Source organism: Paraburkholderia sp. SIMBA_054 (assembly GCF_046534875.1).
In the GTDB taxonomy this organism is placed as follows: Bacteria; Pseudomonadota; Gammaproteobacteria; order Burkholderiales; family Burkholderiaceae; genus Paraburkholderia; species Paraburkholderia hospita.
In genome coordinates, this window is record NZ_JAWRXV010000053.1 from 1 (window position 1) to 57671 (window position 57671).

The following is a 57671-nucleotide window of genomic DNA, read 5'->3' on the forward strand; positions in this document are numbered from 1 at the left end:
GAAGTCGTTGCTTCCAGATCCAATGTACAGTGGTGCGTTAGAGCCTCGTACTCCACATTACGGACTGCTCGACATTAGTCCAGAATCAAAGTTTGCGTGAGCGATGCAAGTTCGATCAGGCGATGCCAGTCTGCATTATTGCGCGCAAGGCGCGACACTTCCAATCCGAGCACGATGCCGGCATGACCATTCGCGACCTCGGCGACCAGGTGCTGAAAGCCATCTCGCTCCTGGGCGCTGGAGCCGGACATGCCAAGATCGTTATCGACGACGTGAATACGTTCAATCGGCCATCCGAGCGAAACGGCGCGATCGCGCAGCGCATATTGCCGCTTCGTACTCTCGGTGTTCTCGAACACCTGCCGAAGCGACGACTGTCGAACGTAGAGGAACGCATCACGCCGCAGATGTTCAGCGGTGACCTTCTGAGCGGAGTTAGTAGACATGGGCAAGCTCCTCGTGGGTGCGCAGTACGAGGTTGGCGAGCACGCGAACAAGCGCGCCGTTATCCCGCACTGAGTTGGAAGCAGGCACGGTTGGAGTGGGAGCCTCAATGCGCGAAGCGTCCGGGCGTTGGATCGCCAGCCCGTGCAACAGGCCATGAAAGCGTATGGCCGCGTGGCCTTCTGAGTTAAGACCTGTGCCGAGCAGGTCGGCCCGTAGCGCTTCGTAGCGAGCAAGCGCTGACGATGGCGGACGGGATTGGGGTGAATCGTCTATGGTTTTTTTTTGCGTGCTAAAGCACGTTCGATACTGCGTGGGTGGATCGAAAGCTCCAGCCAGGTTTCGATCTCGTGCGCAAGCGCGCGAGCGCGAATGCTGCCGTCTTGCTGTAGACGCTCCTCGATGAACGCCATGACCACCGAGTTGAGTTTGTGCGCGCCTTTGGGCCCACGCTGTTTCGGAAGCAACCCTGGCAGCCCCTCGCTCGCAAAGGCGCTCTCCGCTTGATAGAAGGTCGGCCTGGACATTCCGAACAGGGCGGCCGCCTCGGCCTTGGAAGCGCCATCGACCCGAACATGACGCAACATCTCGTACTTGACCTGAACAAGATCGTCGGGATCGAAGAAATCGCCCGATCGAAACCATGGCGCCAGTATTCGGTCGGGATGAGGATTGAGAGCACCAAGTTCGCGTAGTCGATCGCGCTTTGACGGTGGCTTGGTCATTACATGATCTCTCGTTGAGGCAACGATAAATAAAATACGCCTCTGTATTCGATGCGTCAAGTATCTCTGTGACCTGGTCTATTCTAGAAATGGCGTTCAATAGCGCACGAAAACTAAAATTGCCTTGATAGAGTAGAGCTAGGATCATCTCTACAGCGGCATATTTATCTTTACGCCGACGGCGAAATTTATTTGACATCGTGCGCTCCCAACAAATCGTCGACAAGCGCACGCAATCGAAGCAGATCGTCAGTTCTAAACCAGGAATGACCACCGGAGGCCTGCGCGAACAGATCTGGCTCTGGGACATCGGTCCAGGATGCCAGCACCGAGCGCAGACGCTTGTGTGCGTCGAAATACATCACGCGATCTTCACCCCAGTTCTGCTTGCGACTCACCAGGACAAAGCGATTTCCACGTGCTGGGTGGAATGGGTGGGTAATCTCGAAGGACGCGCCTTTGACTAGGCGACGTTCCTCATGACAGGCAGTTGCTGACTTGCGAGAAACCGAAGGTAGAGGTTGCGGTCCAGGTCGTCGAGCGCTGGATCATGGCGCGCCTGCGTCATCACCGGTTTGAGTCGGTCCACTCGGTCAATGAGGCGATCCGCCCGCTGCTCAAGAACCTGAATGAGAGGCCGTTCCAGAAGCTGCCGGGATGTCGCGCCAGCGCATTCGCCCAGCTGGACGCGCCGGCACTGCAGCCGCTGCCGGCACAGCCCTATGAGCTCGCGCGCTTCAAGACAGTGACGGTTCACATCGACTATCACGTCGAGATCAACAAACACCGCTACAGCGTGCCGCACGCGCTGGTCGGTCTCAAGCTCGATGCACGCATCACGGCGGGCGCTGTCGAACTGCTGCATCGAGGTCGCCGTGTCGCCAGCCACGCACGCAACGACCGCGCAGGCGGCTACACCACCGTCGTCGAGCACATGCCGGCGGCGCACCGCGCTCATCTGGAATGGACGCCGCAGCGGCTGATTCATTGGGGACAGCAGATCGGCGCGGCAACCGGCGCGCTTGTTACCCGGCTGCTGCAGGAGCAACGCCATCCGGAACACGGCTATCGGGCGTGCCTCGGATTGCTCTCGCTCTCACGTCGCTATGGCCGCGAACGTCTCGAAGCCGCCTGTGCGCTAGCACTGGAGCTGGGCGTGCACCGTTACCGCCACGTGCGCGACATCCTGATCAACAACCGCGACCGCGCTGGAGTGGCAACGCCTGCCGACTGGATCAGCCCGAGCCACGCGCATGTACGCGGTCCCGGCTACTACCAATAAAGAAGACCCACCATGATGATGCAACAGACACTGACGCAACTGCGCACCCTGAAGCTGGACGGTTTCGCTGACGGCCTGGAAGAACAATTGACGCAGCCCGGTGCGGCCAGCCTGAGCTTCGAGGAACGCCTGTCACTGCTGGTCGACCGGGAAGCCAGCTGGCGTGATGATCGCCGTCGTACCCGACTGCTCAAGCAGGCGCGCCTCAAGTATCCGCAAGCCGCCATTGAAGATCTCGACACGCGCGCTGGCCGTGGCGTCGATCCGCGCTCACTCACGAGTCTCGCGCTCGGTGACTGGGTCGAAGCCGGCTACAGCCTGCTCATCAGCGGTCCAACCGGCGCTGGGAAATCGTGGCTCGCTTGCGCCCTGGCCCAATACGCTTGCCGGCGCGGGCATTCGGCCTTGTATCTGCGCGTGCCGCGACTTGGCGAGGAGCTTCGCGTTCTGCACGGCAATGGTGGCTTCACAAAATGGCTGCTGCAGGTCGCCCGCGTTGACGTGCTCCTGCTGGACGATTGGGGAATGGCTCCCCTCGACGCGATGGTCCGAAACGATCTGCTCGAGATGATCGATGACCGCTCAGCGGGAAAGGCGACCATCATCACAAGCCAGTTACCGATTGAGCACTGGCATGGATGGATCGGCGACGAGACCATCGCCGACGCAATGCTCGACCGTCTCATGCAGCGTCATCACCGGATCACGCTCACCGGTGAATCCCTCAGAAAGGCATCCCCAAAACCCAGCGTCCTGGAGCCCGAACTCGACCAGAACTAACAAGAAAATCTACAATCAACACCGCGCAACGCCCAACCCCGCCGAATCGGTCACGTTCCCGAAATCGGCGGTCACGTTCGCCGAAATACGCACAGACCAATTCAATCCTACGAATTGATGCACCATTCGTGGGCATTTCACAACGATTTTCAACACTGTCCTGACTTCAACTAGACGACGCGATTGCGCTCGGGCAGCATCACGTCCGTTGCACGCACCCCTAACCGGAAGTGCGTGCAAACAAAACGGCAAAAAGCTGAACAAATAGTAAGCATGCCGAACGAAAAATGTTAAACCCAGAACACACGCCACCAACATATCTACCAAAATCGGAGATCGTCCAATGAAGAAACAGGTCATCGCGCTGGCCGCTACAGCCGCCTTCACCGCTCCCGTTTTCGCGCAAAGCAGCGTCACGCTGTATGGCGTGATCGACGAAGGCGTCAACTATACGAATAGCGTCAACGGCCACAGCGTCGTCGAATTGCAAAGCGGCTATGCGCAAGGTAGCCGTTGGGGCCTGAAAGGCGCGGAAGATCTGGGCGGCGGCAACAAGGCGATCTTTCAACTCGAAAACGGCTTCGACCTGAATAGTGGCCGTCTGGGGCAGGGCGGCCGCATGTTCGGCCGTCAGGCGTACGTCGGTGTGTCGAATGACAGGTTCGGTACGGTCACGTTGGGCCGCCAATACGATTCCGTCGTCGACTATCTCGCGCAAACGACGTCTAACGGTAACTGGTCTGGCTATCTGTTCTCGCACCCGTTCGATAACGACAACACGGACAACTCGTTCCGCGTCAACAACACGGTCAAGTACGCGAGCCCGGACATCGCCGGCTTCCAGTTCGGCGGCACGTATAGCTTCAGCAACGACGTGAATTTCGCCAACGACCGTCAGTACAGCTTCGGCGCGCAATACGCGACGGGCGGCCTGTTGCTTGCCGCTGCTTACCTGCAGGCGAACAACACGGGCGCAACGTCAAGCGGCGCGATTGCGACCAACGACGCCAGCTTCTTCGCCCAACGCATGCGTGTATTCGGCGCGGGCATCAACTACACATTCGGCTCGGCGACGGTCGGCTTCGCCTACTCGAACTCGGACTACCACAACCCGACGGGCAACGGATATCTCGGCACGCCGGGCGCGATCGTCGCGGCAGGCTCGACGCTCAATCGCCTGAGGTTCCAGAACTTCGAACTGAATGCGAAGTACCAGGTGACGCCCGCGTTCTATGTCGGCGGCGAATACGTGTACACGCTGGAGAACTACGATTCATCGACGGGCAGCGCCAAGCCGAAGGTCCATACGGTCGGCCTGATGGCGGACTACAACATCTCGAAGCGCACGGACTTCTACGTGCAGGGCGTGTACCAGAAGGTCGCGGGCGACAAGACGAATTCGATCATGGACAACGCGTTTATTCTCGGCACGCAGGCTCCGTCGTCGACGTCGAACCAGCTCGCGTTCCGTGCAGCGATTCGCCACAAGTTCTGATCGTGCCATGTAGCAAGTGACATTCGTGTCGTGAGATTTCCACGCATTTCCCGTCGCGCTTCATTTGAAGCCCGACGGGTTTTTTTATTCGCGCGTTTCGTTCGCCGCTGCGCATTCATTCACAAACAGATGAAGCGCCGCGTACTGCAGCAACATGATGGTCTTGCCGTCCATGATCTCGCCGCACATGACCATCGCTAGTGCATCGTCGAAGGGCAGTTCGAGTACTTCGATATCTTCGCCTTCATCGGCGATTCCGCCGCCACGGCTGATGCGCGTATCGGCATCGTATTCGGCGACAAAGAAGTAGAGCTTCTCGGTCACCGAGCCCGGACTCATGAACGCTTCGAACACCTTGCGCACGCATTCCACGCGATAGCCGGTTTCCTCTTCGACTTCAGCGCGAATCCTTTCCTCCGGCGATGCCTCTTCGAGCAAACCGGCGGGCGTTTCGATCAACATCCCTTCGTGTCCATTGACGAACGCAGGCAAGCGGAACTGCCGCGTCAGCACGACGGTCCGTCGCCGCGGATCGTAAAGCAGCAACGTCGCGCCGTTGCCGCGATCGTAGGTCTCGCGGCTCTGTCGCTGCCAACTGCCGTCGGCGCGCCGATAGTCAAAGGTGTTCTTCTTCAGCACGTACCAGTCGTCGGACAGCACCTGCACATCGACGATACGCACGCGGTCAGCCGTCTTGCCCATGAATCCTCCTTGTCTCGAACGGAATCATGGTATCGTGCAGATTCGTGCAGAATCAAGAAAATTCGTGCAAACTTGAAAAACGGCACCATCAGACAAATCGATGCTGACTTCCCAACGTAAGAATCTGATTCTCGATGCGCTCCAGCGCGACGGCCAGGTGCTCGCCAAACCGCTGAGCGAGGCATTCGGCGTTTCGGAAGACACGGTGCGCCGCGATCTGCGGGAACTGGCCGCAGAGGGCAAACTGCAGCGCGTCCACGGCGGCGCATTGCCTTCGTCGCCGGCGGTGGCGAATTTCGCGGGGCGTCAGGCCATCGGCTCGGAAGCGAAGGCGGCGATTGGCCGGGCCGCCGCGCGGATGATTGCGCCAGGCCAGATCGCCTTTATCGACGGCGGTACGACTGCCATTCAGCTGGCGCGCCATCTCCCCGCCGACCTGCGCGCGACGATCGTGACGCACAGTCCGAGCGTCGCCGTCGAACTCGCGGCGCACGAGGCGCTGGAGATCGTGATCATCGGCGGGCGGCTGTTCCGTCATTCGATGGTGACGGTGGGCGCGGCCGCGATCGAAGCGCTCGGCCATATCCGCGCCGATCTGTACTTTATGGGCGTGACGGGCGTTCATCCCGAGGCGGGGTTGAGCACCGGTGATCTCGAAGAGGCTTACGTGAAACGCGCGCTGGTCGCGCGCGCGGCCGAGACGATCGTGCTCGCGTCGTCGGAAAAGTTGAATGCCGCGTCGGCGTACATGATTGCGGGCATCGACGCGGCGAGCACGATCATCGTCGAGAAGGGCGCACCCGGGTCGACCACGGCGCCATTCGAAGCGCTCGGCGTGACGATCGTGCGCGCGTGAATCGAGCAGGCTTCACTTCTGCTCGAGAAAGCGCTTCAGTTCAGCGAGATCGCGTTCGACCCACTGCGCATCCGCGGCGAATTGCGCGTCGCTCATGCCTGCTGTTCGGAACAGCGTGAACAGCACTTCGCTTCCCTCGCGGTTCGCGACGACGCGCATCGGTATATAGATCTCATCTCCCTGTCCGGTGCTCACATAGTGATCAAGCACGCCATACGCATTGCGCGGCGTGAAGCGCACGTCGACGGGCTTGCCATCGGCGCTTTCGAAAGTCCATTGTGTGCCTTCGCCGCGCAACGGCTTGCCGAGCCCCGACGCCCACTGCGCGAAGGACAGCGGATGCTCCATGAACGCGTACACCTCGCGCCAGTCGCGCGCGATCGCCACGCTGATCGTTTTCGATTCGCTAATGTCGGCCATTGACGTCTCCAGGTTGATTGCCGCCCCGGGCATTTCTCAAGTTTCGCGCGCGCCGTGCCGATATGAGATTGAGCGGCTTTATGACGCATGGTTTAAAAGGCAGTCGATAGGCTACCGATCTACCTGCCAACCACCGAAAATTACCGCGATTAAACATTTTGTATCAGAGTGTTCGCGCGCCGCGTTTTCCGGCGCCTGCACTTTACAATGCGGCTTTGATTTAGAAGGCTATTCCGACCCCTTTAGCGGAAGATCGCATCAGATATGACGCGGCTCCGAGCGAGATGACGGATTGGCCCCGGCAACGCGCCGGACGGTTGAGGCCGCAACGAGGCGGCATGCTGCGCGCCTCCCGCGGGTGTCTTTCGACATCCGCTGATTGGGCGAGCCGCACGCATCCGGTCTTTGAACGAATCATGCGGGAGAGCATATGTCGAAGAATGGATTCGACAGGACCTGGGCCAGTTTCGCGAGCTTCACGCTCGCCTTGATGTTGGGCGCCTGCGCGCATGTCGGCGAGCAGGACGCGAACAAGAACGACGCGGCATCGGCCGCGCAAACGGCAGCCGATCCGGCGCCCGCAGCGCCTGCGCCCCAGATGGTCGCGCAGCCGGTTCCGCCCGTCGTCTATAAGGTGCGTCGCGGCGATTCGCTGGCGCGCATCGCGCGCAGCCATAACGTCACGGTCAAGCAAGTCCTCGCGTGGAATCATCTGAAGACGTCCTCGCGCTTGCATATCGGGCAGGCGCTGAAGGTATCGTCGCCAGATGCGGTGAAGATGGTCGCCGCTCCAGCGGCTCCGGCGCAGGCCGCGACGCCGCCGAACGCAAATGGCGCCGCAGCGGCTGTGAGCGGCACGTCGGGCGCATCGAGTAGCACGGCAAGCGGTGCTGCCAGCAACACGACCGGCACTTCGAACGCGACGGCATCAGCGCCCGCAACAGGCGCCCCCGCGCCGAGCGCCGCCGACGCCCGCGAAGTGAATGCCGAACTGGCGCGCCACGCGAAGGGCGTGTCGCTGATCTGGCCGGCGCAAGGCAATGTCGTCGAAGGCTTTCAGGCTGGCGAGACGCGCGGCATCGAAATCGGCGGCAAGCCGGGCGACCCGATCCGCGCGGCCGCCGACGGCAAGGTCATGTACGCCGGCACGGGGCTGAACGAGTACGGCAGTCTGATCATCGTCCAGCACAACAAGGATTTCCTGACGGCCTACGCGCATAACCGCAAGCTGCTCGTGAAGACGGGCGATATCGTGCGCAGGGGTCAGCAGATCGCCGAGATGGGCAGCGAGAACAACTCGCGCGTGTCCGTGCTGTTCGAACTGCGCCGCGACGGCAAACCGATCGATCCGATGCCGTTCCTGCCGCATCAGCGCGGATAAGGCTCGCGTCGGCTTAACCGGCTGACGCTCAGTCTACCCACCGCAACACCGCGGCGACGATCGCTTCCGGCGCGTCTTCCTGCATCAGATGCCCGGCATTCTGCACCGGCTGAAAACGCGCGTCCGGAATCACGCTGGCAAGATACCGCCCGCGTTCGATGGGAATCCACTGATCGTCTTCGCCCCACAGAATCTGCGTGCGGCAGCGTATCTGCGGATAGCGCGCTTCGACCTCGTCGGTGTAGCGCTGGTCCATCTGCGCGATCTGTCGATAGAACGCCGGTTGTCCAACATCGCCGAGCCACGGCGTGACATAGGGCGCAAGCTCGTCGTCGGTGATGGTCCTTGCGACCGCGCCGCGAATGTACGCGTTGACCACGGCTTCATGGATATATGCGGGCAGCCCCGCAAAAGCCGCGGCATGCTCGCGCACATGACGCACGAACGGCGAGCCCCACGGCGCGACCGCGACAGGATCGATCAGCGTAAGGCTTCTGTAGTCGCGACCGTCGATCAGATGCGCGCGCAATGCCGTCGCACCGCCAAAGTCATGCGCAACGACATCGGGCGCATCGAGTCCCCAATGTTCGAGCAGCGCAGCAAGCAAGCCGTTCTGCACGCCGAGCGACACATCCTCGCCTTCGCGCTTCTCCGATTGTCCATAGCCGAGCAGGTCATACACATGAACCTTGCGGTCATGTGCGAGATGCGGCGCGATCCGGTGCCATACCCATGATGAAAATGGCGTGCCGTGTATCAGCACGATGGGCGGCCCATTGCCGAAGACCCGATAACGAACGGTTTGATCGCGATACGTGAACTGCTGATCGAGCGTCCAGTGTGTCATGCGTGTTCAACTCCGTTCGACATTCGTGCGAGTGTGGTTCGTTTTTGAGTCGATAACGCCAGGCGTGCGCTGCAGCGCAATGTGCGCTCCTGCAGATGCTCACCTTTGCGAATCCGCAATCTGCCGGAAGTCATTCAGGCGTACTGCATTCCGCGTTTCATCGCACTTGAAGCGGACTATCCAAAGGTGAGGCAATGCAGGAGCCCATGCCAGTTTCCGTTTCTCATACATCGACTCAAATGCGAAACAAACGAGTCGATTAATCAACTCGCCTCAAGCGATTTCAATATCGGCGCGATTTGTCCGTGCGCATGCAGTATGTCAGGACTGTTCTGCAATATTTGCCGATAACGCGGCAGGAAAATATTGCCTGGTAAATCTTCCGAAAAAAGACCGACAACAGATTCAACGGCGCCAAAACGATCGGCGCTGGTTGCTTCATCGTCATCGAGAATCTCGTCGACATTCGCGATCATCACCGACAACGGATTGAGCCAGCGAAAGCCCGATCCATTGATCAGCACCTGCAGGAACGCGGCAGGCGTGACAGGGCCAAACTCCTTCTCATACAAGGCGCGCTCGTGATCGAGTATCGCCTTGTGCAGCACGAGTAGCGGCTTGCGAATCTCGCCAAGAAACTGAATGGCGCGCTCGTCGTTGATCTTCATCGTTTGACTCCAGGAGCAGTAATGCATTGAAAGATACGTGAAGCTGGCTTGCATGTAAGAGATGGAAGAAAATGCGCATTTCGAATGAAACATTTCAATGAACTGCCCAGAGCCGAAGCGAAAGAGCAAGCGCAAAATAATCGTTTCGTCGTCTGCCTTCCACATCAGAAACCATGCCGGTTGCTTTTTTATAGGTAACTGAACGATGCTATGCTGGCGACGCCCATTATGACGATTCGCTGAACATAGCAATCTGTCTGCGTGACGATGTCCGATACTGGAAGCAGTGCCTTCCGGGCAAACCCTACGCACCTGTCATCAACCTCTCGGACATGCAAGACGAACACACGGCAACCTTGCTCGACTATTACACGCGACATCAGACTTCCGTGCAATGGCGCGGCTTTCTGACCGCACTCGCCGAAGAGTTCGAGACGCAGATTGATACGTCACAGTTGCGCATGCTGATGTCGCGCATTGGCGCGCGCTTTGCTGCAAAGCACCCGGCGGGCGAGTGCACGACGCTGGACGACCTCGCCGCGTTTCTCAACAGCATTTGGTCCGGGCTCGACTGGGGTTTCGTTCGCCTTGCCGAACGGGACGACTATCTGTCCATCGAGCATTGCTGCGCGCCGCTTGCCGCGTTCGGCGAACGGGCCGCACCGTGGGCTTCCGCTTTTCTCGAAGGCGCGTATCAGCACTGGCTGCACGAACTGGGCGCGGGCTCGCTGGCACTACAGGAATATCAAAGCGCCAACGCACACACATACGAATTCAGACTGTTGAAGGCGCCCTGACTAAACTTGACCCCAACGACGAAGTTAACCAGATAGTGAAACAGTGGGCGGACAGCTAACGCTGTCGCAGTACAGGGATGCGCAGGACAAGTAGAGGAAACATCATGAGCGTTTCAGACGACGTCGGTAATCTGTTCCGGCGCTTCGGTGGCGACGCCGGGCAGTATCAGGAGGTGACGCGTGACGACGACGCGAAGCATGCCGCGCTGCGCTGGCCATTGCTGAACGCGCTCGACATCGCGCACGTCGGCCCCGTGCCGGACGCGGGCCGTCCCGCGTCGCCGGCAGCGCGCGTCGAGCCGGCAGCTCAGGCGTCGCCCGCACCTGCGGCGCAACCGGCAGACACGGTCGCCACGCCCGCCGGATCCGAATCCACTGGACCGGCGCGCCCGCCGCTTTTCGCGCGCGGTCATCGCCACGCGTCGATGCCGCCGCCCGTCGCTCCCGCGCAAATGGGCGCGAATCGCTTCAGCGCGCCGCCCAACGTCGCGGCTGCTGCGGATCGCACCAATGCCGCAGCCAACGCGCCGAGCATGTCGGCCGCGCCCGCTGCTCAAACACCCGCGTCCGTCCCGCCTGCATCGACAGTTGCCGCAGCGCCTTCAACGCCCCCGGCATCGCCGGCGTCGCGCGATGCCGCGCCGCAGCGCGAAGTACAAGCCGCCCAGGCCGCCCCTTTTTTTGCACAAAGCCAAACGTTTGCTCGTGCCCCATTTGAGAATCCCGCCGTGGAAGCCGCGCGCGCCAGGCCATCGGCGACCATGCAGCAGCAGGGCGGGTCGATCCTCTCGGGGCTGTTCGGCGGCACGAATGTGTCCCAGCCGGAGGCACCCGCCAACACGCCGTCGAAAGATCTGTCATCGCTGTTCGCCCGCCTGTCGCATGGATCGGCGGCGCCTGGCCGTTCACTGCGCGACACCTTCAGATCGCGCTTCAAGGTGGATGGTGACGCATGAGAGTCGTCTCGGTTGTTTCGGCTAAAGGCGGGGTCGGCAAGACGACGCTCGCCGCGAATCTCGCCTCGGTGCTGGGCTCGAACGGACGCCGCGTGATCGCCGTCGACTTCGATCCGCAAAACGCGCTGCGTCTGCACTTCGGCATTCCCATCGACAGCTACGACGGCGTCGCCCGCGCGACGCTCGCGGGCGCATCGTGGCGCACGGTGATGTTCGACGGCATCGACAGCATTACGGCGCTGCCGCATGGCGCACTGAACGAAGACGACAGGCGCGTGTTCGAAGCGCAGCTCGACGCCGATCCGTATCTGATCCGCGAATCGCTCGAAGCGCTCGCGCTCGATGCCGACGACATCGTGCTGATCGACACGCCACCGGGCGCGACTGCCTACACGCGCGCCGCGCTGGTCGCGGCGGACTTCGTGCTGAACGTCGTGATCGCGGATGCCGCGTCGTATGCGGCGATTCCGCAGATGGAGCGGCTGATCCAGACTTACGCATTGCCGCGTCAGGACTTCATCGGCTACGGCTACGTGATCAACCAGGTCGACCAGAGCCGCAGCCTCACGAAAGACGTCGTCAAGGTGTTGCGCGATGCGCTCGACGACCATCTGTTCCCCGGCGTGATCCATCTCGACCAGGGCGTGAGCGAATCGCTTGCATACGACACGACCGTGATCCACTACGATCCGCACAGCCAGGCGGCCGCCGATCTGCGCGCATGCGGCGACTGGCTGGGCACGCGCCTGAACGGTCAGGCCCGGCTGCCGAGGAACGTCGCATGAGCACCGCACCCGAAGACATTCTCGACGCCGCCGACAACGCGGCGCCGCGCCGCTCGCGTTTCGATCGCCTCGCGTCGCATCTGATCGACGGACGCATTCTGGGCAGCAAGCCCGTCACGATCCTGCTCGTACTGTTCGCGCTGGCGGCGCTGTTCTTCGTGTTCACGGTGCCGCTCGCGTTCGGCGAGCAGCTCACCTTCGCGGTCTGCTGCTTCGTCTGCGCGCTGCTGTTTCGCCGCGCGCAAGGGCACTATGCGACGCTCGTGATGATCATGCTGTCGGTGATCGCGACGGGCCGCTATATGTACTGGCGTTTGACGGAGACGACATACTGGGAACGGCCGCTCGACGCCGTATGGGGTCTGCTGCTGGTGTCGGCGGAAGTGTATGCGGCGCTCGTGCTGATGCTCGGCTACTTCCAGACCGCGTGGCCGCTCAGGCGCAAGCCGATGCCGCTGCCTTTGGACCGCAGCGCCTGGCCGACCGTCGATATTTTCATTCCCACTTATAACGAGCCGCTGTCGGTGGTGAAGCCGACCATCTACGCGGCGATCGCGCTGGATTATCCGAAGGACAAGCTGTCCATTCACGTGCTCGACGATGGCCGCCGCCCCGAGTTCAAGGCCTTCTGCGAGGAAGTGGGCGTCGCGTGGACGATCCGCTCGCACAACCGACACGCGAAGGCGGGCAACATCAACGAGGCACTGAAGATCACCGACGGCGAATACTTCGCGATCTTCGACTGCGATCACATTCCGACGCGCTCGTTCCTGCAAGTGGGCTTAGGCTGGTTCCTGCGCGACAAGAAACTGTCGATGCTGCAGACGCCGCACCATTTCTTCTCCGCCGATCCGTTCGAGAAAAACCTCGGCACGTTCCGTAAGGTGCCGAACGAAGGCGAGTTGTTCTACGGTCTCGTGCAGGACGGCAACGACCTGTGGAACGCGACGTTCTTCTGCGGCTCATGCGCGCTCTTGCGCCGCACGATGGTCGAGGAGATCGGCGGCATCGCCGTCGAGACCGTGACGGAAGACGCGCATACAGCGCTCAAGCTGCACCGCCGCGGCTACACGACCGCGTATCTGTCGATACCGCAGGCAGCGGGTCTGGCGACGGAAAGCCTCGGCGGCCACATCGGCCAGCGCATCCGATGGGCGCGCGGCATGACGCAGATTTTCCGCATCGACAATCCGCTCACGGGGCGCGGCCTGTCGTTCGGCCAGCGGCTGTGCTATCTGAACGCGATGATGCACTTCTTCTACGGCATCCCGCGTCTCGTGTTCCTCACCGCGCCGCTATCGTTTTTGTTCTTCAACGCGCACATCATCCAGGCGGCGGCGGGCACGATCGCGATCTTCGCGCTGCCGCACATGTTCCACGCGAACATCACGAACTCGCGGATGCAGCAGAAGTTCCGCCATTCGTTCTGGTCCGAAGTCTATGAGTCGGTGCTCGCGTCGTACATCACAGCGCCGACGCTGCTAGCGCTGATCAACCCGAAGCTCGGCAAGTTCAACGTGACGGCGAAGGGCGGGCGCATCGACGAGCAATACTTCGACTGGGGCATTTCGCGCCCTTACCTGATTCTGCTGGCGCTGAACCTGCTCGGATTTATCGTCGGCTGCGTGCATATCGCGCTGAATTCCAGTTCGCACAGCGAAGTGCAGACCACCGTGCTGAACCTCGCGTGGACGGGCTACAACATGCTGATCCTCGGCGCGAGCGTCGCGGCGGCGCGCGAGCAGCGCCAGGTGCGCTCGACGCATCGCGTGGCGATGCGCATTCCGGCATCGCTGCGCTTCTCGACGGGCCGCACGCTCGTGTGCGAAACAGTCGATTACGCGGAAGGCGGCGTCGCGCTGCAACTGCCTGCCGCCATCCAGGTACCGCTGCATGAAAGCGTGGTCGTGTCGCTGTTTCGCGGCCACGAAGAGTTCGTGTTTCCCGCCGACGTCACGTACTCGGTGCCGGGCCGCGTCGGCCTGAAGTTCGCGCCGATGACGCGCGAGCAGGAACTCGACTTCGTGCAAAGCACATTCGCCCGCGCCGACGCATGGACCGGCTGGGCGGAAGGGCGCGAAGTCGACACGCCGCTCAGGAGCCTGTCGCATGTGATGCGCGTTGGACTGGGCGGCATCGGCGGGCTGTTCGAACATCTGTACGCCGACCTGCGCACATGGAGCGGTAGACGCAAGACCGCAGCAAACGACACGAAGAATGGAAAATAACGTATGGGGATCTTGCGATACGACGCCGCTCGTTCAGCGACGAAGCGGGCGGGTTTGCGTCGAACCGTGCGTTCGCTGACGCGCAACGGCTTGCGCTTGCCGCTGCGCGCGACGCTGGCCGCGTTGCTGTTTGCGATGACGCTGCCGACCGTGCAGGCCGCATCCGATGCCGCGCCTTCCACCTCACCGGGCGCGATTCCCGCCACGCGCGCCGAACTCGCGGCGAAGCCGGGAACGACGCCCGGCACGACGCCGCTCGTGCCGTCCGCGCCCGCTAACAACGGCTTGCCGCCGCTGCCGTCCGCGAAGCCCGTCGATCCGCGCGCGGGGCAGCAGCCCGCGTTCGCCGAGCCGGCGCCGCAACCCTTTGCCGTCGTGCGCGGCGGCCGCGACACGATGCCGACCACGGCCGACAACGGCACAGCCGTGTCGGGCGGACGCCGTCAGACCTTCACGTTCGCGCAGCTGGGCGCGCTCGATCCGCTGCAACTGCGCGGCGTCGACGGCCAGAACGGCGTGCCGTTCTCGGTGCGCGCCGATGAAGTCGTGACGGGCGCGAACCTGCATCTGATCTATAGCTACTCGCCGTCGCTGCTGTCGAACCTGTCGCACCTGAAAGTGCTCGTGAACGGCGAAGTCGCGGCGACGCTGCCGTTGCCGCGCGAGCAGGCGGGCACGCTGCTCGCGCGCGATATTCCGCTCGAGCCGCGCCTGATCACCGAGTTCAATCACCTGAACGTCCAGCTGATCGGCCATTACACGCAGGGCTGTGAAGACCCGGCGAGCAGCGCGCTATGGGCGACCGTTAGCAACGCGAGCACGCTCGATCTGACGTTCGCGTCGCTTACAGCCAAGCCTGATCTCGGCGCGCTGCCGCTGCCGTTCTTCGACCGGCGCGACATCCGCCGCCTCGAACTGCCGTTCGTGTTCGCCGCCAAGCCTTCGCCGCAAGCGCTCGAAGCGGCGGGCGCGGTCGCGTCGTGGTTCGGCTCGCTGGCCGGCTATCGGGGCGCGCTGTTTCCCGCGCAACTCGACAATGCGCCGCTGTCGGGCAATGCCGTCGTGTTCGCGACCAACGACGAACGGCCTGCGGGCGTCACGCTGCCCGCCATCAACGGGCCAATGCTCGCGGTCGTGGATCGCGAAGCGCCCGCGCACGGCAAGCTGCTGCTCGTGCTGGGCCGCGACGCGCGCGAGCTGAAGATTGCGGCGAACGCGCTGTCGCTCGGCGAGGCGGCACTGTCGGGTACCGTGCAGACCATCACGCACGTCGACGCCCCGCGCGCGCGTCAGCCGTATGACGCGCCAGGCTGGCTGCCGACCGATCGCCCGGTGCGCTTCGGCGAACTGGCCGTGCCGAAGGATCTGTCCGTGCGAGGCTATAACGGCGACGTCGTGCGCGTGGATCTGCGCGTCGCGCCCGATCTGTTCACGTGGCGCACCAAGGGCGTACCCATCGACCTGCGCTACCGATTCACCGTGCGCCCCGCGCCGGACCGTTCGACGCTCAACATCAGCGTCAACAACAACTTCGTGCAGGCGCTGCGGATTCCCGCGCAGTCGTCGTCGATGCTCGATCTCGGCCGCTATCTGAACCGGATGCTGCCCGACCACACGGCGCCCGCGTCGAAAGAGATCTACATTCCGCCGCATCTGCTCGCGTCGCAGGCGCAGTTGCGCTTCCACTTCTATTACGACATGCCGAAGACGGGCGAATGCCAGGGGCAGGTGCTCGACAACGTGCGCGGCGAGATCGATCCCGATTCGACCATCGATCTGTCATCGTTCCCGCACTACATGGCGCTGCCCGATCTGGCCGCGTTCGCAAACAGCGGCTGGCCGTTCACGAAGCTCGCCGACCTGTCGCAGACGGCCGTGATCCTGCCCGTGAACGCGAACCCGAGCGACTACAGCCTGTATCTGACGGTGATGGGACGCATGGGCGCGTCGACGGCGTATCCCGTCACAGCCGTGACCGTCGCGACGGCTGCCGACGTGGAGCGTCTCGCCGACAAGGACCTGCTCCTGATCGGCGCGCCCGGCCAGCAGCCGTTGCTGACGACATGGGAAAAGGACATGCCGTTCTCCGCCGCCGACGACTCGCGCCGCATGCAGTTCTCGAACGTGTCGTTCCGCATCGCCAACTGGTGGCACGGCGATCGCGGCGGCGTGCGTACGGCGGGGCGCGCGGACTTGTCGCTGGTGAATTCGTCGGGCGACGCGATCATCACCGGCTTCCAGTCGCCGCTCGAAAAAGGCCGTAGCGTAGTCGCGCTGATCTCGGCGCCCGGGCAGTCGGACACTGATCTGACCAACGCGATGCTCGACGCCGATCTCGTCCAGTCGATCCAGGGCGGTTTGACCGTGGTGCGCGGCAGAACGCTCGAAGTGGTGTCGAACGGCGACGTGTATTACGTCGGCCACCTGTCGCCCGTCGAGTACATGCGTTGGGCGTTGTCCGTGCATCCGCTGCTGTTGCTGCTCGCCGGGCTGATCGCGGCGCTGATCATCGCGGCTGTGTTCTACCGGCTGTTGCGCGCGGTCGCTGCGCGCCGGCTGAAGGATTGACATGCAGGCGTCGTTTCTCTCACGCCCATGGCACGCCGCGCTCGCGTGCGCGGTTGTCATGGTTGGCATGACGGGCCACGTGCAAGCCGCGACGTGCGACGACTGGTCCGCATATCGCGCGTTCGTGTCGCGCTTCGTGCAGCAGGACGGACGCGTTGTCGATTTCTCGACGCCCACGCAGCAGACCACGTCGGAAGGCCAGTCCTACGGCATGTTCTTCGCGCTCGTCGCGAACGACCGCGCGACCTTCGAGCGCGTGTTGCGCTGGACGCGCGCGAATCTGTCGGCGGGACGTTTCGACGGCGACGACGTGAAGCTGCCTTCGTGGCAGTGGGGCAAGAAGCCGGATGGCGCGTATGGCGTGCTCGACCCGAACTCGGCGGCGGACTCGGACCTGTGGATTGCCTACGATCTGTTCGAGGCGGGCCGTCTGTGGCATGAGCCGGCGTACACGAAGCTCGCGTATGCGCTCGTCACGCAAATCGAGAAGCAGGAAGTCGCCGATCTGCGCGGCCTCGGTCCGATGCTGCTGCCCGGTCCGCAAGGCTTCCGCAACGGCGGCACGACGCGCCTGAATCCGAGCTATCTGCCGTTGCCGCTACTGCGCGCGCTCGCCGCGCAGTCGCCGAACGGGCCGTGGGCGCGCGTCGCGGACAATGCGTTCAAGCTCGTCAAGACGACTGCGCCGCTGGGCTTCGCGCCGGACTGGGCCGCTTATCGTGACGGGCAGCGCGATGGCCAATTCATCGTCGATCCGCAAAAGGGCGACGTGGGCAGCTACGACGCGATTCGCGTCTATCTGTGGGCAGGCCTGACTGCGCCCGCCGATCCACTCGCGAAGCCGTGGCTCGCCGCATTGCACGGCATGCGCGACCGGATCGCGCAAACGGGCGTGCCGCCCGAGAAGGTCGCGACGACCACGGGCAACGCGAGCGGCGAAGGCCCGATCGGTTTCTGGGGCGCGCTGCTGCCGTATTTCCGCGCGCTCGGCGACACGCGCGCGGCGGGGCTCGCGCAAACGCATCTGGCCTCGCTCGCCACACCGACACCCGCGCCCGCGCCAGGCGCAGGCCAGGCCACTCAAAACCAGCCTGTCTATTACGACGAGGTGTTGATGCTCTTCGGTACAGGGTCCGCAGACGGCCGCTACCGCTTCGATGAAAACGGCCGTCTCGTGCCGCGTTGGGAGAACTCATGCCAATCCGCCAACGCGCGCTCGTGATCGGCGTCGCACTCACGCTCGGCGCGGGCGCGGCGGCGTCGGCATTCGCGCAGGCGCAGCCGAACGACCCGATGAGCGTCCTGATCGATCAGGGCAAGTACTGGCAGTCCCACAAGCGCGGCGATCTCGCCGAGCAGGCATGGCTGAAGGTGTTGCGCATCGATCCGAAGCAGCCCGACGCGCTGTACGGCATGGGCATCGTGATGGCCGACCGCAAGGACGGCGCGGGTGCGCAGCAGTATCTCGCGCGCTTGCGCCAGGCCGCGCCGAACTATCCGAACATCGACGAACTCGCGCGGCGTCTCGGTCAGTCGAGCCCGACCGATCAGGCCGTCAACGACGCGCGGCGTCTCGCGCAGGCCGGGCAGCAGGCGTCGGCGGCGCAGGCTTACCGGCAGGCGCTCGGCTCGAAGCCGACCAATCCGCAGCTCGCGCTGGAGTACTACCAGACGCTCGGTTCGTCGCCGCAAGGCTGGGAAGAGGCACGTCGCGGGCTGGAGCAGCTGGCGCGCGAGCATCCCGACGATCCGCGCTTCGCGCTCGCCTATGCGCAGCATCTAACGTATCGCGAAGCGAATCGGCGCGAGGGCATCGAGCAGCTTGCGCAGTTGTCGAAGGATTCCGTGGTCGGCGCGCAGGCGAAGGCGGCCTGGCGCCAGGCGCTGTTGTGGCTTGGCGTGCGCGCATCCGATGCACCGCTCTTTCAGGCGTATCTGTCTGCCGTCCCCGATGATGCCGCCGTCAAGGCACGCGCCGACTCGATTGCGGAACAAGACCGGCGCGCAAGCGAGCGCGCGCAACAGAACGCGGGCGCCGACTCGCGCGGCCGCACGATCGCTGAAGGCTTCGCAGCGCTGGATCGCGGCGATCTCGTGACGGCGAAGGTGCGATTCACGTCGGTGCTCGCCAGTGCGCCGAACGACGGCGACGCGCTCGGCGGCATGGGCGTCGCGCAGCTCAAGCAGGAGCAGTTTGCGCAGGCGCGCGATTATCTGCTGCGCGCATCGCAGGCGGGCGGCGCGGCGCGCTGGCGCGAGGCGCTCAATAGCGCGACCTACTGGATGTACACGAGCGAGGGTCTCGGCGAGCAGAGCAACGGTAATCTCGCGCAAGCGAAGGCGTCGTTCGAGAAAGCGATTGCCGTGAGTCCCGGCGACGTCACGGCGCAAACCGCGCTCGGCGATCTGCTGATGCAAAGCGGCGACCCGCGCGGCGCGGAAGCGGCGTTCCGGATGGCGTTGCGCCGCCAGGCGGACAATCCCGATGCGATACGTGGCCTCGTCGGCGCGCTCGCCGCGCAGGGACGCGGCGACGAAGCGCTCAGCTTCGCGAACCAGTTGACGGACGAGCAGCGCAAGAAAGTGGGCGGCGCGGACCGTCTGCGCGGCGAGGCGCAAGCGGCGCAGGCCCGTGCCGCCGAAGCGCGCGGCGATCTGGGCAATGCGCGTAGCCTGTTCGAAGACGCGCTGCTGAGCAATCCCGACGATCCGTGGTTGCGGCTCGACCTCGCGCGCATCTACGCGAAGCAGGGCGCGTATGCCAATGCGAAGAGCATCATGGATGGCCTGATCGCGCTGCATCCGGACATGCCCGACGCGTTCTATGCGAGCGCGCTGCTCGCGGCGGACATGCAGGACTGGCGCTACGGTCTGTCGCAACTCGAACACATCCCGCTCAACAAACGCACCGATGCGATGGCGGTGCTTCAGCATCGGCTGTGGGTTCATCAGCAGTGCGACGAAGCGGTAGCGCTCGCGAAGAGCGGGCGCGTCGCGCAGGCGCGCGGATTGCTGCAGAACGCGGAACCCGTGGCGGGCACGAATGCCGAGCTGATCGGCGCGATCGCGTCGGCCTATGTGAACACGGGCGACACGCCGCGCGCGCTGATGATGGTGCGCAGCGCCGTCGCGCGTGCGCCGAACGATCCGGGGCTGCTGCTCACCGACGCGGGCATTCTGCTGAACGCGGGCCAGGGCATCGAACTGGGCGAGGTGATGCGGCGGCTCGCATCGATGCAGCTGACGGGCCAGCAACGCAGCGACTTCGAGAAGATCAACGTGGCGATCGTCGTGCGCCGCACGGATGCGCTGCGTCAGGCGAACGACCTGGCGAGCGCGTTCGACGTGCTGTCGCCGTGGCTTGCCGCGCGGCCGAACGATCCCGATATTCTCGCGGCGCTCGCGCGTCTGTACACCGCGAACAACGACAACGCGAATGCGCTCGCGACGTATCGTCTCGCGCTCGCGCAGAATCCGACCGACATGGGCCTGCTGCTCAATGCGGCAGGCGCGGCGACGCAGATCCGCAAGTTCGACTTCGCCGAATCGACGTTGAAACAGGCGTTGCGCATCGCGCCGAACAATCCGGATGCGCTCGCCGCGATGGGCCGCATGTACCGTGCGCAGGGCAGGAACAGTCTGGCCGCACAGTATTTCCAGCGTGCGCTGATTGCGCAGAACGCGCCGCTTGCGCGCCCCGGCGCGACGGCGGCGGGCGCCAATGGTCAGTCCGTGCCGAGCGGCTGGGATGTGCCGTTGCGCCCGAGAGGGCCGATTCCGTTGCCTGGCACGAATCCTTTTGCGAACCCGGCGTCGGCGGATGCGTCGAACAGTGTGCCGTTCCCCACGCAGAATACCGGTCTCACGACCCAACCGCCTCCGATGCCAGCCATGCCTGTCTATATTCCGCCGACGCAGCCGGTCAGCGCGCCTTATGCGCCGTACGTCGCGCCGCAGCCGCAGCCGGCCTCGCAGATCAACTCGCTGGAAACGCTCGCGCCGCAAGCCGCAGTGACGGGCAACGGAACGCCGGACGAAGACGGCTACGGCCCCGATCAATACGGTTCGTCGCAATCGGGCGGCGGGCTCGCGCCGGGCCAGGCGTATCCGGCGCAAGGCTATGCACAGCAGGGCACGTATGCGCCGCCGGCGCAAACGTACCAGCAGCCTTATCCGCAGCAATATCAGCAACCGGTGTACGCGCAACCGGCTGACATCAGCACACCGTGGCCGATGTCGCCTCAGTCGCAGGCCGCCGCGCAGGCGCAGGCGACACAGGGAATGAACGCGCAGCCGGCGTCGAAGAAGCGGACGACGAAGAGCGCGCGTACGACGAACAACAATGCGGCGTATGCGCAGCAGCAGGGCGGCTATCCGCCGGGCGGCGCACCGCAACAGGGTTACGCGCAACCTTATCCGCAGCAGCAGGCTTATCCGCAGCAACCTTATCCACAACAGCCGTATCCACAGCAGCGCACGTACGCGCAACAGCCGTATCCGCAGCAGCAGGCGTATCAGCAGCCTTACCAGCCGCAACCGCCGCAGCAGGCGTATGCGCAGCAGGGCTACACGAACCAGGGCTACGGACTCGTGCCGTACGTTCCGCAACCGCCCGCGCCTTATCCAACACGCAACACGCAGATGCAGGACGAGCAGAACCGGCAATATCCGAAGCCGGCGCAGCCGCAGCCGCTGACCGTCGAGGAAGAACTCGCGCAGATCAACCGCGAGCAGACCAGCACGGTGAGTGGCGGCATCCAGTTCCGCAATCGCGACGGCGAAAACGGCCTGTCGAATCTGACCGATATCGAAGCGCCGCTGCAAGGCCGCATCCGCGCGGGCGACGGCCACGTGACCATCGAGGTCACGCCCGTCAGCCTCGATGCGGGCACGCCGAGCAACAGCGTGAACACGCTGTCGCGTTTCGGTTCGTCCCAGGCTTTCGGCACCAGCACGGTGCTGCCCGGTTCGCAGACGGCGAGTGGCGTCGGCGCGGATGTCGGCTATGAGTGGCGCGGACTGAAGGCGGATATCGGAGCGACCCCGTGGGGTTTCCGCGAGCAGAACATCGTGGGTGGACTGCAGTATCGCGGCAACATCACCGACAAGGTGTCGTATAAATTGACGGGCGCGCGCCGCGCGGTCACCGACAGTCTCGTGTCCTACGCGGGCGCGCACGATACGGCGATGGACCTCGAATGGGGTGGCGTGACGTCGAACGGGTTGCGTGGCGACGTCGGCTGGGACGATGGCACGAATGGCCTTTACGCGAATGCGTCGTGGGACTATCTGGCGGGCCGTAACGTCGCGTCGAACAATGCCGTGAAAGGCGGTGGCGGCGTCTATACGCGGCTCGTGAAAGACGCGAACCAGACGCTGACCGTCGGCGTCAATGCGACGCTGATGCACTATGACAAGAACCTCTCGTACTTCACGTTCGGCCAGGGCGGGTATTTCAGCCCGCAGCAATATGCGATTCTGAATCTGCCGATCGAGTACACCGGTCGCAACGGTCCATTCACCTACGATCTGAAAGCGTCGATCGGCGTGCAGCACTATCGTCAGGATGCGTCCGACTACTTCCCGACGAACAGCACCTATCAGAGCGCGGCAGCCAACGCCGCCCGGGTGGCGAACGCGGCAGCGGGCTCGACGGTTGTCGATCCGGACGCCGTCTATCCTGGCCAGAGCAAGACGGGCGTGTCGTACTCGATCGATGCGGTTGGCGAATATCAGCTCGCGCCGCAACTCGCCGTGGGCGCGGCGGCGTCGTTCGGCAACGCTTACCAGTACCGCGAGTTCGTCGCGGCCGTCTACGTGCGATACGCATTCACGAAACAGACGGGCCTGAGCATGTTCCCGCCGTCTCCCGTCCGGTCGTCGTACCTTCCTGTGAACGACTGAGCGCGTTCTCTGAAGAAGCAACGCGGTGACCGCGTTGCTTCCTTCCTCTCCTTGCAGCAAGCACGCCTGCGCGGCCCGCGCTTGTCCCGGACCGCCGCAGGCACTTCGCACGCACGTTTTTTAACGTCCTTCTACAATCAGTCGAGCCGATCCCCGAACGTGCATGCGCAACGAATCGACGCAATGCGCATGCGCTCGCCGGCCTCGCGTGATTAGCACGCCACGTCTAACAAAGCGCGGTTGTCGACCGGATTTTGTTGGGCGTCGGCGGATAAACAAAAACCCCCACTTACGGATACGCTCATGGCAACGCTGAACATCAACGGCCAGTCTCATACCATCGACGCGCCGCCCGACATGCCCGTGCTCTGGGCGCTGCGCGATATCGTCGGTCTCACGGGAACGAAGTTCGGCTGCGGCATCGCGCAATGCGGGGCCTGCACCGTGCATCTGGATGGCGTTGCCGTGCGCTCGTGCGTGCTGCCCATCGCGGCCGTCGGTGACAAGAAGATCACGACGATCGAAGCCGTCGGCGAGACACCCGCGGGCAAGAAAGTGCAGGCGGCGTGGCGGCACCTCGACGTCGTGCAGTGCGGCTACTGTCAGTCCGGACAGGTGATGCAGGCGGCTTCGCTGCTCGCGCAGAACCCGAATCCGAGCGACGCCGACATCGACGCGGCGATGGCGGGCAATATCTGCCGCTGCGGCACGTACAACCGCATCCGCGCTGCTGTGAAGCAGGCAGCGAAGGAGGCATGACATGTCGCAAGGATTGCTCGATGCACAAAACGGCAAGCCGCGCGATGATGCCGCGCGAGTCACACGCCGTGCGTTTTTGAAATTCAGTGCGAGTGTCGCTGCGATGGCGGGCGGCGGCCTGATGCTCGGCTTCAGCATGCCTGCGCAAAGCCAGGGCGATGTGCGCAAGTCCGTGATCGGCGGCGATGGTGTCGAGACACCGCAAAGCGGCGTGCTCGCGCCGAACGCTTTCGTGCAGATCGACACGGCAGGCAAGGTCACGCTGATCATCCCGAAGGTCGAGATGGGGCAAGGCGTGTACACGTCGATCCCGATGCTGATCGCGGAAGAACTCGAAGTGCCGCTCGACAGCGTGACGATCGACCATGCGCCGCCCGACGAAACGCGCTTCACGGACCCGCTGCTCGGCGGCCAGTTGACGGGCGGCTCGACGTCGATCCGCTATGCGTGGGAACCGATGCGGCGCGCGGGCGCGACCACGCGTGTGCTGCTGATCAACGCGGCCGCGCAGCAGTGGCAGGTGGACCCGGCGTCGTGCCATGCCGAGAACGGCCAGGTGATTCATGCAGACACGAAACGCAGCATCGCCTACGGCCAACTCGTCGATGCCGCCGCGAAGCTGCCCGTGCCGCAGAACGTGTCGCTGAAGGATCCGAAAGACTTCAAACTGATCGGCACGCCGGCGAAGCGTCTCGATTCGCCGGAGAAAGTGGACGGCAGCGCGATCTTCGGCCTCGACGTGCGTCTGCCCGAGATGGTCTACGCGGCCATCGTCAATTGCCCGGTATTCGGCGGGACGCTCGCGAGCGTCGACGATTCGGTTGCGAAGAAGATTCCCGGCGTGCGGCAGATCGTGAAGATCGACAACGGCGTTGCCGTGATCGGCGATCACACGTGGGCAGCGAAACGCGGCGCGTCGGCGTTGAAGATCACATGGAACGAAGGCGCGGGCGCAACCGTGTCGATGAAGACGATCGTCGACGACATGGAGAAGGCGTCGCAGAACAACGGTGCGGTCGCGCGCAAGGACGGCGATGTGAACAACGCGTTCTCGCAGGCGAAGACACGCGTCGATGCCGTTTATCAGCAGCCGTTCCTCGCGCACGCAACGATGGAGCCGGTCAACTGCACGGTGCACGTGAAGCCCGATAGCTGCGAGATCTGGGTCGGCACGCAGGTGCCGACGCGGGCGCGCGATGCGGGCGCGACGGTGACGGGGCTGTCGCCGGACAAGATCGTCGTGCACAACTTCCTGCTCGGCGGCGGCTTCGGACGCAGGCTCGAATTCGACATGGTCACGCAGGCTGTGAAAGTGGCAAAGCAGCTGAACGTGCCCGTGAAGGTGACGTGGACGCGCGAGGAAGACATCCAGCACGACATGTATCGCCCGTACTACTACGACAAGATTTCGGCGGGGCTCGACGCGAACGGCAAACCGGTTGCGTGGCAGCATCGCATTGTCGGCTCATCGATTCTGTCGCGTTTCGCGCCGCCTGCCGTGAAGAACGGCGTCGATCCCGATGCCGTCGAAGTGGCTGCCGATCTGCCGTACGACCTGCCGAATCAGCTCATCGATTACGTGCGCCAGGAGCCGCACGCGATACCGACTGCGTTCTGGCGCGGCGTGGGTCCGACGCGCGGCACGTTCGTCGTCGAGAGCTTTATCGACGAACTCGCGGCGCAGACGAAGACCGATCCCGTCAAGTATCGGCGCGACCTGCTCGGCAAATCGCCGCGCGCGTTGAACGTGCTGAACGTTGCGACGCAGGCGGCGGGCTGGGGCAGCACGTTGCCGAAGGGGCAGGGCCGCGGGGTGTCGGTGATGCACGCGTTCGGCAGTTTCTTTTCGATGGTGGCCGACGTCACTGTCGATCAGGGCGAGGTGAGGGTGAATCGCGTGGTGTGCGCCGTCGATTGCGGGATGGTGGTCAACCCGAACACGGTGGAAGCGCAGATCCAGGGCGGCATTATCTTCGCGATCACGGCGGCGCTGTACAGCGAGATCACGATCGATCGCGGCCGCGTGCAGCAGAACAACTTCACTGATTACCGGATTCTGCGCATCAACGAAACGCCGACCATCGACGTGCATATCGTGAAGAGCAGCGAAGCGCCGGGCGGCATCGGCGAGCCGGGAACGGCTGCGGCGCAGCCTGCGATCGCCAACGCGATCTATGCGGCGACGGGCAAGCGGTTGCGGCAGCTGCCTGTCGGCAACCAGTTGATGAACGCATAAGGGGCCGACGATGAAAACGACATTGAAGGCATTGGCGCTGGCTGCTGCCGTTACCGCTTCATTCGCGCTCCCCACGTTGTCTCACGCGGCCGACGATGCGCTCGTCACACGTGGAGAATATCTGGCGAAGGCGGGCGACTGTATTGCGTGTCACTCTACGCCGCACGGCAAGCCATTCACTGGCGGTCTGAAAATGATGACGCCGATGGGCGCGATCTACTCGACCAACATTACGCCTGATCCGGAGACGGGCATTGGCCAGTACAGCGAGGACGACTTCAAGCGCGCGATGCGCGAGGGCATCGCGAAGGATGGCCACAACCTGTATCCGGCGATGCCGTATCCGTCGTACGCGAAGGTCAACGACGACGACATGCACGCGCTTTACACGTACTTCATGCATGGCGTGGCGCCCATCAAGCAGGCAAACCGCGAGCCGGACATCAAGTGGCCATTGAACATGCGCTGGCCGCTGAAGTTCTGGAACATAGTCTTTCTGGAGAAAGGCGTGTACCAGGACAAGACGGGTAAGGACGTCGCGTGGAATCGCGGTGCGTATCTGATTCAGGGGCTTGGGCACTGCGGCTCGTGTCATACGCCGCGTGGCATTGCGTTCCAGGAGCAGGCACTCGATGAAAGTGGTGCTCTGTATCTGTCGGGCAGCCCGATCGACAACTGGTTCGCGTCGAATCTGACGGGTGAGCACAACGTTGGTCTGGGCCGCTGGTCCGAGGCGGATGTTGCGCAGTTTTTGAAGACGGGCGCGAATCAGCATGCGTCGGCGTTTGGTTCGATGACGGATGTCATCAACAACAGCACGCAGGCGCTGACGGATGTCGATGTTACTGCGATGTCGCGGTATCTGAAGTCGTTGCCGGCGGCGGGCGGCTCAGGCGGCCCGGCTTATGCGTATGACGCGAAGGCGACTAAGGTGTCGCTGACGCGGCCTGCTAATGACGCCGGTGCGCGGGTTTATACGGCGTTCTGCATGCATTGTCATGGGGTGGATGGGCGTGGGTTTGCGCCTATGCTGGCGCCGCTGGCGGGGAATCCTAATGTGCTGGAGAAGAATGCTTCTTCGTTGATCAATGTCACGCTTAATGGCACTGGCGATCTTGTGATTGGTGGGGTTCCTGCTGCTTATCCTATGCCCAAGTATGGGCCTGTGCTGAATGATCAGCAGATCGCTGATGTGCTTACTTTTATTCGGGCTGGATGGAATAATGGGGCGCCAGGTGTTGGCGTGGGGGATGTGGCTAAGGTTAGGAAAGCTACGCAGTAAGGTTTTTGTCTGCGGACGCTGGGTGGTCGGTTTGTCTTTGCGCTGGCATTCGCGTTGTGCCTTCGTGGCTTATGCGTTGCCGTTCGGCCGGTTTGCCTTTGCGTTGGCATCCGCGCTTTGCCTTCGTGCTTCAAGCGTCGCCCCTGTGCGGGGCGGCACCTACTTTTCTTTGCCGCCGCAAAGAAAAGTAGGCAAAAGAAAGCGGCTCACACCGCCAGTTCCTGTATTTGCCTGAGGGCCCCCAAACGGTCTTACGCTTCACACGGCGGCGTCTTTGTTTGCGTACGTTGCCAACGCTTCGAATGAACGCCTCACCCGCTTCGGATACCCGTACTCGGGCAGGCGTCAGCGAATGGTATGTGCCGCCCAGGTGGCAAACTGTGTGTAGGTTGTCGCGGCGTACACGCTAGCGCTCTTACAAGGTGGAACGCGTGCGCTATCGGGTCCGAAGTGAGGCGTGTGTGGCACTACGGCCTACACACAGTTTGCCACCTGGGCGGCAGTGGAATATCCGGCACGGCACGCTGCAACGCGGGTGCTTGAAGCGGGTGATGCGCCTCTTGGAGCGTTGGCAACGTACATGGGTCACGTGATTGCCGTGTGAAGCGTATGACCCTTTGGGGGCCCTCAGGCAGAAACTAGAACTGGCGGTGTGAGCCGCTTTCTTTTGCCTACTTTTCTTTGCGGCGGCAAAGAAAAGTAGGTGCCGCCCCGCACAGGGGCGACGCGTGAAGCACGAAGGCATAGCGCGGATGCCAGCGAAAAACCAAAACCACCGCCCAGCAGTCGCAGACAAAAACCACTAACGCTGCTGCGCGATCTTCTGCCTACGCTCCAACACGCGGGCATACCACGTAAGTGGAAAACACATCGCAAAGTACAGCAGTGCGACCATGCCATAAATGGGAAACGGCCTGAACGCTGCATTAGTAATCATGGTCCCCGTCTTGGTGAGTTCGGTGAACCCGATAATAGAAGTCAGAGCCGTGCTCTTAACAACCTGCACAAGAAACCCAACAGTCGGCGCAACAGCAATCTTCAAGGCTTGCGGCCAGACAATAAACCGCAACTGCTGAGAAAAAGTCATCCCGAGACTCGCGCCTGCGGCCCACTGCCCACGAGGCACCGCTTCGACACAGCCACGCCAGATATCCGCAAGATACGCACTCGTATAAAGCGTCAAAGTAACAGTAGCCGCGACCCAGGGCGACACATCAACCCCCATCAACGGCAAGCCAAAAAACGCGAGGAAAAGCTGCATCAGCAACGGCGTGCCCTGAAACAACTCCACATAAAGCACGACAACACGCCTGAGCCAGGGCAAAGGAGACACGCGCATGGCGAGCAACACCAACCCAACAACCCCGCCCCCAACAAACGCAATCAACGACAACAACACCGTCCACCGCGCCGCGAGCAGCAGATTGCGCGCAATATCCCAAAGCGTAAATTCGATCATGACGAGCGCTCCGTCGTCGATGCGGTGCGTGCGCCGCGAATGGCGAAGAGCGTGCGCAACAACCCGCGCGGAGCATCAGAAGACCGCGCTGCACGTCCCGCGAAAAGGCCCTTGCCGAGCCGGTTCAGCACTTGCCGCAACACAACCGACAGCACCAGATACGTCGCGGTAATAATCAAGTACGCCTCGAACGAACGGAAGTTGCGCGACTGGATATAGTTCGCCGCGTAAGTCAGATCGGGCACCGAGATCTGCGACACGACCGCCGAGCCAAGCATCACGATCAACACCTGGCTCAACAACGCCGGAAACACATTGGCCACCGCCTGCGGCAACACGACATGTCGGAACACCTGCCGCTGCTGAAGCCCAAGCGCCTGCGCCGCCTGAATCTGTCCACGCGGAATCGAGTCAATGCCGGCGCGCACGATTTCGATTGCGTATGCACCGAGGTTGACCGTCATCGCGAATATGGCGGCCTGGATTTCGTCGATATGAATGCCGAGGCTGGGCAGCCCGAAGAACACGAAGAACAACTGCACCAGAAACGGCGTGTTGCGGATCACCTCGACATACGCCGCGATCAGCCCGCGTGCCCATTTCGGCCCGGACGAGGCCACCACCGCGCCACCAATGCCGACCAGCCCACCCAGCACCGTCGATACGGCCGTCAGCCCGAGCGTCACGCCGACGCCACTCACGAGCATCCCCGCATACATGTCGAAACTGCTGAAATCGAACGTATAACTCATCGCATGCGGCTCATCGTGACATCGGCTGATCGAAAGAAAGACTTAGAGGTTTTCCGGCAGCGGCGCGCGCAGCCACTTCTGCGAAATCGCGTTCATCGTGCCGTCCTTGCGGGAACGTGCGATGGTCTCGTCGACTTTCTTCAAGAGGCGCGGCTCGTTCTTGTTCAGGCCGACGTGGTCGGGCGAACTGAACAGCGAGAACTTCTGCTCCGGGTCATTGGCGGGATGGCGCGCGAGTATCGTCGCGCCCACATCGTTACCGACGACCATCAACTGTACCTGACCAGAAAGAAATGCAGAAATAGCGCCGTTCGGATCGTCGAAACGTTTGATGTTCGCCGACGGCGGCGCGATCTTCGTCACGCTCAGGTCCTCCAGCGTGCCGCGCGCAACCGAAATGCTCTTGCCCGCGAGATCGTTCGCGTCCTTCACCTTCAGCGACTTCGGTCCGAACACGGCGAGGTAGTAGGGCGCGTAAGGCTGCGAGAAGTCGATTACCTTCTCGCGCTCGGGCGTCTGGCCGACGGAGAGCAGCATGTCCGCCTTGTGGTCGGCGAGATAGGCCATGCGGTTGTCGCCCGTCACGGCCACCAGCTCCACCTTGACGCCAAGCGACTTGCCGATCAGGTTCGCGACGTCGATGTCATAGCCTTGCGGCTTCATGTCCGGGCCAATCGAGCCGAACGGCGGATAGTCCATGAACACGCCGACGCGCACGACGCCCGCCTTCGTGATCGTGTCGAGCGCGTCCGCATGCGCGAGCGGCGCGAACGCCGACAGCGCGGCGCCCGCGAAGGCGAGCGAGGCGAACGCATGGCTGAAGCGGCGGCGAAGGAGAGCGGCGGTGGTCATCGGTGCGTCCTTTTTGAATGTTGAGACAATGGTGAAAGCCACTCTAGGTATGCAAAAAACCTGGAACAACCGAAATCTGCGCATGGAAGCCATGCATTACGCTCATGCCGTAAGGGTTCTCCCGGCAACGATCGCGCATGAGCCTAACGCATGGCGGCAGGATCCGGGGAATTTTGGATCGCGTATGCTTTGGGATTGTCACGCGTGTGTCCGCGCAACCAGGCGGCACGCGCGATGAATTTTCCTGATGCGATCCACCCTCATGCGACGACTTCCGCCCCTGAACGCTTTGCAGATCTTCGAGACCGTGGCGCGCCATCGCAGCTTCACGCGCGCGGCGGAGCATCTGTGCCTGACACAAGGTGCCGTGAGCCGGCAGATTCTCGCGCTCGAGGACTACTATCAGTTCCCGCTCTTCAAGCGCCACGCGAAAGGCCTGACGCTGACGGCGGAAGGCGAACTGCTGCTGCCCGCCGTCAAGGAGAGCTTTGCGCGCATCGAAGAGATTTCGCTGCGCCTCACGCGCCAGCGCACCGATCTCGCGCTCAAAGTGCCGACCTGCGTGATGCGCTGGATACTGCCCAAAATCATGCAGTTCCAGGCCGAGTATCCCGACTTGCATGTGCAGATCACGACGACCTGGCAGCACGACGTCGACTTCCAGGTCGAACCATTCGATGCCGCGATCGTCTACGGCACGTCAGCGGGCGCGGACGTGCAGGCGGTGCCGCTCTTCGAGGAGCGCCTCACGCCCGTCTGCGCGCCCCAGTTGCTGCACGACAAGCCGCTTGGCAAGGCCGCCGATCTCTCGCGCCACACGCTGCTGCACCCGACGCGCGATCATCGCGACTGGAAAATGTGGCTCGAATACGTGGATGTACGCGATGTCGACGCGAACCACGGTCCGAGCTTCGATACGCTCGATCTCGCCACGAACGCGGCGCTACAAGGCTTCGGCGTGGCGATCAGCGATCTCGCGCTGATCGACGAGGACGTGGCCGCGCAACGGCTCGTGCGGCCGTTCGACACCGTGCTCACGACGGGCGCGCGCTACTACTTCGTGTACCCGGACAGCGTCGCGCATCAGCAGAAGGTCAATCTGTTTCGCGACTGGATCGACCGGCACTGGGCGCAGTGAGCGGCGCTCAGGGCGCGAACGAGAGAAACAGATACGCGGCGAACAGCGACAGGTGCACGGCGCCTTGCAGGATCGTCGTGCGCCCGGTGCCGAGCGTCAGCGTGCTGATCAGAAGCGTCAGGATGAGCAGCACCGTGTCCTTACCGTCGATGCCGAGCACCAGCGGGCGGCCCGTCCAGATGAACACCAGCGCGACCGTGGGGATGGTCAAGCCGATGCTCGCGAGCGCCGAGCCGAGCGCGAGGTTGAGGCTGGTCTGCAGACGGTCGGCGCGTGCCGCGCGCACGGCGGCGAGGCCTTCGGGCAGCAGCACGAGCGCCGCGATCACGATACCGACCACGGCTTCTGGCGCGCCCGCTTCGAGCACCGCGCGCTCGACGACGGGCGATAGCACCTTGGCTAGCAGCACGACGGCGACGAGACTCACCACCAGTAACACGCCGCTCGTCAGCGCGACGCGCGAACTGGGCGGGGCGGCGTGCGCGTCTTCGTTGGCGGCATGGGCTTCGGTGAGAAAGTAGTCGCGGTGACGCACGGTCTGCACAAACACGAACACGCCGTACAGCACCAGCGACGACACCCCCGCGAACGCCAGCTGCGAATCGCTGAGCGCCGGGCCGAGTTTGATGCTCGTGTAGTTGGGCATCACCAGCGACAGCACGGACAGCGACGCGAGCACGGCCAGCGCCGCGCTCGCGCCGCGAATCTGGAAGTCCTGCTCGCGATGGCGCAATCCGCCCACCAGCAGGCAGATCCCGACGATCCCGTTGCACACGATCATGACGGCGGCGAAAACGGTGTCGCGCGCCAGCCCCGCCTTTTCCGGCCCGGCCGACAGCATCACCGATACGATCAGCGCTACTTCGATCACCGTCACGGCCACGGCCAGCACCAGCGTGCCGAACGGCTCGCCGACGCGATGCGCGACCACTTCCGCGTGATGCACGCCCGCGAACACCGAGCCCGCCAGCGCGAGCGCGGCGAGGGCCGTCAGCAGGCCGTTGCCGGGCAGCGCGTAGGCGGCGCCCAGCACGATCCACGCGATGAAGGGCGCTGCGACCGTCCAGCGGGGCAATATGGGCGATGTCGATGCCATGTGTTCAGTCCGTCTGTTGTTGGTGTGTAGTTCGCGACAGGACGCCGCTACATCGGCTGACGGGCGGCTCGCATAGCCGTGAGATTAAACCAGCCTGCCAGGCCGGCGGTGTGACGGAACCACAAAAATGCGCGCTGCAAAGAAAAACACCGCTCTTCGCGACGAAGAGCGGTGCGTTCTGCAATCGGGCGCCCGCATGCGGGCGCCATCAGGCGATGCGAGGTTTACTGGCCGACCGGGCGGATCGTCAGCGCGTTCTTCACCGAAGTCACGCCTGCCACGCCTTGCGCGACTTCCGTCGCCTTGTCGACTTGCGGCTGCTCCGGCACCGAGCCCTGCAGCGTCACAGCACCGCTACGTGCGCGAACCGTGATATTGGAAACGCTGAGGTCCTTTGCCTTCGCCAGTGCGCCGCGAACCTTGCGCGACAGCGCGCGGTCAGCCGACTTGGCTGCCTTGGCGGTCTGCTTGGCGCTCGGCTGAGCGGTCATGTCAGCATCGCTTGCCTGCGCGTATGCGTTGATCGACGCGAGCACCACGAGTGCGCCAGCTGCCATCTTGATTGCCTGAATCGCCTTCATTCACTTTCTCCTGTTGTCATGATTTGCGACGGTGTCGCGCCTGAAACGCGCCCGGCAAGCGGACGCTTCACGCGTGATACCACTGCACTACCACTTCTTTTGCTTCGGGATGAAAACGGTTGCGGGTTGTCCATTCGCCGCACGGCTGGCCGACCGGACGGGCCTGCCCGAGTCGCCGATGCGGCTAGCCGGACAGTAACGATACCTCAATTGGTTCCATGGTGAAGATGAGGGTCGTCCGGATGCGGCATTGCTACAACGGATCGATGCCGCTGGTGCCATTCGACTTGCGCCGTGCATCGAACCGCGCCGCGCGTCATCATGCTGCAAACTGCGTGGCTCACGCGGACGACGGCATCTAATCCCGGCGCTTCATCGCATGACGAAGACGACGCTTTCCCTCGTTCCTCTACACCGCAACGATCTACCCATCGATACGGTTGACCTCGCGCGCTTCCTGTTGGGTAAATACCTGGTCCGTGACCAGGCCCAAGGGCGGGTTGCGGGGCGGATCGTCGAGACGGAGGCGTATCCCGTCGGGGATTCGACCAATCATGCGTATCCGGGGCGGCGCGCGTACAACGGCTCGATGTTCCTCGAACACGGCCATGCTTATGTTCGGCTCACCTACGGCATCTACAACGTGATCAACGTGGTCAGCGAGCCCGATGGCACGGGCGCCGCCGTATTGATTCGCGCGCTGCAGCCGGTGGAGGGCATCGAATGGATGCTGGCGCGCCGGCCGGACGCGAAGCTGCGCGATCTCGCGCGCGGCCCGGGGCGGCTGGCGCTCGCGCTCGGCATCGATCTCAGCTTCGACGGTGCCGACCTTTGCACCGGGCACGGGCTATGGCTAGGCGCGACGGGCAAGGCGCGCACGCCGGTCGCGGTGACGACGCGTATTGGCATCGCGCGGGAGATGCATCGGCTGCTGCGCTTCTATGTGCCCGGCAGTCCGTTTGTCAGCGGGCCACGTAAGCTGCTGTCGGCTGAGGCTCTGCCGCCCGGTGAGGGGGCGCCGTCCACGTAACGTTGCATGCTGACCTGAGTCCTGGGCAGCGCGTCCAACCCGTCCATACGTGTGGCATCCATCGCGTTTGCCACATAGTGAGATACGCCGATCCACCCCGACATTATTACGTCTTACCACGCTCCAGTTGACATCCGGCTTGCACAGCGACCGGACTCTTTCATTCAGCGCAATTAAGTATCTCCGGAATAGGGGTTTTCCCTTGGTGTGCCGATGGCTACACTGATCTCACTGGCTTCACACACGGTTGTGTGAAGCGGCTGACAAAACAACTTTCGGAGGTAGTTATCATGAAATCGCTCATCAAGGCTGCTGTCATCGCTGCTGTTCTCGCTGTCCCCGCAGTCTCGTTCGCCCAGTCGAACCAGCCCGTGACCCGCGCGCAAGTCCGCGCCGAACTGGTCCAGCTGGAAAAGGCAGGCTACAACCCGGCAACGGCTGTCGATTCGACCTATCCGGCCGACATCCAGGCTGCCGAAGCCCGCGTTCAGGCGCAAAACGGTGCAGTAGCGCAAGCGCCTGTCGCCGATACCGGCTACGGCGCATCGACGAACGGTTCGTCGCAATCGGGCGCGGCCAAGACGCTGAACCCGGCGCAAGACGTCTACTTCGGTCATTGATTCCGGAGTACAAGCCGGGCCGCAGTGTTCACGGTCCGGCGCGCGCGCCTTCGATGCAGGTATGAAGCGCGCAACCAGAATATGAACGGCGGCGCGGCCTGGACCGGAGAAGGTCGCCGCACCGTCGTCAAGGAAAGCATGAACCTCCGCCGCCGAAAGGTGGCTTAGCCCAACCTCGCGGATTGGGCTTTTTTTGTTGGCTTGCGCGGCAGGCGTAGCAGGGCGCGCCGCGGTCGCAGCGGCGAAAATGACATCGCAGCGGCGCGACGCTCAGCTGCTATGGATGTAGTGTTCGAGCTGCTGGATGGTGAACTGCTGCTCGGCGATGATGGTTTTCACGAGGTCGCCGATCGACACCATGCCGATCAACTGTTCGTTGTCCAGGACCGGCAGGTGACGCATGCGGCGCTCCGTCATCAACGCCATGCATTCGTCCGTGGTCTGGTCCGGGCGCACGAAGCGCACGGCGCTGCTCATGATGTCGCGCACGGGCGTCGTCTTCGACGAGCGGTCCATCAGCACGATCTTGCGCGCATAGTCGCGTTCGGTGACGATCCCCGCGATCGACCCGTTTTCCTTGACGATCAATGCACCGATCTGTTTGTCGGCCATCAGCTTGATGGCGTTGTAGACGGAATCGGATGCCTCGATCGTGTAGACCTCCTGGGTCGGCTTCGATTTGAGGACTTGTGCAACGCTAGTCATGGAGCGGCTCCGTTTGCAGTGCAGCACGCCTGGCCACGGCGCGCTGGGGTGAAGGAGAGGCACGTCAAGCGCAGAACAGGCGCCAATCAAGTATAGACGTCGACACCGCGCGCGGCGACGCTCGCTTCGCCTGGTTTCGTGGGGACCATCACGCATGTCATGCGATTTGCGGAAATGAGCAGGCTGCGTTTCTCGTCGTGCCTACGCGCAGTGATGCACCGCGATGGTCCGGATTGCCGGCCGCGCACCAGCACGGAGCGACTGCCAGGTACAATTCGGCGTTTAGCGGTAAACTCCGCTTCTGTACTTTATCCCCGGTAGCTCACGGGTTCATGTCCGCAATTCCGCTAACGCCATGCCCATGTCTCACGATCCGTTGCTCGCTGACGGCGCAATCACCGGCGAATGCGTCACGCTCGACGCTTGCGCCACGCTTCCCACCCGCTACGGCACCTTCGAATCCTATGTGTTCCGCGTGAACGACTCGGGCGCCGAGCACTTCGCGCTCGTAATGGGCGATGTCGAGAATCAACCATCGGTGCTCACGCGCCTGCATTCGGAGTGTCTGACGGGCGACGTGCTCGGTTCATACCGTTGCGACTGCGGCGAACAACTGGATCTCGCGCTGCGCTACATCGCGGCGGAGGGTTGTGGCGTGCTGCTGTATCTGCGTGGTCACGAAGGGCGCGGCATCGGCCTGTCGAACAAGATCCGCGCGTATGCGCTGCAGCAGCAGGGCCGCGACACCGTCGAGGCGAATCTCGATCTCGGCCTGCCCGACGATTCGCGCGAGTATGATTCGGCGGCAGCCATTCTGCGCCTGCTGAAGGTGACGTCGGTGCGTCTGATGAGCAACAACCCGAAGAAGTTCGACTCGCTGTCGAAGCACGGCATCCCCGTTTGCGAACGTGTCGCACTCGCCATTCCGATGCGCGAAGAGAACGAGCGCTATATCCGCACCAAGCAGGTGAAATTCGGGCATTACTTCGAAGAGAACGAGTGACGTCTGTCGCCCGGACTCACTGAACACTGTGAGCAATGTGCAATGGCCTCGCGAGAACGCGAGGCCATTTGCTTTACGGCGTCAGAAGATCATGAAGTCGTCGTTGCTGTCGGGGATCGCGCTCAGCAGTCGCTCCAGTCGATGCCAGCCAAACTGCGCGGCGAGTGTTGTCGCAAGCCTGTATAGCGTTCTCGTCGGGTCTGGAGGGCGCGCGTGACGATGCTCGATCGTGCGTATCAAAGGGCAGTAATGCATGCGATGCCTCCCGTCACGCGTTGATCGTCGACACGAGCGCCGCAATAACGTCGCGTAATTCAGTCGTGCCGAAGCGCCGCCCGGTGCCCGCTTCGACATCGATTCGCCCCGTGTTCTGCGCGTCGTACAGATCGGTGATGAGCTTCGCGTGATTCGCGTTGAGGCCCGCGCGCAGCAGCGTCGCCGTCCATTCGTCGCGCGGCAGCGCGCGCGCAACGATATCGCGTCCACTTGCATCGCCGAGCGCGCGTGCTACATCGTTTGCGTCGTAACGGCGCGGACCTTCCACGCTCACGATTCGAACGCCCGCTTCATCGAACCCGTCGATCAGCAAGCGCGCGGCAACGATGCCGACGTCATGCGCGGACACCGTCGGAAACGACCTGTCGAGAGGGTGATGCAGACTCGGCAGCCGGCCCGTTGCGAGCGCGACAGGCACCACGCGCGCCCAGTTCTGCACGTGTTCCGCCGAACGCAGCAGCGTGAGGCGCGGCGCAGCCTCTCTGAACGCCGCTTCGAGATGATGAAACAGCATCGTGATACCTGTGTCTGCATCGAGTTCTGCGCCATAGTCCGACAGCGCGACGACATGCAGATGCGGATGCGCGCGCAGCGCACGCGCGGCCGTATCGATCATGCGACGCATCGCGTCTGCGGGGTCCGGGTCTCGATGCGGCAATGGACACAGCATCTGCACGGCGTGAGCGCCGTCGAGCGCGCGGTGAATCGATGCTTCGTCGTTGAGATCGCCGGTCACGACTTCGCAGCCGATGCGCGTCAGCGTTTCCTGCTGCGCCGGGCTTCGTACGACGGCACGCACGGCGTGCCCCTCATGTCTGAGCGCCGCCGCTGCCGAACGTCCTACCTTGCCCGTTGCGCCAAAAATCACATACATCGTCTATCTCCACTGGTTCCGTGTGAGTCAAGCGTACGTGGCGGCACGTTCGGAAACGCGCATGGAAGGATGACGGGCAGCAGATCCGGATGACGATCTGCGCGTGGCAAGCCGTGCCTCGGAGCAAAGGCCAGCACGCAAGCGCAAAACGCAGCACAATGCGGCAATCAGACGATGGAACGAGGTGCAAGCGATGAATGCTGTCCACCCTGCGTTGGTGCCGCACTCCGGCGGGCGCGCGAGCCTGCTGTCGAGCGCGTCGCTCGGCTGGTCGGGTTTTGGCGCGGAAATGCTCGGGATCGCGGCGGGCGCGCATCGCATTCCGGCGATCGAGCATCATCGCGTCGGCGTGCATGTTGGCGCGCCCGTGCGAGCGGTCTGCCGATGCAACGGTCAGCGCGCGGCGCGCATCCAGGCGCACGGCGATGCCGACGTGATTCCAGCGGGCCTCGACGGCGAATGGTCCGACGATGACAGCTGCACGATTCTACGCATCTGGTTCGCCGAAGATTTCGTGCGCAATACCTTCGATCAGCTCGGCCTGCGCGCCACCGATGCGCAGATCCGCCCGCAGTTCCAGTTGCGCGACGCGCGTTTTCAGCATCTGGCGTGGGCGATGCGCGCGGAACTCGAAGCCGAGGACGCATCCGATCCGCTCTATGCCGAAAGCCTGTGCACCGCGATGATCGTACGGCTCGCGGGCGCTTCGATTTCATACGACGACAAAAGACGCACGCTGTCGCCGCGCGCGGCGGCGCGCGTGATCGACTATATCGAGGCGCATCTCGACGAACGCCTGACGCTGAGCGAACTGGCCGCGCTCGTCGAGCTGAGCGTGCCGCATTTCAAGGTGCTGTTTCGCGAGACGATGGGCGTGCCTGTGCATCGGCATGTCGTGCAGCGGCGCGTCGAACGCGCAAAGGTGTTGTTGTTGCAGGGCCGGCTGAGCGCGAGCCAGGTCGCGCTCGAAGTCGGCTTCTCGCATCAGAGCCACATGGCGCACTGGATGAAGCGGCTGCTCGGTGTGACGCCACGCGATATCGCGCGCAACGATGCTCTGCGGCTGATCGTTAGGCGCTAACGTTCGTCAGCTTTTGACGCGGGCAGAAGCGGGATCGTAGGGCGCTGTCAGATGCAGCGTCGCGGGCAGCAGATCGCCGGCGACATCGATCTGATAGCGGCCGTTCGTGAGCCAGGCCTGGTCGAGCGCGGCGCCGTCGTCGCGCTTCACATAGCCCATCGCGACGGGACAGCCGAGCGTATGCCCGAACGCCGCCGAACTCACGAAGCCGACCGCCTTGCCATCGCGCAGGATTGCTTCGCCGCCCCATAGCATGCGATCGCTCGCGCCATCGGCGGTGAACACGACGAGGCGTCGCTGCAGCGGCTCATCGCGCAGCCTCACGAGTGCATCGCGGCCGATGAACGGCATGTCCTTGTCGAGCTTGCACGCGAACGCGAGGCCCGCTTCGAACGGATTGGTATCCGGCGACAGCTCGCGTCCCCACGCGCGATAACCTTTTTCGATCCGCAGCGACTCGAGCGCGTAATACCCCGCGTTTTTAAGGCCAAAATGCTTGCCCGCCGCATGCAGCGTTTCGTAGACGCCGACTGCGAACTCGACGGGCACATACAGTTCCCAGCCCAGTTCGCCGACATACGAGATGCGCGTCGCGCGCACCGTTGCGTAGCCGATATCCACTTCGCGGCTCTGTCCGAACGCAAAGCCCTCGTTGCTCCAGTCGGTCTTCGACACGCTCGCGAGCAGATCGCGAGCACGCGGCCCCATCACGGCGAGCACCGCGTACTGGCTCGTCACGTCGACGAGCATGCAATGGCTATCGTGTGGAATGCGCTTGTCGAGTGTGTCGAAATCGCGCGTGGTTTGCGCGGAGCCCGTGACGAGCAGGTATTGATCGTCGGCGAGGCGTGTGAGCGTGAAGTCCGACTCGTAGCCGCCGCGCTCGTTGAGCATGCCCGTATAGACGGCCGTGCCAACGGGCACGGCGACATCGTTCGCGACGATCCGTTGCAACACCGCTTCCGCGTCACGTCCCTTGACGAGAAACTTGGAGAACGACGTCATATCGAACAGCGCGACGCCTTCGCGGCACGCGCGATGTTCTTCGCCGCTCCACGGCAGCCAGTTCTGCTGGCCGAACGCATACTCGATGCGTGCCTCTTCTAACGAAGGCGCGAAGAAATTCGGACGCTCCCAACCCATCTTGCTGCCGAAGCACGCGCCTTCGTCGCGCAGCAGCGCATAGAGCGGCGAGCGGCGGAAGGGCCGCGCGCTATCGAGTTCGCGGTTCGGCCAGGGCATCGCGTAGTGCAGGCCGAGCGTTTCCTTCACGCGGTCGTGCAGCCAGGTATCGTTGCCGTTGAAGCGCGCGAAGCGGCGAATGTCCACAGGCCACAGGTCCATCGTCGGTTCGCCCTCGACGATCCACTCGGCGAGCGCCATGCCCGCGCCACCCGCCGACGCATTGCCCATCGAGTTGAAGCCCGCGCCGACATAGAAGTTGCGCAGCTCGGGCGCTTCGCCCAGCATGAAGTTGTTGTCGGGCGTGAACGACTCGGGGCCGTTGTAGAACTGGCGCACCTGCGCTGTCTCCAGCGCGGGCACGCGTTGCAGCGCGTTCTCCATCAGGATCTGGAATTGATCCCAGTCGTCGGGAAGCAGCTGGAACTCGAAGTTCTCGGGAATGCCGTTCATGCCCCACGGTTTCGCGTCCGGTTCGAAGCCGCCCATCACGAGCCCGCCCACTTCTTCCTTGAAGTAGATGTATCCGTCCGGGTCGCGCATCACGGGCAGGTCGGGATGCACGCCCGCAATACGCTCCGTGACGATGTAGTAATGCTCGGCCGAATGCAGCGGCACCGTGACGCCGCACAGACGGCCGACGCTCTTTGCCCATTGCCCCGCGCAATTGACGACGAGTTGTGCATCGATCGCGCCTTCGTTGCCTTCCTTGTCGCGCCACGCGACGCCGCTCGCTTCGCGGCCCTTCGATACAGCCCGGGTGTGGATCGCAGTAACACGCGTGTTCTCGACGATGCGCGCGCCACGCCGACGTGCGCCGCGTGCGAGCGCCTGCGTCAGATCGGTCGGATTCGCTTTGCCGTCGCCGGGCAGCCAGACTGCGCCGTGCAGGTCGTCGGTGCGCATGGGCGGCCATAGTTCGCCGGCTTCCTTCGGGCCGATCACCTCGCAGCTCACGCCATAGGCGCGCGCGACGGCCGCCGTGCGCTTGAGTTGCGTCATGCGTTCGGCCGTGCGCGCGACCGACAGCGAGCCGCATTGCTTCCAGCCCGTCGCCAGACCCGTGTCGGCTTCGAGTTCGGCGTAGAGCGCCGTCGAGTAGCGGATCAGCTTCGTCATGCTCTCCTGCGCGCGCAACTGGCCGACGAGACCGGCCGCGTGCCATGTCGTGCCGCATGACAACTGGCCCTGTTCGAGCAGCACGACATCCGTCCATCCGAGCTTCGTGAGGTGATACGCGACCGAGCATCCGATGATGCCGCCGCCGATGATGACGACGCGCGCCTGCGTCGGAAGGTGGGTTGACATGAGGGGAGGCCCGCGGAAGAGTGTGGAAATGAGTGGAAGTATGTGGGAATTAGCTGCTGCGTACTTTGCCGCAAAAATCCCCGAAATGCAACGTTGCCCGACAACTATGCGGTCGCGGGCGGTGAGGATGAATGTGGAATTGCATGGATTCGTATTGGAGCCGGGCGGACAGGTTTGCTAGACTGGCGCCAATTTCCAGATCCCGCCAACGATGTTCGCCACTCACCGACAGAACGAGATCCTGCGGCTCGTCCGCGCGCAACAGACCTGCACGATCACCGATCTGGCCAACACCTTCGCGGTATCCGACGAAACGATCCGGCGCGATCTCAAGCCGCTCGTGGCCGAGGGACTGCTCGTCAAGGTGCATGGCGGCATCATGCTGCCTGCGCAACTGGACGAACCGCCGTTCAGGCGTCGCATGGTGGAACAGCGCGACGCGAAGCGCGCGATCGCAGCGCGCGTCGCGCAACTGATCGGCGATGGCGATTCGCTGATGCTCGACGGCGGCACGACTTGCGTCCACATCGCGCAGGCGCTCGAGTCGCACGCGCGTCTCACGGTCGTGACCAATTCGGCCGAGGTCGCACGGCTGCTCGCGCCGCGCAACGAGAACCGCGTGCTGATGGCGGGCGGCGAGCTGCGCGCGGACGATTCGTCGGCCGTCGGCGAAAGCGCGCTCGCGTTCTTCCGGCAATTCCATGTGCGCCACGCGATCGTGTCGGTGACGGCCATCGACGCGAAAGGGCGCTTCATGGACGCCCAACCCGCCGACGCCGCGCTCGCGCGCGCGGCGTTCTCGCAAGCCGAGCGCCGCATCGTCGCCGCCGATCACACGAAGTTCGGGCATAGCGCGCTGGTGCATGTGTTCGGCGCGGATGGCCTCGACATCCTGGTCACGGATGCGGCGCCGGCAGCGGGACTGTCCAAGGTGCTGGCGGCCGCCGGTGTCGACGTGATCTGCGCGTCGCCCGCTACGGACGATACAAATGAGGAAGTCGTCTAATCGCGAGTTGAAGACTTGCGTCGCCCGCCATGGATGGCGCAGGGCGATGCAAGGCCGCACCGTCCGAAGTGCGGCCCTCGCGAGATTGCTCGCAACCCTAAAGTGCAGTGCGGCAAAAGCCGCTAACCGAATTGAGTGCAGTGCCTTTGACGGCCTATAGCGCATATGGCACCGATAAGTCCGTTATCGGTATCATCGGGCCGATTTAACGAAATGACTGCGTTGCCACATAAAAATGGCAAGATTAATTGACTGATTCAATTCGTTCTAATAATCTTCACCCCGATTTAAATCGAATGCGTCAGCGGCGACGCTTGAATTGTTAAATCGCACGAATACTGGCACGAACTTTTATTCCAATGTGTGGAATAGGACACACAAATCGGGTGTTTATGTTGTAGCGCCTCGTGTATCGGCAGCATGATCTGTCGATCAGCTTTCAGTCGTACGCCAGTCATTTCCAGCCGCAAAAAGAAGTGCCGGGCACGTCCCGCAGGCGCGTGGCGTCATGCTCTTGCACCGTGGCGCTCAATACCGCCCGGCGGGCGATGCGGGCAGCAAAACGCAAGAAAAAAATCCGCTTGTACTGCGCGGTCAAAAGAAGTGGATTGTGCGCCTGTTTAATTGTGGCTGTTCCATTGTCGCAATGAGGTGCACAGGCATTAAAGCAATATCGGGCTATCGAGGTGTTGTCTGGCAATCTGAAGCAATTTGCCGGCATTCGGTGTAGGGCTTGAAGAACAAAGCGTATGTGGATTTGAAATTTCATATTCGCGAGTCGTCATCCCTTCATCGACGATTACCCGGTCGGACGGAAACAACGAATTAGCGTTGCGGGGTTTTATGAGAATTGCAGTTCTGGAGGAGACTCAGGCGCAAGCCGACTTTGTGTGCAGGATCTTGTCGGCTGCGGGACACACATGTCATGCATTCGATGACGGCCGGGCACTCGTCGGACAGTTACGCAGCCAGCCATTCGATCTGCTCGTGCTGGATCGCCATACGCCGGGATTGTCGGGTGACGAGGTGCTGCGCTGGATCCGTCAGAATCTCACGGAGCATTTGCCCGTGCTGTTCATGACCCGCGCGAGCGATGCCGCGCATCGCGACATCGACGCCGACGATCATCTCGTCAAGCCGGTGAGCGCAGCGGCGCTGCTGGCGCGTGTCGGCGTGCTGTTGCGCGGCGCGTTTCATCGCGAGCCCATGGCCGAGAAGGAAGTGTTCGGCGAGTATGAATTCGAGCCGGGTGCGAAGCGCGTGCATGTGCGTGGCAATGCCGTCACGCTGACGCACAAGGAGTTCGAGCTCGCGCTGCTGTTGTTCAAGCATCTGAGCCGGCCGCTGTCGCGCTCGCATATCCTCGACGCGATCTGGAAGCAGGCTGCCGCGATTCCGTCGCGCACGATGGACACGCACGTGTCGATGCTGCGCTCGAAGCTCGGTCTGCGGCCCGAGAACGGTTATCGTCTGATGCCGATTTACGGCTATGGCTACCGGCTTGAACGGATCGAGAAGGGCGACGCCTGAGAAGGCGTCGAAACTGCCGTTTAAAACGGCATTGATGGCGCGCTAGACCGTCTGGCCTGCGCCGCCTTCCGGTTGCGCTTCCTTGCAGGCGGACAGTTCGTCGGGCCACGTGTTTTCGAACACGCACGCGCTGAGCGGCTTGCGCGTCGCCCAGCCTTCCGATTCGAGCATCGGCTCGGGATAGAACCGCTCCACATGCCCGAGGCACAGCAGCGCGACGGGCCGCGCGCCTGGCGGCATGCCGAGCATCGCGCGCACTTCGTCGGCGTCGAACAGCGACACCCAGCCCATGCCGAGACCTTCCGCGCGCGCGGCAAGCCACATGTTCTGGATCGCGCACGCAACCGACGCGAGATCCATCTCCGGCAGTGTGCGCCGTCCGAAGACATGTTTCTCGCGACCGTCCATCAGCGCCATCACCAGAAGCTCGCCGCACTCGAGCATGCCTTCCACCTTGAGCTTCATGAACTCGTCGCGGCGCTTGCCGAGCGCGTCCGCGGTCAACAGCCTTTCGCGGTCGACGGCGGCATGCAGTTGCGTGCGCAGCGCGGGATCGGTGATGCGCCCGATCCGCCACGGCTGCATATAGCCGACGCTCGGCGCGTGATGCGCGGCGTCGATGAGACGCGCCAGCACGGCGGGATCGACGGGCGCGGGCACGAAGTGGCGCATGTCGCGCCGTTCGTAGATCGCGCGGTAAACGGCGGCGCGCTCGGCGTCGTCAAAAGGCTCGGCCATGGAAGAGGGCAGCCGCGAAGGCTGGATTGGACGGCCAGTAGCCGTGCATGTAAGTGGCGACGATCGAACCCCGGCGATAGATCGCTTCGCCGGGTGCGTCGGACTGGGCGCGCGTCGCATGGCCGACGGGGGCGAGCGGCGTGCTCACGCGCGAATAGTGGAACGTGTGGCCCGTCAGCATGCCGTGCACGCCGTCGTCCATCTGCTGCATGCCGAGCGCCGTAAAGCGCGTTTGCATGGCCGCGCTGCCTGGCAGCAGGCCGAGCATCGGCGTGGTGACGCCTTGCGTGTCGGTGACGCTGTCGAGCAGGTAAAGCATGCCGCCGCATTCCGCGACGATGGTTTTGCCGGCTGTCGCATGCGCGCGGATCGATGCCGCAGCGCGCGCGTTGGCCGCAAGCGCGTTTGCGTGCAACTCGGGATAGCCGCCGGGCAGATAGAGCGCGTTTGCATCGTCGGGAACGGCTTCATCTGCGAGCGGCGAGAAATATGTGAGACGCGCGCCGAGCGCTTCGAGCAGTTGCACGTTCGCCGGATAGATGAACGAGAACGCGGCGTCGCGCGCAATCGCGATGCGCATGCCGTCGAGCAGGCGCGGCAACGGCGCTGTGTCGGCCTCGTCTTCGAACGTGACGGCAGGCGGCAACTGCGCGAGCGCGGTCGACGCGAGCGCATCTGCCGCGCGATCGAGGCGCGCATCGAGGTCGTCGATCTCCGCGGCTTGCAGCAGACCGAGATGACGATCGGGCAATTCGATCGCATCGGTGCTCGACAGATGACCGAGCATGGGCAGATCGTGCGGCAACACTTCTTCGAGCATCTGCGCGTGACGCGCCGAGCCAACGCGATTCGCGAACACGCCATGAAACGGCACGTCGTCGCGAAAGCGCGCGAGGCCGAAGGCGATCGCTCCGAAGGTCTGCGCCATCGCCTTCGCAGAAATTACGGCGGCAACGGGCACGTTGAACTTCGCCGCGAGGTCGGCGCTGCTCGGCGTGCCGTCGAACAGACCCATCACGCCTTCGATCAGAATCAGATCCGCTTCGCGCGCGGCCTGCGCGAGCAACGCACGGCACGCGCGTTCGCCGACCATCCACAGGTCGAGCGACAAAACGGGCGCGCCGCTCGCGCGCGCCAGGATCATTGGGTCCAGAAAATCCGGGCCCGTCTTGAACACGCGCACCTCACGCCCCATCCGCCGATGATGCCGCGCAAGCGCGGCCGTGACCGTCGTCTTGCCCTGGCCCGACGCCGGCGCGCTGATGAAGAGAGCGGGGCACGCGGGCATCGTTCAGAACTCCACGCCGCGTTGCGCTTTCACATGCTGCTCGCGGTACGGATGCTTGACGATGCGCATCTCGGTGACGAGATCGGCGGCGTCGATCAGCGCGTCGGGCGCGTGGCGGCCCGTGATGACGACGTGCAGCATCTCAGGCCGCGCGTTCACCACATTGAGCACTTCTTCGAGCGGAAGATATTCGTACTTCAGCACGGTATTCAACTCGTCGAGAATCACCATCTGGTATTCGCCGCTTTCGATCATGCGGCGTGCCTCGTTCCAGCCCTTGCGCGCCGTCGCCATGTCGGCCTCGCGGTCCTGCGTGTTCCAGGTGTAGCCGTCGCCCATCGTGACGAAATCGCAATTCGCCTGCGCGCCGAGAAAATCACGCTCGGACGTATGCAGCGCGCCCTTGATGAACTGCACGACGCCGAGTTTCATGCCGTGGCCGAGCACGCGCACGGCCATGCCGAACGCCGCCGTCGACTTGCCCTTGCCCGTGCCCGTGTTGACGATCAGCAGCCCCTTTTCGACGTTGGCCTGCGCCTGCTTCTTCTCGTGGCCTTCGCGGCGGCGCTGCGTCATGCGTGCATGCGATTCGGGATCGGTCTTCATCGATGTTCCTTGATTCTGGTTGTGTCGGTGGAATGAGGGTGTGCGGCAGCGCACGCGATGGCGACGGTAACGCCGTCTCGCGCCTGTTTGCGCACTAGCAGTTCGCCGCCTTGCGCCGCGAGCAGCGCGCACGGCTCGCAAACGCCGTCGATGCCGAGATGCGCGCGCACGTGCGGCGATGTGTCGATCGGTGTATCGAGCGCGGCGATCGCTGCGCGCGTGAAGGTTCGCAGCGGCAGCGCATGCCGTGCGCAGAATACGACGAGTCCCGGCTCATCGGCTTTCGTATCGATCGAGGCAACCGCGATCAGTGCCGAAAACGGCAGCGCGCCACCAAGCGCGTCGCGCACGGCGGCTTCGATCTGTTCGGCCGATACGCCGCGCCGGCAACCGATGCCCGCGATCAGCGCCGTCATGGCTTGAGCATGGCATCGACGGGCGCAGCCAGCGACGCGACGCCGCCGATCACGACAATCGACGGCGAACCGAGCTGCGCTTGCGCGACGCGTTGCACGAACTCGCTCAACGTCGCGCGGACATGGCGTTGCTCGGGGCGCGTGGCCGATTCGATCGCGGCGCAAGGCGTGTCGGGCGGCATGTCGGCGCGCAGCAGCGCGTCGACGATTTCGTTGAGCCGCCGCATGCCCATGTAAATGACGAGCGTCATGTGCGTGGCGGCGAGCGCGCGCCAGTCCGCTTCATGCTCGCCCGCGCCGTGGCCGGTGACGAAGATCACGCCCTGCGCGTGATCGCGATGTGTGACGGGAATGCCGATCGCAGCGGGCGCGGCGATGCCCGCCGTGATTCCGCTGATGATTTCGACATGGATGCCCGCGGCCTGCAACGCCTGTTGCTCTTCGCCGCCGCGGCCGAACACGAACGGGTCGCCGCCTTTGAGCCGCGCGACGCTGCGGCCCGCGCGCAGATGATCGAGCATCATCGCGACGATTTCGGGTTGCGGTGTGGATTGCTGCCCGCCGCGCTTGCCGACGTGGACGATCTGCGCGTCGTCGCGCGCGAATTGCAGGACCTCGGGATTGACGAGATCGTCGACCAGCACGACGTCGGCCAGCGCGAGCGTGCGCGCGGCTTTGAGCGTCAGCAGTTCGACGTCGCCGGGGCCGGCGCCGATCAGCCAGGCGCGGCTCATGGCAAGGAGAGCGCCGCTACACGGGCGGGCGCTTGTGTGTGACAGGTCATGCGATGTTGCGTGTGACGCGCGACGGCTGCTTGAGCCGGCGCCGCGCGTGGGCGCTGGTATCCGTTTCCCGCGGTTCCAGCGAATGGCGATCAGGTTCTCGCCCCCTTGCACCTGGCCGGTATCCGGGCTGACGGCTCATCGCGTTCGCCTTCCCACCTGCGGATTGCAGGCAGTGGCCTTGAACGCACTGCGCGGAACATGCTTCATTCCGCTCGCCGCGTGACCGTTGCGGGGACAGCACAGGCCAGGCGGCTTCATGTTTCGCGTGGTTCGCTCGTGTTGCGACCGCAATGTGAAGGCGCTTCCCTGTTTCCCGTTTAACCCCGCCAGCCGTCGAGCCGGCGGGGCACCAGATGCGCCAATACGATAGCACACCGGCCCCTGAGGGCGGGCGGCGCGGGGTTTTCCGGCGTGCCTGCCCGATGGTGGTTCTCGCCGTGTTTCGACAAACTCGAAAACTGTTTTCAAGCAGTATTGGTGGTAAAGCCCAAGGGTGGTCATTTATAGTGGCCGGAAGTGAGACGTCAGTTTTTTCCGGTGTTAAATATCGGATAACTAACAAAATTTCACCTCAATTCGGATTGGTGGTGTGGGTCGCCGCCTTTTTTCGACTGCGTCTGCCCATGAACAGGCAGATTAACCTTTAGGGAGAACATTAAAATGAAATTGGCAACGATCGCGTCGGTCATGCTGGCAGCCGCGCTGGCGGCGACCTCGGTGCAGGCAGCGGACTCGCTCGCCAAGGCTGCGGATACGCTCGTGGAAGCTGCGCCGCCCATCCACCTGAAGGCGCGCATCATCGCGATCGACGCCGGTGCTCGCACGGTCACGCTGAAGGGCGAAGACGGCATCGAGGTCACGATGCAGGTGGATGGAAAGATGGCCGGGTTCGACAAACTGCGCGTAGGCGATAAGGTCGATGTGCTGTACAAGAATGCACTGCTCGTGCAGGCCGAAAAAATGGACCCCGCCGGCAAGGGCATCCGTGAGCGCGTCGATGCTCAGGTGACCCTGAAAGGCCCGGACGGCCGGGATTCGGTGCATCAGGTCGAAACGCTGTCCACCGTGCAGAAGATCGACCCGGCCAAACGCCTGCTCACGCTGCGCGGCGTCTACGAGACGCAGATCATCAGGGTAACGCCGGATTTCGACCTGAAGGACCTGCACGTTGGCGATACGATCCACGCGGTTTTCGTCTCGGCGACGGCTATCGAAGTCACGCCGCAAGGCGCTGTGCACTGAGTTGCGCATGTCCACGGCTGTCGCAGGGCGGCAGCCGGTGGACTTCCCCTTTCGCGAACCCCACGCAATGAGCGACGGCATGAGGCACGCCTCATGCCGTCGTCTCTCCTTGACGCTACCTGCCGGCGGGCCTAAACTCGCACGCACTCTGGTGCTCGCGCGCGCACTCTGCGCGCGCAGTTAAACGGGAAATAGCAGGCTGTGCGCACAGGCGCCGGCCAAACTATGCTGCTCCCCGCAACGGTAGGTGAAGGCATCGCGCAGACGATGCAGAGCCGGCCTCGCTGCATGTGCGTCCAATAGCGGCCCATGCAGACAATCCACTGCGCGAAAACGCTCGCGCGGGAAGGAGAGGCGGCGCTTTCATCAGCCCGGATACCGGCCCGAGAAAACGACGCCATGCTGCGGGGATGCGGCACTGCGTTCACGATTCCTCATGCGTCGCAGCGCGGTTTCGCGCCCGGATCGATCGGGCTGCGAAGCCCATGCGGCGCCGTTTTCGTCCCCGTGTATCACTTATGACCTTGCATCGCTTGCCGTAAGGACGGCGCGCGACTTCGAGGTCACTCGAACGCATTTCGAGCTACGGAGCCACCATGCAGACACAGATGCGCAAGATTCCGGTGACGATCGTCACGGGTTTTCTCGGCAGCGGCAAAACGACGTTGATGCGTCACATTCTTCAGCACGCGGGCGGCTTGCGCATCGCGGTGATCGTCAACGAGTTCGGCGAGCTTGGCATCGACGGCGAGATTCTCAAGGGCTGCGGCATCGGTTGCGATGAAAACGGCAACGAGACGGAAGGACAGTTGTACGAGCTTGCCAACGGCTGCCTGTGCTGCACCGTGCAGGAAGAGTTCTTCCCCGTGATGGAACAGCTCGTGGAGCGGCGCGGCCAGATCGATCACGTGCTGATCGAAACGTCGGGCCTCGCGCTGCCGAAGCCGCTCGTGCAGGCCTTCAACTGGCCGTCGATCAAGAACAGCTTCACCGTCGATGCCGTCGTGACGGTGGTCGACGGCCCGGCCGTCGCGAGCGGTCAGTTCGCCGAAGACCCCATTGCCGTCGATCAGCTGCGCAAGGCCGATCCGAATCTCGACCACGAATCGCCGCTGCATGAGCTGTTCGAAGACCAGTTGTCGGCCGCCGATCTCGTGATCCTCAACAAGACCGATCTGCTCGACGAAGCGCAGCAGACGAGCGTCGAAGCCGTCATTCGCGGAGAGATTCCGCCGCAGGTCAAGGTGGTGCGCGCGCACATGGGGCAGCTCGATCTGCATGCGCTGCTCGGGCTTGAATCCGCTTCGGAAGAAACGATTCATCTGCGTCACGACCATCACGGCTCCGCGGATGATCCCGAACATGCCGATCATCATCACGACGAGTTCGACTCCGTGGTCGTGTCGGCGCGCGCGCCGTCGCGCGAGGCTATGATCGCGGCGTTGCAGCGGGTCGTCGAAGGCCACACGATCTATCGCGTGAAAGGCTTTGCCGCCTTGCAGGGTGCGCCGATGCGTCTCGTGATTCAAGGCGTGGGCCGGCGCTTCGACAGCTATTTCGACCGGCGCTGGCAGGCGGGCGAACTCGATGCGTCGTCGCTGAGCCGCTTCGTGCTGATCGGCGAAGACCTCGACCAGCCTGTGCTGCAACGCGCGCTCGACGAAGCGCTGAGCGCTCAGGAACAACAGGTCTAAGGCACCAAGATGCATTTGCTGCGCACCGTCCCCGGCGGCTTCGTCGACGATACGAAGGGCGTCATCCGTATCGACCAGAAGCCCGCCGATATCGTGATTCTCAGTTCCGCCGACACGACGCTGTCGCTGCTCGCGAGCGTCGTGCCGCGTCTGGGCGACGGTTTTCCGAGCGTGCGCCTGGCGAATGTCACGTATCTGCGGCAGCCGGCTTCGGTGGACTTCTATCTCGACGATGTGTTGCAGCATGCACGCGTCGTCGTCGTCGATCACCTGGGCGGCGAGGCGTACTGGCCGTATGGGATCGAACAGGTCGTCGCGCTGGCGCAGCGTAAGCAGCAGACGCTCGCGATGTTTTCCGGCGACTTGCAGGAAGACCCGAACCTGCTCGCGCGCAGCACGGCTGACGCGGACCTGTGCCATCAGTTGTGGCGCTATCTGCGCGAGGGCGGCGCGCATAACGCCGAATCGTTCATGCGCTGCATTGCGTGGCGCGGGTTCGGCTGGGGCAAGGAGCCGGCGCCGCCGAGTCCGTTGCCGGCCGCCGCGCTGTATCACCCCGCACGCGACATGGCGACCATCGACGACTGGCAGGCACGCTGGAAGCCCGATGCGCCCGTGGTCGCGATTCTGTTCTACAAGGCGCATTTGCAGGCGGCCAATACGGCCGTATTCGATGCGCTGATCGATGCGCTCGAAGCGCGCGGGATGAATCCGTTGCCCGTCGCGATCACATCGTTGAAAGACGCGATCAGCCGCGATGTCGTGCAGCAACTCGCCGCGCAGCATCGCATCGCGCTCGTGCTGAACACGACGGCATTCGCTGCTTCCGCCATCGACGATCCCGAGCCGCTCGCGCTGGCGGGCGACGCGCCCGTGATGCAGGTGATCCTGAGCGGCGGCAATCGCGAAGACTGGGTGAACGACAATCACGGCCTCAATTCGCGCGACATCGCGATGCACGTCGCGCTGCCGGAAGTGGATGGCCGCATCATCACGCGCGCGATCAGTTTCAAGGGGCTCGCGTATCGCTGCCCGCATACGGAAGTGGACGTGGTCCGCTATCAGCCGGATCACGAGCGCGTTGCGTTTGTCGCGGAGTTGAGCGAGCGCTGGTGCAGGTTGCGCATCAAGGAGAATGCGGACAAGAAGCTCGCGCTGATCCTCGCAAACTATCCGATGAGCGAAGGGCGCATCGGCAATGGCGTCGGACTCGATACGCCTGCGTCCGTGGTGAACATTCTGACGATGCTGCGCGACGAGGGCTATCGTATCGACGATGTACCCTCGGATGGCGATGCGTTGATGAATGCTTTGACGCAAGGCGTGACCAACGATCCCGTCGTCCGCGATCTGCGGCCCGCTTTGCAAAGCCTTGCGTTGAGCGATTACATGACGCACTTCGCGCGTCTGCCACAGTCCATGCGCGACGCTTTGAATGCGAAGTGGGGCACGCCAGAGCAAGATCCTACTTTGCGGCGCGGTCGCTTCATGATCGCGGGCTGGCGATGCGGGCATGTGTTCATCGGCATTCAGCCGCCGCGTTCTCGCGAACAGAACGACTACGCGAGCTATCACGATGCCGAACTCGTGCCGCCGCATGCGTATCTCGCGTTCTATTTCTGGCTGCGTCATCAGTTCAATATCGATGCCGTCGTGCATGTCGGCAAGCACGGCAATCTCGAATGGCTGCCCGGCAAGAGTGTGGCGCTGAGCGATGCATGCTGGCCCGATGCGATACTCGGGCCGTTGCCGCATCTGTATCCGTTCATCGTCAACGATCCGGGCGAGGGCAGCCAGGCAAAGCGGCGCGCGCAAGCTGTGATTATCGATCATCTGATGCCGCCGCTCACGCGCGCGGAAAACTATGGGCCTTTGCAGGACCTCGAACGTCAGGTCGATGAATACTACGACGCGTTGATGGTCGATCCACGGCGCGCGAAGCTGTTGCGTCGGACTATTCTCGACACGATCGTCACGCATCGGCTGCATGAAGAGTTGAGTCTAGAAGCACCTGTTGATAGCGATGCGGAAGACTCGTTGTTGACGCGCGTCGATGCATGGCTGTGCGAGCTGAAAGAAGCGCAGATTCGCGACGGCTTGCACACCTTCGGGCAATCGCCGGAGGGCACGCAGCGGCGCGATACGTTGCTCGCGCTTGGGCGCTTTCCGGTTGGCGATGGACACGGCGCAAAGGCGGGCATTATCGATGCGCTGGCGCGTGATCTTGGTGTGGATCATCTGTTCGATCCGTTATCGGCGGATTGGTCGGCTGAGTGGAACGGCCCACGTCCTGCTCTGTTGCAACACGTCAGCGACGCGCCGTGGCGTCATAGCGGCGATACGCGCGAAAGGCTCGAACTGCTCGCGGCGTCCTTGCTCGATGATATGTGCGGGATGTCGCCAGGCGCTACGCCCGCCGCAATCGCGACCGTAAGTGAACTGCCACAAGCGGCGCGCGTGCTCGAACGATTGCGCGACGATATCCTGCCGCGTCTCGACGCATGCGGCCCACACGAACTGATGCACCTGAAGCGCGGACTCGAAGGGCGCTTCGTCCCGCCCGGCCCGAGCGGCTCGCCGTCGCGCGGACGTCCCGACGTGCTGCCTACGGGCCGCAACTTCTATTCCGTCGATACCCGCGCCATTCCGACGCAAGCCGCGTGGTCGCTGGGACTCAAATCCGCGCAGACGCTGATCGAGCGGCACTTGCAGGAGCATGGCGATTATCCGCGCGCGATTGGCCTCTCCGTGTGGGGCACGGCGACGATGCGCACGGGCGGCGACGATATCGCGCAGGCGCTCGCGCTGCTCGGCGTGCGGCCAAAGTGGGCGCCGGGCAGTCATCGCGTGACGGACTTCGAAATCATGCCGATTGCCGCGTTCGATCGTCCGCGTATCGATGTTACGTTGCGCGTGTCGGGTTTCTTCCGCGATGCGTTTGCGAACGTGATGCATCTGTTCGATGCGGCCGTGCAGGCCGTTGCCGAACTCGACGAGTCCGAAGACGTCAATCCCATCCGCGCGCGCGTGCTGCGCGAGCGCGATGCGTGGATCGCGCGCGGCGTCGCGCCCGACGAAGCGCGCAGGCGTGCGGGCTTTCGCGTGTTCAGCGCGCGTCCGGGCGCCTATGGCGCAGGTTTGCAGCAGATGATCGACACGCGGCAATGGCAAACGGATGCCGATCTCGCGGACGCGTATCTCTCGTGGGGCGGCTATGCGTACACGCAGAAAAGCGCCGGCGAAGAGGCGCGGCACGCATTCGGCACGCGGCTCGCCGCGATGGATGTGGTGTTGCAGAACCAGGACAACCGCGAGCACGACGTGCTCGACTCGAACGATTACTACCAGTTTCAAGGCGGCATGACGGCGGCCGTGCGGCATCTCGCGGGCAGTCAGCCGCATGTGTATCACGCCGATCACAGCAACCCGGACACACCGCGCGTGCGCACGCTGCACGAAGAGATCGCGCGCGTGATCCGTTCGCGCGTGGTGAATCCGAAGTGGCTGGATGGCGTGAAGCGTCACGGATATAAAGGCGCGGCGGAAATCGCGGCAACTGTCGATTATCTTTACGGCTACGACGCGACGACGCGCGTGGTCGCCGATCATCAATACGCGCTCGTCGCCGATGCGTATCTGAACGACGCCGATACGCGCGAGTTCATGCGCAAGCACAATCCGCATGCGCTGCATGGTGTTTGCGAGCGGCTGCTCGAAGCGATGCAGCGCGGGCTATGGCAACAACCGGGCGAGTATCGCGCGCAGGTCGAACAGCATCTGCTGGATAGCGAACAGCACATCGAAGGATCACGATCATGAGCGAAGCCAGCGCGCGGCGGGCGGCCTTTCCGTTTTCTGCGTTGATCGGCCAGGCGCCGCTTCAACAGGCGCTGTTGCTGGCTGCTGTCGATCCCGGCATTGGCGGCGTGCTGGTCAGCGGGCCGCGCGGGACGGCGAAATCGACGGCGGCGCGTGCGTTGGCCGAGTTGTTGCCCGAAGGCCAGTTCGTGACGCTGCCGCTCGGCGCGAGCGAAGATCGTTTGATCGGCACGCTCGATATCGAATCGGCGTTGCGCGATGCATCGGTGCGCTTTTCGCCGGGGCTGCTGGCGAAGGCGCATCGCGGCGTGCTGTATGTCGATGAAGTGAACCTGTTGCCCGATGGGCTCGTCGATGCGCTGCTCGATGCGGCGGCGAGCGGTGTGAACACGGTCGAGCGCGACAGCGTTTCACATACGCACGATGCGAGCTTCGTGCTGATCGGCACGATGAACCCGGAAGAGGGTGAACTGCGTCCGCAACTGACGGATCGGTTTGGGTTGATGGTCGAGCTGGAAAACTGCTACGAGCCGCAGATACGTCAGGCGATCGTCAAGGCGCGGCTTGCGTTCGATCTCGATTCTCGTGGCTTTCGCGCGGGATACGAGGCGCAGCAGGACGCACACGCCGCGAGGCTTCGCGATGCGCGTGCGGCTTTGGCGCGTTTGTCGTTCTACGATGCCGTGCTCGCGCATGTCAGCACGCTGTGCATTGCGGCCGGCGTCGATGGTATGCGCGCCGATCTCGTGATGCTGCGCGCGGCGCGTGCGCTGGCCGCTTTGGAACGGGCCGATGCGGTGACGATCGCGCATGTCGACCGTGTGGCTGAATCGGTGCTGTTGCATCGGCGTCGCCACGATGAGCCCGGCTCGCAGCAGCAGGACGGTTCGTCTGCACCGTCGTCTTCCTCTGCGCAGCATGCTTCAACCGATACCGCGAGTGCTTCCGCAGAAGCCGACTACGGTTATCTTCCCCCAGAACCGACGGGCTTGACGCGCGTGAAGGGCGTCATTCCACTCAACGCAAAAAAACGCTAAGCCATCGAAAGAGCGCGGCCGCGCGCGCGATGCGCAGCGGTTTTCGATGGCGGCAAGGCGCGGGCGATGCAACGCGAGGCGGTTCGGCCGGCGCGCGACGCATTGCATGGCCGCGCACGCTCGCGGCGAAACGCAATGCGCGATTGCGCAGCGAACATCTGCGTTTCGTCCATGAAGAAGCACGCGGCGGCGTGCTGCATTGCTTCGTGCTCGATTGCTCCCATTCGATGCTATCCGGCCAACGGTTGGCGCTCGCCAAAGGGCTGCTCGTCGCGCTGTTCGATCAGGCGCGCGCGACGCGCTCGGAGGTGGCGCTGGTGTGTTTTGGCGGAGTTGGGGCGGATGTGCGTTTCGGCCCGGCTGTGCCGCACTGGTGGAACGAACGGTGGCTCGCGTCGGTCGGCGGCGGTGGCGGCACGCCTTTCGTGCTGGGTATCGAAACGGCGTCTGCGTTGCTTGAACGGGCGGCGCGCAAGCATCCGGCACAGCAACGCTGTCTATGGATTTTCACGGATGGCCGCAGCAGCGGCTCGCCCATGCGGCCAGCGGCGGCCGATCGTGTCCAGTTCGTCGACTTCGAGCATGACAGCGGGGTGCGAACGGGGCGTTGCGCGCGGCTTGCCGAAGCGTGGGGCGGCGAGTGCATCAGGCCGCACGAGTTGCTCGGCTAGATATGCGGTACGGCCGCGCGTCGGCATTCCTGATTTTCTTCCTCCCAATCTGAAGCTTGCCTGCGTGCGGTCCGATTGACCGCCGAGACAACGCGATCGTCTCGTAGTACTTGTTTCCCATCTGGTATTTCACTGTCGAATGGCTGCGCGCTGTTTTGATTAGGAATACATATTCTAAAGATGACATTGTAAGAATTGCGAAGGACAACGCCTACGTTGCATAGAAATTTGTAGGATCGTATGTGGGCGTTTTTCGAAATCCTCCTTCGAATGTTCCTATTGGGATTGGTCCTATTTCCGTCGATTAACCATCTCCCATACCGTTCATGACCTGAGAATTGATCGCCCTCAATTGATTGGAAATTCAATCAGTCGGGTCGCGCTGTTCTCACTTGTTGCGCGATGGATACGAACGCGGCGCGGGTTTGTCCTCTGTCGTAGTCGAAAGACGGTGACGGACGGATTTTCCGTCGATGTAACAAGGTCCGGTTTCGAACCCCATACGGTTGCCGGGGAGCCTCAGGAAATATCTTTAATAAAATAAGGAATACGAATGAATAAGACGTACCGGTCAGTATGGAACGAATCGACGGGAACGTGGGTTGCGGTGCAGGAGAACGCGACAGGTAAAAAGAAAAAGGCGCGATCGATTCTGGCAGGGAGCGCCGGCTTTGTCGTGGCAACCACAGGGATCGTGGGCGTTGGCGGGCTGGGAGCGACGTCTGCGCAGGCGGGCCAGGTTTGCGCGACGGGTTGGGACACCAAGTCGACGACTAGCATTTCGGGCTATACGGGAACGTCGGTGCTGACGACCTGCGGCGCCGCGGCGAACAACATCCTTGCTAGCGGCCACGACATGACCATCATGGAAGCGCAGGGAACGGCTTTCTGGGTGGACGGGTCGAACCAGACCCTCAATCTGCGTGCGGGCGGCACAAACGGCAAGCTCGTTCAACTGACGACGGACGCCCGCCTCACAGGCCTTTCCGCTGGCATCAACGGTTCGGACGCCGTGACTGTTTCCCAGTTGAACTCCGCAATTGGAAGTGGCAGCACCAAGTATTTCCACGCCAATTCGACGCAAACCGATTCCCAGGCATCGGGCTCGGAGAGTATTGCAGTTGGCGCGGCGGCCGTATCTTCGGGTGGCGCGTCAATTGCACAGGGCGCCATGGCGAGCGCAGCGGGCAATAATTCGGTCGCGCTTGGCGCAGGTGCGAGCGCAACTGGTCCGAAATCGGTTGCGCTGGGATCGGGTTCCGTCGCGAACTCGTCCACGCTTGGATCGGCCGGCTTCAACGCAGGCAACGCCGCTTTGTCCGCGGGAACCGCGAGCGGCGAACTGTCGATCGGCGGCGTCGGATCGGAGCGTCGGATCACCAACGTGGCGGCCGGCTATAGCGCAACGGATGCGGTGAACGTCAGCCAGCTGATGTCGGAAGATGCGAAGGTGAACAGCGTTTCGAACAACGTGTCGATCCTGAGCAACACCGTCAACAACATTGGCGGCAACATCACCAACATCAACAACCAGGTGACGAACCGCGCGCTTCACGTTTGCTGCGACGCTCGCCGCTGCGCTGGCAGCCCCTGCGTTCGCGGCCAGCATCAACAGCCAGGCCGAGGCGCTCATGCCTGCCGCGCAGAAGATCGCAGATCCCTACCGTCGAGGTGTGGCGGAAGGCTTCCTCGAAATCGCTGAGCGTCAGGACAGCCACGTGCTCGTTTCGCGCGTCCATAACAATGCCGCGCAACGGGCATTGGGCA

50 protein-coding genes, 1 pseudogene and 2 riboswitches (1 of these 53 running past the window's edge) are annotated in these 57671 nt (G+C 63.2%); of the genes and pseudogenes, 29 read left to right on the forward strand and 22 right to left on the reverse strand.

What is annotated here, in order from left to right; genetic code table 11:
- Positions 1–74: 74 nt before the first annotated feature.
- The 3 genes from SB822_RS41335 to SB822_RS41345 all read right to left on the reverse strand — a co-directional run bounded on the left by SB822_RS41335 (position 75) and on the right by SB822_RS41345 (position 1612).
- Complete coding sequence (locus SB822_RS41335; protein WP_410857418.1) at positions 75–446, reverse strand: recombinase family protein; 372 nt, start codon at positions 444–446, stop codon at positions 75–77.
- Between the two features lie 270 nt (positions 447–716).
- Positions 717–1169, reverse strand: coding sequence for a helix-turn-helix domain-containing protein (locus SB822_RS41340; RefSeq protein ID WP_410857419.1), 453 nt, complete (start codon positions 1167–1169; stop codon positions 717–719).
- A gap of 188 nt (positions 1170–1357) precedes the next feature.
- Complete coding sequence (locus tag SB822_RS41345; protein WP_100215965.1) at positions 1358–1612, reverse strand: DUF5372 family protein; 255 nt, start codon at positions 1610–1612, stop codon at positions 1358–1360.
- Positions 1613–1671: 59 nt separating this feature from the next.
- Between SB822_RS41345 and SB822_RS41350 the strand changes: the two are divergent.
- The 3 genes and pseudogenes from SB822_RS41350 to SB822_RS41360 all read left to right on the forward strand — a co-directional run.
- A pseudogene (locus tag SB822_RS41350) lies at positions 1672–2451 on the forward strand (Mu transposase domain-containing protein); the annotation flags it as partial.
- A gap of 12 nt (positions 2452–2463) precedes the next feature.
- Positions 2464–3231, forward strand: a complete 768-nt coding sequence (gene istB / locus SB822_RS41355; protein ID WP_035927402.1) for an IS21-like element helper ATPase IstB — start codon at positions 2464–2466, stop codon at positions 3229–3231.
- Positions 3232–3574: 343 nt separating this feature from the next.
- On the forward strand, positions 3575–4726 hold the full coding sequence (locus tag SB822_RS41360; protein ID WP_410857420.1) for a porin: 1152 nt from the start codon (positions 3575–3577) through the stop codon (positions 4724–4726).
- A gap of 84 nt (positions 4727–4810) precedes the next feature.
- Here SB822_RS41360 and SB822_RS41365 read toward each other — a convergent pair whose 3' ends face one another.
- Complete coding sequence (locus SB822_RS41365; protein WP_410857421.1) at positions 4811–5428, reverse strand: NUDIX domain-containing protein; 618 nt, start codon at positions 5426–5428, stop codon at positions 4811–4813.
- Positions 5429–5528: 100 nt separating this feature from the next.
- On the opposite strand from SB822_RS41365, the gene SB822_RS41370 reads away from it, so the two are divergent.
- Positions 5529–6284 (forward strand): DeoR/GlpR family DNA-binding transcription regulator, encoded by a 756-nt coding sequence (locus SB822_RS41370; RefSeq protein WP_079488931.1) that lies wholly within the window; start codon positions 5529–5531, stop codon positions 6282–6284.
- Positions 6285–6296: 12 nt separating this feature from the next.
- On the opposite strand, the gene SB822_RS41375 is transcribed toward SB822_RS41370, so the two are convergent.
- Complete coding sequence (locus SB822_RS41375; protein WP_007579128.1) at positions 6297–6704, reverse strand: hypothetical protein; 408 nt, start codon at positions 6702–6704, stop codon at positions 6297–6299.
- 430 nt (positions 6705–7134) lie between these two features.
- On the opposite strand from SB822_RS41375, the gene SB822_RS41380 reads away from it, so the two are divergent.
- Positions 7135–8085, forward strand: coding sequence for a peptidoglycan DD-metalloendopeptidase family protein (locus tag SB822_RS41380; RefSeq protein WP_410857422.1), 951 nt, complete (start codon positions 7135–7137; stop codon positions 8083–8085).
- Positions 8086–8113: 28 nt separating this feature from the next.
- On the opposite strand, the gene SB822_RS41385 is transcribed toward SB822_RS41380, so the two are convergent.
- Both SB822_RS41385 and SB822_RS41390 read right to left on the reverse strand, forming a co-directional pair.
- A complete protein-coding gene (locus tag SB822_RS41385; protein WP_007579126.1) occupies positions 8114–8932 on the reverse strand; it encodes an alpha/beta fold hydrolase in 819 nt (272 codons plus the stop codon).
- Positions 8933–9195: 263 nt separating this feature from the next.
- Positions 9196–9600, reverse strand: coding sequence for a hypothetical protein (locus SB822_RS41390; RefSeq protein WP_407671839.1), 405 nt, complete (start codon positions 9598–9600; stop codon positions 9196–9198).
- Between the two features lie 332 nt (positions 9601–9932).
- On the opposite strand from SB822_RS41390, the gene bcsD reads away from it, so the two are divergent.
- The 10 genes from bcsD (at position 9933) to SB822_RS41440 (ending at position 27115) form a co-directional block, all read left to right on the forward strand.
- Positions 9933–10397: a cellulose biosynthesis protein BcsD gene (bcsD, locus tag SB822_RS41395; RefSeq protein WP_007732934.1), complete on the forward strand. Its 465-nt coding sequence runs from the start codon at positions 9933–9935 to the stop codon at positions 10395–10397.
- 104 nt (positions 10398–10501) lie between these two features.
- On the forward strand, positions 10502–11353 hold the full coding sequence (gene bcsP, locus SB822_RS41400; protein WP_410857423.1) for a cellulose biosynthesis protein BcsP: 852 nt from the start codon (positions 10502–10504) through the stop codon (positions 11351–11353).
- Positions 11350–12138, forward strand: coding sequence for a cellulose biosynthesis protein BcsQ (bcsQ, locus tag SB822_RS41405; protein ID WP_079488923.1), 789 nt, complete (start codon positions 11350–11352; stop codon positions 12136–12138). The genes bcsP and bcsQ overlap by 4 nt, the downstream gene beginning before the upstream one ends.
- Complete coding sequence (bcsA, locus tag SB822_RS41410; RefSeq protein ID WP_410857424.1) at positions 12135–14366, forward strand: UDP-forming cellulose synthase catalytic subunit; 2232 nt, start codon at positions 12135–12137, stop codon at positions 14364–14366. The genes bcsQ and bcsA overlap by 4 nt, the downstream gene beginning before the upstream one ends.
- Before the next feature lie 3 nt (positions 14367–14369).
- Entirely contained in the window at positions 14370–16934 is a 2565-nt protein-coding gene (gene bcsB, locus SB822_RS41415) for a cellulose biosynthesis cyclic di-GMP-binding regulatory protein BcsB (RefSeq protein ID WP_410857425.1), read from the forward strand.
- Between the two features lies 1 nt (position 16935).
- On the forward strand, positions 16936–18156 hold the full coding sequence (gene bcsZ, locus SB822_RS41420) for a cellulose synthase complex periplasmic endoglucanase BcsZ (RefSeq protein WP_007579119.1): 1221 nt from the start codon (positions 16936–16938) through the stop codon (positions 18154–18156).
- Positions 18129–22838: a cellulose synthase subunit BcsC-related outer membrane protein gene (locus tag SB822_RS41425; RefSeq protein ID WP_410857426.1), complete on the forward strand. Its 4710-nt coding sequence runs from the start codon at positions 18129–18131 to the stop codon at positions 22836–22838. Before bcsZ ends, SB822_RS41425 begins: the two co-directional genes overlap by 28 nt.
- A 303-nt stretch (positions 22839–23141) precedes the next feature.
- Positions 23142–23597 carry a (2Fe-2S)-binding protein gene (locus SB822_RS41430; RefSeq protein WP_410857427.1) on the forward strand — a complete coding sequence of 152 codons (456 nt, stop codon included), beginning with the start codon at positions 23142–23144 and terminating at the stop codon, positions 23595–23597.
- Position 23598: 1 nt separating this feature from the next.
- Positions 23599–25833, forward strand: coding sequence for a molybdopterin cofactor-binding domain-containing protein (locus SB822_RS41435; RefSeq protein WP_410857428.1), 2235 nt, complete (start codon positions 23599–23601; stop codon positions 25831–25833).
- 10 nt (positions 25834–25843) lie between these two features.
- A complete protein-coding gene (locus tag SB822_RS41440) occupies positions 25844–27115 on the forward strand; it encodes a c-type cytochrome (RefSeq protein ID WP_410857429.1) in 1272 nt (423 codons plus the stop codon).
- A gap of 802 nt (positions 27116–27917) precedes the next feature.
- On the opposite strand, the gene SB822_RS41445 is transcribed toward SB822_RS41440, so the two are convergent.
- Genes SB822_RS41445 through SB822_RS41455 form a run of 3 tightly spaced genes read right to left on the reverse strand, consistent with a single transcriptional unit; the run spans position 27918 to position 30178 of the window.
- On the reverse strand, positions 27918–28574 hold the full coding sequence (locus SB822_RS41445) for an amino acid ABC transporter permease (protein WP_007579114.1): 657 nt from the start codon (positions 28572–28574) through the stop codon (positions 27918–27920).
- Complete coding sequence (locus tag SB822_RS41450) at positions 28571–29326, reverse strand: amino acid ABC transporter permease (protein WP_007579113.1); 756 nt, start codon at positions 29324–29326, stop codon at positions 28571–28573. Before SB822_RS41450 ends, SB822_RS41445 begins: the two co-directional genes overlap by 4 nt.
- A 42-nt stretch (positions 29327–29368) precedes the next feature.
- Positions 29369–30178 carry a transporter substrate-binding domain-containing protein gene (locus tag SB822_RS41455; RefSeq protein ID WP_007579112.1) on the reverse strand — a complete coding sequence of 270 codons (810 nt, stop codon included), beginning with the start codon at positions 30176–30178 and terminating at the stop codon, positions 29369–29371.
- A gap of 262 nt (positions 30179–30440) precedes the next feature.
- On the opposite strand from SB822_RS41455, the gene SB822_RS41460 reads away from it, so the two are divergent.
- The gene (locus SB822_RS41460; protein ID WP_086918390.1) at positions 30441–31316 is read left to right on the forward strand and encodes a LysR substrate-binding domain-containing protein; all 876 of its coding nucleotides are present in this window, start codon (positions 30441–30443) and stop codon (positions 31314–31316) included.
- 7 nt (positions 31317–31323) lie between these two features.
- Here SB822_RS41460 and SB822_RS41465 read toward each other — a convergent pair whose 3' ends face one another.
- Together SB822_RS41465 and SB822_RS41470 are read right to left on the reverse strand one after the other, a co-directional pair.
- Positions 31324–32412, reverse strand: coding sequence for a calcium:proton antiporter (locus SB822_RS41465; protein ID WP_007579110.1), 1089 nt, complete (start codon positions 32410–32412; stop codon positions 31324–31326).
- 224 nt (positions 32413–32636) lie between these two features.
- Positions 32637–32993: a BON domain-containing protein gene (locus SB822_RS41470; RefSeq protein ID WP_007579108.1), complete on the reverse strand. Its 357-nt coding sequence runs from the start codon at positions 32991–32993 to the stop codon at positions 32637–32639.
- 379 nt (positions 32994–33372) lie between these two features.
- On the opposite strand from SB822_RS41470, the gene SB822_RS41475 reads away from it, so the two are divergent.
- Positions 33373–34023 (forward strand): DNA-3-methyladenine glycosylase, encoded by a 651-nt coding sequence (locus SB822_RS41475; protein WP_410857430.1) that lies wholly within the window; start codon positions 33373–33375, stop codon positions 34021–34023.
- A gap of 290 nt (positions 34024–34313) precedes the next feature.
- Positions 34314–34643, forward strand: coding sequence for a DUF4148 domain-containing protein (locus tag SB822_RS41480; protein ID WP_007579104.1), 330 nt, complete (start codon positions 34314–34316; stop codon positions 34641–34643).
- A gap of 270 nt (positions 34644–34913) precedes the next feature.
- Here the strand turns inward: SB822_RS41480 and SB822_RS41485 are convergent, their stop codons facing one another.
- Entirely contained in the window at positions 34914–35348 is a 435-nt protein-coding gene (locus SB822_RS41485) for a CBS domain-containing protein (protein WP_007579103.1), read from the reverse strand.
- Between the two features lie 355 nt (positions 35349–35703).
- Here SB822_RS41485 and ribA point away from each other — a divergent pair, with 355 nt between their 5' ends.
- A complete protein-coding gene (ribA, locus tag SB822_RS41490) occupies positions 35704–36351 on the forward strand; it encodes a GTP cyclohydrolase II (protein ID WP_035537138.1) in 648 nt (215 codons plus the stop codon).
- 81 nt (positions 36352–36432) lie between these two features.
- On the opposite strand, the gene SB822_RS41495 is transcribed toward ribA, so the two are convergent.
- A complete protein-coding gene (locus SB822_RS41495; protein WP_410857431.1) occupies positions 36433–36606 on the reverse strand; it encodes a hypothetical protein in 174 nt (57 codons plus the stop codon).
- Between the two features lie 13 nt (positions 36607–36619).
- The gene (locus tag SB822_RS41500; RefSeq protein WP_410857432.1) at positions 36620–37501 is read right to left on the reverse strand and encodes an NAD(P)H-binding protein; all 882 of its coding nucleotides are present in this window, start codon (positions 37499–37501) and stop codon (positions 36620–36622) included.
- Positions 37502–37694: 193 nt separating this feature from the next.
- Here SB822_RS41500 and SB822_RS41505 point away from each other — a divergent pair, with 193 nt between their 5' ends.
- Positions 37695–38582: a helix-turn-helix domain-containing protein gene (locus SB822_RS41505; protein WP_410857433.1), complete on the forward strand. Its 888-nt coding sequence runs from the start codon at positions 37695–37697 to the stop codon at positions 38580–38582.
- 6 nt (positions 38583–38588) lie between these two features.
- Here SB822_RS41505 and SB822_RS41510 read toward each other — a convergent pair whose 3' ends face one another.
- Positions 38589–41072: a GcvT family protein gene (locus SB822_RS41510; protein WP_410857434.1), complete on the reverse strand. Its 2484-nt coding sequence runs from the start codon at positions 41070–41072 to the stop codon at positions 38589–38591.
- Positions 41073–41283: 211 nt separating this feature from the next.
- On the opposite strand from SB822_RS41510, the gene SB822_RS41515 reads away from it, so the two are divergent.
- On the forward strand, positions 41284–42078 hold the full coding sequence (locus SB822_RS41515) for a DeoR/GlpR family DNA-binding transcription regulator (protein ID WP_410857435.1): 795 nt from the start codon (positions 41284–41286) through the stop codon (positions 42076–42078).
- Positions 42079–42532: 454 nt separating this feature from the next.
- Here SB822_RS41515 and SB822_RS41520 read toward each other — a convergent pair whose 3' ends face one another.
- Complete coding sequence (locus SB822_RS41520; protein ID WP_410857436.1) at positions 42533–42847, reverse strand: hypothetical protein; 315 nt, start codon at positions 42845–42847, stop codon at positions 42533–42535.
- Positions 42848–42921: 74 nt separating this feature from the next.
- Here SB822_RS41520 and SB822_RS41525 point away from each other — a divergent pair, with 74 nt between their 5' ends.
- Positions 42922–43608: a response regulator transcription factor gene (locus SB822_RS41525; RefSeq protein WP_410857437.1), complete on the forward strand. Its 687-nt coding sequence runs from the start codon at positions 42922–42924 to the stop codon at positions 43606–43608.
- 42 nt (positions 43609–43650) lie between these two features.
- Here SB822_RS41525 and bluB read toward each other — a convergent pair whose 3' ends face one another.
- The 5 genes from bluB to cobA are packed head-to-tail and all read right to left on the reverse strand — an operon-like array spanning position 43651 to position 47390.
- Positions 43651–44346: a 5,6-dimethylbenzimidazole synthase gene (gene bluB / locus SB822_RS41530; protein ID WP_007744968.1), complete on the reverse strand. Its 696-nt coding sequence runs from the start codon at positions 44344–44346 to the stop codon at positions 43651–43653.
- On the reverse strand, positions 44330–45634 hold the full coding sequence (locus SB822_RS41535; RefSeq protein WP_114222745.1) for a cobyrinate a,c-diamide synthase: 1305 nt from the start codon (positions 45632–45634) through the stop codon (positions 44330–44332). Before SB822_RS41535 ends, bluB begins: the two co-directional genes overlap by 17 nt.
- Before the next feature lie 3 nt (positions 45635–45637).
- Complete coding sequence (cobO, locus tag SB822_RS41540) at positions 45638–46240, reverse strand: cob(I)yrinic acid a,c-diamide adenosyltransferase (RefSeq protein WP_007579086.1); 603 nt, start codon at positions 46238–46240, stop codon at positions 45638–45640.
- A complete protein-coding gene (locus SB822_RS41545; RefSeq protein WP_007579085.1) occupies positions 46237–46656 on the reverse strand; it encodes a cobalamin biosynthesis protein in 420 nt (139 codons plus the stop codon). Before SB822_RS41545 ends, cobO begins: the two co-directional genes overlap by 4 nt.
- Positions 46653–47390, reverse strand: coding sequence for a uroporphyrinogen-III C-methyltransferase (gene cobA, locus SB822_RS41550; protein ID WP_007579084.1), 738 nt, complete (start codon positions 47388–47390; stop codon positions 46653–46655). The genes SB822_RS41545 and cobA overlap by 4 nt, the downstream gene beginning before the upstream one ends.
- A 146-nt stretch (positions 47391–47536) precedes the next feature.
- Positions 47537–47810: riboswitch (cobalamin riboswitch) on the reverse strand.
- A gap of 291 nt (positions 47811–48101) precedes the next feature.
- On the opposite strand from cobA, the gene SB822_RS41555 reads away from it, so the two are divergent.
- From SB822_RS41555 to SB822_RS41585, 7 genes are all read left to right on the forward strand, one after another.
- Positions 48102–48683 carry a hypothetical protein gene (locus SB822_RS41555; RefSeq protein ID WP_410857438.1) on the forward strand — a complete coding sequence of 194 codons (582 nt, stop codon included), beginning with the start codon at positions 48102–48104 and terminating at the stop codon, positions 48681–48683.
- Positions 48684–48815: 132 nt separating this feature from the next.
- Positions 48816–49085: riboswitch (cobalamin riboswitch) on the forward strand.
- A gap of 194 nt (positions 49086–49279) precedes the next feature.
- Complete coding sequence (cobW, locus tag SB822_RS41560; RefSeq protein ID WP_410857439.1) at positions 49280–50377, forward strand: cobalamin biosynthesis protein CobW; 1098 nt, start codon at positions 49280–49282, stop codon at positions 50375–50377.
- Positions 50378–50386: 9 nt separating this feature from the next.
- Positions 50387–54196, forward strand: a complete 3810-nt coding sequence (cobN, locus tag SB822_RS41565) for a cobaltochelatase subunit CobN (protein ID WP_410857440.1) — start codon at positions 50387–50389, stop codon at positions 54194–54196.
- A complete protein-coding gene (locus SB822_RS41570; RefSeq protein ID WP_410857441.1) occupies positions 54193–55233 on the forward strand; it encodes an ATP-binding protein in 1041 nt (346 codons plus the stop codon). The genes cobN and SB822_RS41570 overlap by 4 nt, the downstream gene beginning before the upstream one ends.
- Before the next feature lie 29 nt (positions 55234–55262).
- Positions 55263–55904 carry a vWA domain-containing protein gene (locus SB822_RS41575; protein ID WP_410857442.1) on the forward strand — a complete coding sequence of 214 codons (642 nt, stop codon included), beginning with the start codon at positions 55263–55265 and terminating at the stop codon, positions 55902–55904.
- A gap of 553 nt (positions 55905–56457) precedes the next feature.
- Positions 56458–57606, forward strand: a complete 1149-nt coding sequence (locus SB822_RS41580) for an ESPR-type extended signal peptide-containing protein (protein ID WP_410857443.1) — start codon at positions 56458–56460, stop codon at positions 57604–57606.
- Positions 57536–57671 carry the 5' portion of an OmpA family protein gene (locus SB822_RS41585; protein ID WP_410857444.1) on the forward strand. The gene runs 884 nt beyond the window's last position, so 136 of the gene's 1020 nt are visible here — the first part of the coding sequence; it begins with the start codon at positions 57536–57538; its stop codon lies beyond the right edge, outside the window. The genes SB822_RS41580 and SB822_RS41585 overlap by 71 nt, the downstream gene beginning before the upstream one ends.

Coding starts and splice junctions, on each gene's coding strand:
- SB822_RS41335 (WP_410857418.1), bottom strand. CDS start 446: ATGTCTACTAACTCCGCTCAGAAGGTCACCGCTGAACATCTGCGGCGT.
- SB822_RS41340 (WP_410857419.1), bottom strand. CDS start 1,169: ATGACCAAGCCACCGTCAAAGCGCGATCGACTACGCGAACTTGGTGCT.
- istB (WP_035927402.1), top strand. CDS start 2,464: ATGATGATGCAACAGACACTGACGCAACTGCGCACCCTGAAGCTGGAC.
- SB822_RS41360 (WP_410857420.1), top strand. CDS start 3,575: ATGAAGAAACAGGTCATCGCGCTGGCCGCTACAGCCGCCTTCACCGCT.
- SB822_RS41365 (WP_410857421.1), bottom strand. CDS start 5,428: ATGGGCAAGACGGCTGACCGCGTGCGTATCGTCGATGTGCAGGTGCTG.
- SB822_RS41370 (WP_079488931.1), top strand. CDS start 5,529: ATGCTGACTTCCCAACGTAAGAATCTGATTCTCGATGCGCTCCAGCGC.
- SB822_RS41375 (WP_007579128.1), bottom strand. CDS start 6,704: ATGGCCGACATTAGCGAATCGAAAACGATCAGCGTGGCGATCGCGCGC.
- SB822_RS41380 (WP_410857422.1), top strand. CDS start 7,135: ATGTCGAAGAATGGATTCGACAGGACCTGGGCCAGTTTCGCGAGCTTC.
- SB822_RS41385 (WP_007579126.1), bottom strand. CDS start 8,932: ATGACACACTGGACGCTCGATCAGCAGTTCACGTATCGCGATCAAACC.
- SB822_RS41390 (WP_407671839.1), bottom strand. CDS start 9,600: ATGAAGATCAACGACGAGCGCGCCATTCAGTTTCTTGGCGAGATTCGC.
- bcsD (WP_007732934.1), top strand. CDS start 9,933: ATGCAAGACGAACACACGGCAACCTTGCTCGACTATTACACGCGACAT.
- bcsP (WP_410857423.1), top strand. CDS start 10,502: ATGAGCGTTTCAGACGACGTCGGTAATCTGTTCCGGCGCTTCGGTGGC.
- bcsQ (WP_079488923.1), top strand. CDS start 11,350: ATGAGAGTCGTCTCGGTTGTTTCGGCTAAAGGCGGGGTCGGCAAGACG.
- bcsA (WP_410857424.1), top strand. CDS start 12,135: ATGAGCACCGCACCCGAAGACATTCTCGACGCCGCCGACAACGCGGCG.
- bcsB (WP_410857425.1), top strand. CDS start 14,370: ATGGGGATCTTGCGATACGACGCCGCTCGTTCAGCGACGAAGCGGGCG.
- bcsZ (WP_007579119.1), top strand. CDS start 16,936: ATGCAGGCGTCGTTTCTCTCACGCCCATGGCACGCCGCGCTCGCGTGC.
- SB822_RS41425 (WP_410857426.1), top strand. CDS start 18,129: ATGCCAATCCGCCAACGCGCGCTCGTGATCGGCGTCGCACTCACGCTC.
- SB822_RS41430 (WP_410857427.1), top strand. CDS start 23,142: ATGGCAACGCTGAACATCAACGGCCAGTCTCATACCATCGACGCGCCG.
- SB822_RS41435 (WP_410857428.1), top strand. CDS start 23,599: ATGTCGCAAGGATTGCTCGATGCACAAAACGGCAAGCCGCGCGATGAT.
- SB822_RS41440 (WP_410857429.1), top strand. CDS start 25,844: ATGAAAACGACATTGAAGGCATTGGCGCTGGCTGCTGCCGTTACCGCT.
- SB822_RS41445 (WP_007579114.1), bottom strand. CDS start 28,574: ATGATCGAATTTACGCTTTGGGATATTGCGCGCAATCTGCTGCTCGCG.
- SB822_RS41450 (WP_007579113.1), bottom strand. CDS start 29,326: ATGAGTTATACGTTCGATTTCAGCAGTTTCGACATGTATGCGGGGATG.
- SB822_RS41455 (WP_007579112.1), bottom strand. CDS start 30,178: ATGACCACCGCCGCTCTCCTTCGCCGCCGCTTCAGCCATGCGTTCGCC.
- SB822_RS41460 (WP_086918390.1), top strand. CDS start 30,441: ATGCGACGACTTCCGCCCCTGAACGCTTTGCAGATCTTCGAGACCGTG.
- SB822_RS41465 (WP_007579110.1), bottom strand. CDS start 32,412: ATGGCATCGACATCGCCCATATTGCCCCGCTGGACGGTCGCAGCGCCC.
- SB822_RS41470 (WP_007579108.1), bottom strand. CDS start 32,993: ATGAAGGCGATTCAGGCAATCAAGATGGCAGCTGGCGCACTCGTGGTG.
- SB822_RS41475 (WP_410857430.1), top strand. CDS start 33,373: ATGACGAAGACGACGCTTTCCCTCGTTCCTCTACACCGCAACGATCTA.
- SB822_RS41480 (WP_007579104.1), top strand. CDS start 34,314: ATGAAATCGCTCATCAAGGCTGCTGTCATCGCTGCTGTTCTCGCTGTC.
- SB822_RS41485 (WP_007579103.1), bottom strand. CDS start 35,348: ATGACTAGCGTTGCACAAGTCCTCAAATCGAAGCCGACCCAGGAGGTC.
- ribA (WP_035537138.1), top strand. CDS start 35,704: ATGCCCATGTCTCACGATCCGTTGCTCGCTGACGGCGCAATCACCGGC.
- SB822_RS41495 (WP_410857431.1), bottom strand. CDS start 36,606: ATGCATTACTGCCCTTTGATACGCACGATCGAGCATCGTCACGCGCGC.
- SB822_RS41500 (WP_410857432.1), bottom strand. CDS start 37,501: ATGTATGTGATTTTTGGCGCAACGGGCAAGGTAGGACGTTCGGCAGCG.
- SB822_RS41505 (WP_410857433.1), top strand. CDS start 37,695: ATGAATGCTGTCCACCCTGCGTTGGTGCCGCACTCCGGCGGGCGCGCG.
- SB822_RS41510 (WP_410857434.1), bottom strand. CDS start 41,072: ATGTCAACCCACCTTCCGACGCAGGCGCGCGTCGTCATCATCGGCGGC.
- SB822_RS41515 (WP_410857435.1), top strand. CDS start 41,284: ATGTTCGCCACTCACCGACAGAACGAGATCCTGCGGCTCGTCCGCGCG.
- SB822_RS41520 (WP_410857436.1), bottom strand. CDS start 42,847: ATGAAATTTCAAATCCACATACGCTTTGTTCTTCAAGCCCTACACCGA.
- SB822_RS41525 (WP_410857437.1), top strand. CDS start 42,922: ATGAGAATTGCAGTTCTGGAGGAGACTCAGGCGCAAGCCGACTTTGTG.
- bluB (WP_007744968.1), bottom strand. CDS start 44,346: ATGGCCGAGCCTTTTGACGACGCCGAGCGCGCCGCCGTTTACCGCGCG.
- SB822_RS41535 (WP_114222745.1), bottom strand. CDS start 45,634: ATGCCCGCGTGCCCCGCTCTCTTCATCAGCGCGCCGGCGTCGGGCCAG.
- cobO (WP_007579086.1), bottom strand. CDS start 46,240: ATGAAGACCGATCCCGAATCGCATGCACGCATGACGCAGCGCCGCCGC.
- SB822_RS41545 (WP_007579085.1), bottom strand. CDS start 46,656: ATGACGGCGCTGATCGCGGGCATCGGTTGCCGGCGCGGCGTATCGGCC.
- cobA (WP_007579084.1), bottom strand. CDS start 47,390: ATGAGCCGCGCCTGGCTGATCGGCGCCGGCCCCGGCGACGTCGAACTG.
- SB822_RS41555 (WP_410857438.1), top strand. CDS start 48,102: ATGAAATTGGCAACGATCGCGTCGGTCATGCTGGCAGCCGCGCTGGCG.
- cobW (WP_410857439.1), top strand. CDS start 49,280: ATGCAGACACAGATGCGCAAGATTCCGGTGACGATCGTCACGGGTTTT.
- cobN (WP_410857440.1), top strand. CDS start 50,387: ATGCATTTGCTGCGCACCGTCCCCGGCGGCTTCGTCGACGATACGAAG.
- SB822_RS41570 (WP_410857441.1), top strand. CDS start 54,193: ATGAGCGAAGCCAGCGCGCGGCGGGCGGCCTTTCCGTTTTCTGCGTTG.
- SB822_RS41575 (WP_410857442.1), top strand. CDS start 55,263: ATGCGCAGCGGTTTTCGATGGCGGCAAGGCGCGGGCGATGCAACGCGA.
- SB822_RS41580 (WP_410857443.1), top strand. CDS start 56,458: ATGAATAAGACGTACCGGTCAGTATGGAACGAATCGACGGGAACGTGG.